36 protein-coding genes (1 of these 36 running past the window's edge) are annotated in these 57,671 nt (G+C 74.3%); 21 read left to right on the forward strand and 15 right to left on the reverse strand.

The annotated features are described in order from the left end of the window. The coding region (locus IEY78_RS28185; RefSeq protein ID WP_229700216.1) for an ATP-binding protein at positions 1-2,627 on the forward strand (2,627 nt) is incomplete at its 5' end. Between the two features lie 59 nt (positions 2,628-2,686). On the opposite strand, the gene IEY78_RS28190 is transcribed toward IEY78_RS28185, so the two are convergent. Together IEY78_RS28190 and IEY78_RS28195 are read right to left on the reverse strand one after the other, a co-directional pair. Continuing rightward, positions 2,687-3,517 carry an ABC transporter permease gene (locus tag IEY78_RS28190; RefSeq protein WP_189102967.1) on the reverse strand — a complete coding sequence of 277 codons (831 nt, stop codon included), beginning with the start codon at positions 3,515-3,517 and terminating at the stop codon, positions 2,687-2,689. After that, the gene (locus IEY78_RS28195) at positions 3,514-4,542 is read right to left on the reverse strand and encodes an ATP-binding cassette domain-containing protein (RefSeq protein WP_189102969.1); all 1,029 of its coding nucleotides are present in this window, start codon (positions 4,540-4,542) and stop codon (positions 3,514-3,516) included. The genes IEY78_RS28190 and IEY78_RS28195 overlap by 4 nt, the downstream gene beginning before the upstream one ends. A gap of 282 nt (positions 4,543-4,824) precedes the next feature. Between IEY78_RS28195 and IEY78_RS28200 the strand changes: the two genes are divergently transcribed. The 6 genes from IEY78_RS28200 (at position 4,825) to IEY78_RS28225 (ending at position 19,777) form a co-directional block, all read left to right on the forward strand. Further along, complete coding sequence (locus tag IEY78_RS28200) at positions 4,825-11,853, forward strand: type I polyketide synthase (RefSeq protein WP_189102971.1); 7,029 nt, start codon at positions 4,825-4,827, stop codon at positions 11,851-11,853. A gap of 1 nt (position 11,854) precedes the next feature. Then, positions 11,855-16,375, forward strand: a complete 4,521-nt coding sequence (locus IEY78_RS28205; RefSeq protein WP_189102973.1) for a type I polyketide synthase — start codon at positions 11,855-11,857, stop codon at positions 16,373-16,375. 92 nt (positions 16,376-16,467) lie between these two features. After that, positions 16,468-16,722: an acyl carrier protein gene (locus tag IEY78_RS28210; RefSeq protein ID WP_189103048.1), complete on the forward strand. Its 255-nt coding sequence runs from the start codon at positions 16,468-16,470 to the stop codon at positions 16,720-16,722. Positions 16,723-16,731: 9 nt separating this feature from the next. After that, positions 16,732-17,541: an alpha/beta fold hydrolase gene (locus IEY78_RS28215; protein ID WP_229700218.1), complete on the forward strand. Its 810-nt coding sequence runs from the start codon at positions 16,732-16,734 to the stop codon at positions 17,539-17,541. Next, entirely contained in the window at positions 17,538-18,725 is a 1,188-nt protein-coding gene (locus tag IEY78_RS28220) for a glycosyltransferase (RefSeq protein ID WP_189102977.1), read from the forward strand. The genes IEY78_RS28215 and IEY78_RS28220 overlap by 4 nt, the downstream gene beginning before the upstream one ends. Then, entirely contained in the window at positions 18,713-19,777 is a 1,065-nt protein-coding gene (locus tag IEY78_RS28225) for a class I SAM-dependent methyltransferase (RefSeq protein ID WP_189102979.1), read from the forward strand. The genes IEY78_RS28220 and IEY78_RS28225 overlap by 13 nt, the downstream gene beginning before the upstream one ends. Here IEY78_RS28225 and IEY78_RS28230 read toward each other — a convergent pair. Then, on the reverse strand, positions 19,744-22,641 hold the full coding sequence (locus IEY78_RS28230; RefSeq protein ID WP_189102981.1) for a helix-turn-helix transcriptional regulator: 2,898 nt from the start codon (positions 22,639-22,641) through the stop codon (positions 19,744-19,746). The two genes, IEY78_RS28225 and IEY78_RS28230, sit on opposite strands and share 34 nt — an antisense overlap. Before the next feature lie 285 nt (positions 22,642-22,926). Beyond that, positions 22,927-23,787 (reverse strand): 3-methyl-2-oxobutanoate hydroxymethyltransferase, encoded by an 861-nt coding sequence (gene panB / locus IEY78_RS28235; protein WP_189102983.1) that lies wholly within the window; start codon positions 23,785-23,787, stop codon positions 22,927-22,929. 193 nt (positions 23,788-23,980) lie between these two features. Here panB and IEY78_RS28240 point away from each other — a divergent pair, with 193 nt between their 5' ends. The 4 genes from IEY78_RS28240 (at position 23,981) to IEY78_RS28255 (ending at position 28,991) form a co-directional block, all read left to right on the forward strand. Further along, positions 23,981-25,600 (forward strand): MFS transporter, encoded by a 1,620-nt coding sequence (locus tag IEY78_RS28240; RefSeq protein WP_189102985.1) that lies wholly within the window; start codon positions 23,981-23,983, stop codon positions 25,598-25,600. Beyond that, positions 25,597-26,271, forward strand: coding sequence for a TetR/AcrR family transcriptional regulator (locus IEY78_RS28245; RefSeq protein WP_189102986.1), 675 nt, complete (start codon positions 25,597-25,599; stop codon positions 26,269-26,271). The genes IEY78_RS28240 and IEY78_RS28245 overlap by 4 nt, the downstream gene beginning before the upstream one ends. A gap of 278 nt (positions 26,272-26,549) precedes the next feature. Continuing rightward, the gene (locus IEY78_RS28250) at positions 26,550-27,554 is read left to right on the forward strand and encodes an endonuclease/exonuclease/phosphatase family protein (RefSeq protein WP_373294263.1); all 1,005 of its coding nucleotides are present in this window, start codon (positions 26,550-26,552) and stop codon (positions 27,552-27,554) included. 201 nt (positions 27,555-27,755) lie between these two features. Then, the gene (locus IEY78_RS28255; RefSeq protein ID WP_189102988.1) at positions 27,756-28,991 is read left to right on the forward strand and encodes an MFS transporter; all 1,236 of its coding nucleotides are present in this window, start codon (positions 27,756-27,758) and stop codon (positions 28,989-28,991) included. Positions 28,992-29,028: 37 nt separating this feature from the next. Here the strand turns inward: IEY78_RS28255 and IEY78_RS28260 are convergent, their stop codons facing one another. Next, a complete protein-coding gene (locus tag IEY78_RS28260; RefSeq protein ID WP_189102990.1) occupies positions 29,029-30,783 on the reverse strand; it encodes an NAD+ synthase in 1,755 nt (584 codons plus the stop codon). Positions 30,784-30,903: 120 nt separating this feature from the next. After that, a complete protein-coding gene (locus IEY78_RS28265) occupies positions 30,904-32,511 on the reverse strand; it encodes a multicopper oxidase family protein (protein ID WP_189102992.1) in 1,608 nt (535 codons plus the stop codon). Between the two features lie 437 nt (positions 32,512-32,948). Here IEY78_RS28265 and IEY78_RS28270 point away from each other — a divergent pair, with 437 nt between their 5' ends. The 4 genes from IEY78_RS28270 to IEY78_RS28285 all read left to right on the forward strand — a co-directional run bounded on the left by IEY78_RS28270 (position 32,949) and on the right by IEY78_RS28285 (position 39,413). Then, positions 32,949-33,770, forward strand: coding sequence for a DUF998 domain-containing protein (locus IEY78_RS28270; protein ID WP_189102994.1), 822 nt, complete (start codon positions 32,949-32,951; stop codon positions 33,768-33,770). After that, positions 33,767-34,669: an alpha/beta fold hydrolase gene (locus IEY78_RS28275; protein WP_189102996.1), complete on the forward strand. Its 903-nt coding sequence runs from the start codon at positions 33,767-33,769 to the stop codon at positions 34,667-34,669. Before IEY78_RS28270 ends, IEY78_RS28275 begins: the two co-directional genes overlap by 4 nt. A gap of 329 nt (positions 34,670-34,998) precedes the next feature. Then, positions 34,999-36,360, forward strand: coding sequence for a gamma-glutamylpolyamine synthetase GlnA2 (gene glnA2, locus IEY78_RS28280; protein WP_189102998.1), 1,362 nt, complete (start codon positions 34,999-35,001; stop codon positions 36,358-36,360). Positions 36,361-36,386: 26 nt separating this feature from the next. Then, positions 36,387-39,413 (forward strand): bifunctional [glutamine synthetase] adenylyltransferase/[glutamine synthetase]-adenylyl-L-tyrosine phosphorylase, encoded by a 3,027-nt coding sequence (locus tag IEY78_RS28285; protein ID WP_189103000.1) that lies wholly within the window; start codon positions 36,387-36,389, stop codon positions 39,411-39,413. Positions 39,414-39,979: 566 nt separating this feature from the next. On the opposite strand, the gene IEY78_RS28290 is transcribed toward IEY78_RS28285, so the two are convergent. From IEY78_RS28290 to IEY78_RS28300, 3 genes are all read right to left on the reverse strand, one after another. Continuing rightward, a complete protein-coding gene (locus IEY78_RS28290; RefSeq protein WP_189103002.1) occupies positions 39,980-40,819 on the reverse strand; it encodes a phosphatase PAP2 family protein in 840 nt (279 codons plus the stop codon). A gap of 118 nt (positions 40,820-40,937) precedes the next feature. Next, positions 40,938-41,987 (reverse strand): LacI family DNA-binding transcriptional regulator, encoded by a 1,050-nt coding sequence (locus IEY78_RS28295; RefSeq protein ID WP_189103004.1) that lies wholly within the window; start codon positions 41,985-41,987, stop codon positions 40,938-40,940. Positions 41,988-42,011: 24 nt separating this feature from the next. Continuing rightward, positions 42,012-43,670, reverse strand: a complete 1,659-nt coding sequence (locus IEY78_RS28300; RefSeq protein WP_189103006.1) for a glycoside hydrolase family 13 protein — start codon at positions 43,668-43,670, stop codon at positions 42,012-42,014. Positions 43,671-43,893: 223 nt separating this feature from the next. On the opposite strand from IEY78_RS28300, the gene IEY78_RS28305 reads away from it, so the two are divergent. From IEY78_RS28305 to IEY78_RS28325, 5 genes are read left to right on the forward strand one after another with little or no spacing between them, the layout of a single operon-like run. Then, entirely contained in the window at positions 43,894-45,180 is a 1,287-nt protein-coding gene (locus IEY78_RS28305) for an extracellular solute-binding protein (protein ID WP_189103017.1), read from the forward strand. 53 nt (positions 45,181-45,233) lie between these two features. Beyond that, positions 45,234-46,112: a carbohydrate ABC transporter permease gene (locus IEY78_RS28310; protein ID WP_373294264.1), complete on the forward strand. Its 879-nt coding sequence runs from the start codon at positions 45,234-45,236 to the stop codon at positions 46,110-46,112. 2 nt (positions 46,113-46,114) lie between these two features. Further along, positions 46,115-46,978 (forward strand): sugar ABC transporter permease, encoded by an 864-nt coding sequence (locus IEY78_RS28315; protein WP_189103021.1) that lies wholly within the window; start codon positions 46,115-46,117, stop codon positions 46,976-46,978. A 1-nt stretch (position 46,979) separates the two neighbouring features. Further along, the gene (locus IEY78_RS28320) at positions 46,980-48,566 is read left to right on the forward strand and encodes a glycoside hydrolase family 13 protein (protein WP_189103023.1); all 1,587 of its coding nucleotides are present in this window, start codon (positions 46,980-46,982) and stop codon (positions 48,564-48,566) included. Beyond that, entirely contained in the window at positions 48,563-49,627 is a 1,065-nt protein-coding gene (locus tag IEY78_RS28325; protein ID WP_229700217.1) for a LacI family DNA-binding transcriptional regulator, read from the forward strand. The genes IEY78_RS28320 and IEY78_RS28325 overlap by 4 nt, the downstream gene beginning before the upstream one ends. A 16-nt stretch (positions 49,628-49,643) precedes the next feature. Here the strand turns inward: IEY78_RS28325 and IEY78_RS28330 are convergent, their stop codons facing one another. Both IEY78_RS28330 and IEY78_RS28335 read right to left on the reverse strand, forming a co-directional pair. Further along, positions 49,644-50,453, reverse strand: a complete 810-nt coding sequence (locus tag IEY78_RS28330; protein ID WP_189103025.1) for a hypothetical protein — start codon at positions 50,451-50,453, stop codon at positions 49,644-49,646. 49 nt (positions 50,454-50,502) lie between these two features. Continuing rightward, a complete protein-coding gene (locus IEY78_RS28335; RefSeq protein ID WP_189103027.1) occupies positions 50,503-50,979 on the reverse strand; it encodes a hypothetical protein in 477 nt (158 codons plus the stop codon). A 312-nt stretch (positions 50,980-51,291) separates the two neighbouring features. Between IEY78_RS28335 and pulA the strand changes: the two genes are divergently transcribed. Continuing rightward, positions 51,292-53,934, forward strand: a complete 2,643-nt coding sequence (gene pulA, locus IEY78_RS28340; RefSeq protein ID WP_189103029.1) for a pullulanase-type alpha-1,6-glucosidase — start codon at positions 51,292-51,294, stop codon at positions 53,932-53,934. Between the two features lie 80 nt (positions 53,935-54,014). Here the strand turns inward: pulA and IEY78_RS28345 are convergent, their stop codons facing one another. The 4 genes from IEY78_RS28345 to IEY78_RS28360 all read right to left on the reverse strand — a co-directional run. Then, a complete protein-coding gene (locus IEY78_RS28345) occupies positions 54,015-54,368 on the reverse strand; it encodes a DUF6086 family protein (protein ID WP_189103031.1) in 354 nt (117 codons plus the stop codon). A gap of 91 nt (positions 54,369-54,459) precedes the next feature. Then, positions 54,460-54,972: a GNAT family N-acetyltransferase gene (locus IEY78_RS28350; protein WP_189103033.1), complete on the reverse strand. Its 513-nt coding sequence runs from the start codon at positions 54,970-54,972 to the stop codon at positions 54,460-54,462. A gap of 50 nt (positions 54,973-55,022) precedes the next feature. Next, positions 55,023-55,718 (reverse strand): TetR/AcrR family transcriptional regulator, encoded by a 696-nt coding sequence (locus IEY78_RS28355; RefSeq protein ID WP_189103035.1) that lies wholly within the window; start codon positions 55,716-55,718, stop codon positions 55,023-55,025. Between the two features lie 136 nt (positions 55,719-55,854). Next, positions 55,855-57,671: the 3' portion of a hypothetical protein gene (locus IEY78_RS28360; protein WP_189103037.1), read on the reverse strand. The gene runs 154 nt beyond the window's last position; only the last 1,817 of its 1,971 coding nucleotides appear in the window; the start codon falls outside the window, past its right edge — the gene reads right to left on this strand; its stop codon occupies positions 55,855-55,857.

Genomic DNA, 57,671 nt, shown 5'->3' on the forward strand with positions numbered 1-57,671 from the left:
CGCCCGCCGGGCCCCCGCCGCCCCCGCCCGCCGCGCACCCGGCTCCGGCCGCCCCGTCCGACGACGCCGCCCGCCCCCGCCCCGGCAACCTCCGCGCCCGCCTCACCTCCTTCGTCGGCCGGGAGAACGACCTGGCCGGGCTCCGCTCCGACCTGGCCGCGCACCGGCTGGTGACGCTGCTGGGGCCGGGCGGCGCCGGCAAGACGCGGCTGTCCCAGGAGGGCGCCGAGAGCGCCGCGGCCGCGGCGCCGGACGCCTGGCCGCACGGCGTCTGGCTGGCCGAGCTGGCACCCGTGGACGATCCGCAGACCGTGCCCGAGGCGGTGCTGACCGCGCTCGGCGCCCGCGAGACCGTCGTCCGCGGCTCCACGGCCGAGGGCCTGCGCGCCGCCGCCGACCGCACCGCCCTGGACCCCCTCGCCCGGCTCGCCGAGCACTGCGCGGGCCGCCGGATGCTGCTGGTGCTCGACAACTGCGAGCATGTGATCGCCGCCGCCGCCGAACTCGCCGAGCGGCTGCTGGCCCACTGCCCCGGGGTGACGGTGCTGGCCACCAGCCGGGAGCCGCTGGCCGTACCGGGCGAGGTGCTGCGGCCGGTCGAGCCGCTTCCCGACCCGGTCGCGCTGCAACTGCTCGCCGACCGCGGGGCCGCCGCCCGCACCGGCTTCCGGGTGGAGGCCGACGAGGAGACCGCGGCGGCCTGCGCCGAGATCTGCCGGCGGCTGGACGGGCTGCCGCTCGCCGTCGAACTCGCCGCGGCCCGGCTGCGGTTGCTCTCCCCGCGCCAGCTCGCCGACCGGCTCGACGACCGCTTCCGCCTGCTCACCAGCGGCAGCCGGACCGTGCTGCCCCGCCAGCAGACGCTGCGCGCGGTCGTCGACTGGTCCTGGGACCTGACCGACGCACCCGAACGGGCCGTGCTGCGGCGGCTGTCCGTCTTCTCCGGCGGCTGCGATCTGGCCGCCGCCGAGGACGTCTGCGCCGGCGGCGGCGTCGACCGGCGCGAGGTGCCCGCGCTGCTCGGCTCGCTGATCGACAAGTCGCTGGTGGTGGCGGCGCCCGCGCCGGACGGCGAGATGCGCTACCGGCTACTGGAGACGGTGGGGGAGTACGCCGGTGAGCGGCTGGACGAGGCGGGGGAGCGGGCGGGGGCCGAGCGCCGCCATCTGGTCACCTACCGCGAACTGGCCCGCACCACGGACCCGTTGCTGCGCGGCCCCGGCCAGCGCGCGGCCATGGACCGCCTGGAGCTGGAGCACGACAACCTGCGCACCGCGCTGCGCCGCGCGCTGGCCGCGCGCGACGAGCACGAGACGCTGTGCCTGGTGCTGTCCCTCCAGTGGTTCTGGTCGCTGCGCGACCACCGCAGCGACGGCCGCCACTGGGCGTCCGCGGCCGCCGCGCTCGGCCCCAACCCCTTCGCCGCGCCCGTCGAACCGGCCCCCGACCTGCCCGAGAGCCCCATCGACCACCCGCCGCCGATGCCCCCCGAGCAGCTGGTCGAGGCCCGCCGCGAGGTTCGGCTGGTCGCGCTCGCCAGCCGGGACAGCGACCTCCAGGCGCTGCGCGACCCCGAGACGCAGGAGGACCTGGCCGGGATGCTCGCCGCCTACCGCAGCGGCATGCCGCAGACCTGCAAGATCCCCGGCGTGATGTGGTACTACGCCGTGATGATGTCCGGCCGCTTCGCGGAGCTGAGCGAGCTGGTCGGCGTCGCCGTACAGGCCTGCCGCACCCTCGGCTACACCTGGGAGCTGGCCTATGTGCTGCAACTGCGCTCCAGGGTCCTCAACGACCGCCTCGACGGGCTGACCCAGGCGGCCCGCGACGCCGACGAGGCGCTGCGGATCTTCCAGGAGCTGGGCGACGCCTGGGGCGCGGCCGAGGCGCTGGCGGGGCGCGGCGAGACCCATGAGCAGCGCGGCGCGTACGCGTCGGCGGCGCGCGACTACCGGGCGGCGATGGTGCACGCCGAGTACCTGGGGGCGCTCGGCCAGATCCAGCTGCTGCGCTGCCGGCTGGGCGCGGTGCTGATCGAGGACGGCCGGGCGGCGCCCGGTGAGCGGATGCTGCGCGAGGTGCTGGCGGACGCCGAGCGGGGCGAGAGCGCCCGGGACACCATGCCGTTCGCCCGGCTGACCCTCGCCCGGCACCTCGCGCTGACCGGGCGTCCGAAGGAGGCGCGGGCGGAACTGCACACGGTGGCGGAGGTGTTCAGCGGGCGGGCCCCGGACCTGTTCGCCGGGATGCTGGAGACCTCGCTGATCGCGCTGGATCTCCAGGAGGGGCACCGGGAGGGGCTGCTGCCGCGGTTCCGGGCGGCGCTGGCGCTGCTCCAGGGGCCCGTCACGCAGATGGTCGCGCCGGACCTGCCGATCTCCCAACTCCTCACCGGCGCACGGGTGCTGGCCGCGGTGCGGGGCGCGCCGGCCGGGCGGGACGCGGCGCGCCTGGTGGGCGCGTACGACGCGCTGCGGGCGCCCGACCACGTGCCGACCCGGATCATCCGCGACAGCCGGATCCGTGCCGAGGCGGCGGCGCGGGAGCTGCTGGACGGCGCCGCCTACACCCGCGCGTACACCGAAGGCGGCGGCCTCTCCCTGGGGGAGGCCACCGCCCTCATCTGACGCGGGCCGGGACAGCGCGGTCCGGCGGTCCCGCGGGGAGGACCCCCGCGGGACGCGCGTCAGGTCTTGCTGCGGAACTTCGCCACCGCGAGCGGCATGGTGACCGCGGTGAGGGCGACCACCCAGGCGAGGGTGATCAGGGCCGGGTGCAGCACCGCGCCCTGGCCCTGGATCAGGGCCCGGCACGCGTCCGCCAGGGACGAGAGCGGGTTGATCTTGGTGAAGGCCTCCAGCCAGCCGGGCATCGAGGTCGGCCGGGTGAAGACGGACGAGCCGAACTGCAGCGGCATCAGGATCAGCATCGCCGTGCCCTGCACGGCCTGGGTCGTCTTCATCACCAGCCCCAGCAGGATGAAGATCCACATCAGACCGGCGCAGAACAGCGCGGACAGCGCGACCGCGGCGAGCAGGGACCCGACGCCGCCCGTGATCTTGAGCCCCAGCAGGAGCCCCATCGCCAGCAGGATCGTGGTGGCGATCAGCATCCGCCCCAGCTCCACCACGATCTTCGCGATGAGCACCGAGGACCGGGCGATGGGCATTGTCCGGAAGCGGTCCATCACGCCCTTGCGGAAATCCTCGTTGACGCCCGAGCCGACCGCCGTGGCGATGTTCATGGCCATCATGCCCATCATGCCGGGCACCAGGTACTGGACGTACTCGTCCTGGCGGCCCTTGCCGGCGATCGCGCCGCCGAAGACGTAGACGAACAGCAGGATGAAGATGACCGGCATCAGCAGGACGTCGAACATCGACTCCGGGTCCTGCTTGATCTGCAGGGCGTTGCGCCGCACCAGCGCGCCGATGTGCCGCAGGTTGGCGCGCAGGCCGATCCGTCCCTCGTCGGCGCCGGGCTTGCTCAGCGGTGCCGTCATCGTCGCGGCACTCATGCCGATACCTCCGCGTACTGCTGGTCCATGTCGTCCTCGGATGTGTCGCTCGCGGAGGCCTTGTGGCCCGTGAGGGCCAGGAACACCTCGTCCAGGCTGGGCAGATGGGTGCTGATGCCGGCGAGCGCGAAGCCCTGCCGGGCGAGCACCGCGACCACCGCGGTCAGTTGCTCGTCGCTGGTGATCGGGACGTTGACCACGCCCCCGTCGTGATCGGCGGCGGCCCCCGCGATGCCGTCCAGGCCCGCCCGCGCGACGGCGTCCGCCATCCGCTTCAGCTCGTCGGGCTCCGACGGGCGGATCTGCAGCGTCCGCCCGCCGACCTTGGTCTTGAGTTCGTCGACGCCGCCCTCGGCGATCACCCGGCCGCGGTCGATCACCGTCAGCTCGTGCGCCAGCTTCTCGGCCTCTTCCATGTACTGGGTGGTGAGCAGCACCGTCGCGCCCTCGCGCACCATCCGCTGGACCTCCTCCCACACCTCGTTGCGGGTGCGGGGGTCCAGGCCGGTGGTGGGCTCGTCCAGATAGAGGACCGACGGGCGGCCGATCATGGAGGCGGCCAGGTCGAGCCGGCGGCGCATCCCGCCGGAGTACTTGGCCGCGGGCCGCTTGGCCGCCTCGGTCAGGCTGAACCGCTCCAGCATCTCGTCCGCGCGCCGGCGGGCGTCCTTGCGGGACAGATCGAGCAGCCGCCCGATCATGTAGAGGTTCTCGCGGCCGGAGAGCTTCTCGTCGACCGAGGCGTACTGCCCGGTCAGGCCGATGGTGCGGCGCAGTGCGCGGGGCTGGCGCACCACGTCGTAGCCGGCCACCACGGCCCGGCCGGCGTCCGGCACCAGGAGGGTGGACAGGCAGCGGACGAGCGTCGTCTTGCCGGCGCCGTTGGGGCCGAGCACCCCGAGCACGGTGCCTTCCTTCACGTCCAGGTCCACTCCGTCGACGGCTTTCACCGCGCCGAAGTGCTTGACCAGACCGCGCACCTCCACGGCGTTGCCGCCCCTGGTGGATATCGTCTCTCGCGTCATGCCCCCCAAGATGCCAGCCGCCACCGACAACGCACCGACAGGCCGCCGACAGTAGGGCCGCGGCGCCGGCGGGGCGGACCTCTCGTGGTCGCCGGCCGCCCCCTCTCGTGGTTACCGCAAGGCCGCCCGCCGGGCACCACGGACTTCGCCGGGGCGCGTTGACGGCGCCTCGCCCCCCGTCTGAGGCTGAGGCCACCGAGTCGCATACGTGTGCGTTTCCGCCGTCGGCCGCACCCGTGCGCATTCGTCCCCCCACGAGCGAACGATGTCTTCGGAGTACCTGTGACCACTGCACCCGTGCCGGAAGCCGTGCTGGGCATCAGTCCGTTCGGTGAACCAGAGCCGCGCATCGTCGCGGCGGTCTGCCGGGCCGGCGGGCTGGGCGTGCTCGACCTCGGGGCGGGGGACCGCCGGGCCAGGGAGGCGCTGGCGTCCCTCCGGCAGTGGGCGCCGGGGCCGTTCGGGGTGCGGATCGCCGCCGGGTGCGCCCTGACCGCGGCGGACCTGGCGGAGGGCGGGGGCGTGCACACGGTGCTGCTCACCGCCGACGCGCCCGTGCGGCCCGGCGACCTGCCGGCCGGGACCCGGGTGCTCGTCGAGGCCACCACCCGCGAGGAGGCCCTCGACGCCGCCCGCGCCGGCGCCCACGGCCTGGTCGCCCGCGGCCACGAGAGCGGCGGGCGGGTCGGGGACCTGAGCACCTTCATCCTGCTCCAGCAGCTCGTGGCGGACGACGGGGTGGACCTGCCCGTGTGGGCCTGCGGCGGCATCGGGCCGCACACCGCCGCCGCTGCCGTGGTCGGCGGCGCGGCGGGCGTCGTGCTGGACACCCAGCTGGCGCTGCTCGACGAGTCCGCCGTGCCGGAGGAAGCGGCCGCGGCGGTGCGGACCATGGACGGCTCGGAGACGGTGGTGGCGGCCGGCCACCGGGTGCTGCGCCGCCGGGGTCCCCACGCGCCGCCGCTGCCCGCGGACCCGGCCGGGGCGGCCCGCCTGCTCGGCGCCCAGGACCTGCGGGCCCAGCTGCTGCCCGTCGGCCAGGACGGCTTCCTGGCCGCCCGTTTCGCCCGCCGGTGGGGCGATGCCGGCGGGGCCGTCCGCGCGGTCACCGCCGCCGTCCGCGACGCGGTGCGCGACGCCTCCGCCGCGCAGGCGCTGTGCCGCGACTCCCCGATGAGCAGGGCGCTGGGCACCCCGCTGCCCCTCGCCCAGGGGCCGATGACCCGGGTCAGCGACCAGGCGCCGTTCGCCGCGGCGGTCGCCGAGGGCGGCGCCCTGCCCTTCGTGGCCCTGGCGCTGGCCGGTGCGGAGCAGACGCGGACCCTGCTGACACAGACCCGCGCCGCGCTGGACGGCCGGCCGTGGGGCGTGGGCGTCCTCGGCTTCGCCCCCGAGCAGACCAAGGCGGCCCAGCTGGAGATCATCCGGGAGCTGCGGCCGTCCTGCGCGATCATCGCCGGCGGCCGGCCCGCGCAGGCGGCGTCGCTGGAGGACGCCGGCATCGAGACGTTCCTGCACGTGCCCTCGCCCGGGCTGCTCACCCAGTTCCTGGCCGCCGGCGCCCGCGCGTTCGTCTTCGAGGGCTCCGAGTGCGGCGGCCACGTCGGACCGCGCAGCAGCTTCGCGCTGTGGGAGGCGCAGCTCGCCGTCCTCACCGACTTCCTCGACGCGGAGGACGGCGCCGACCCCGCTGAGCTGCGGGTGCTGTTCGCCGGCGGCATCCACGACGCGCGGTCCGCGGCCATGGTCGCCGCGCTCGCCGCCGACCTGACCGCCCGCGGCGTCGCCGTCGGCCTGCTCATGGGCACCGCGTACCTCTTCACCGAGGAGGCGGTGGACCGCGGCGCGGTCCGGCCCCTGTTCCAGCGGCAGGTCCTGGCGGCGCGGCGGACCGAACTGCTGGAGACCGCGCCCGGCCACGCCACCCGCTGTGTGTCCAGCCCCTTCACCGACGGCTACCGGGCTCTCAAGGAGGAGTTGGCGTCCCGGGGCGTGGCCGACCGGCAGGCGTGGGAGCAGCTGGAGCGGCTCAACGTGGGCCGGCTGCGGATCGCCAGCAAGGGCGTCGAGCGGACCGGTGAGCAGCTGGTCGAGGTGCCGGAGGAACGGCAGCTCGCCGAGGGCATGTTCATGGCCGGCGACGTGGCCGCGCTGCGCTCCCGCGTCACCACCATCCCCGCGCTGCACGCGTCCGTCAGCACCGGGGCCGCCGACTTCTTCACCGAGCGCGCCGCGCCGGTGCGCGACCGGCTCGGGACCGGCCGGCCCGCGGACGGCGCCGCGCCCCCGGCTCCGCTGGACATCGCCGTGGTCGGGATGTCCTGCATGTTCCCCGGCGCCGAGGACCTGGCGAGCTACTGGGCCCATGTGGTCGCGGGCGCCGACGCCGTCACCGAGGTGCCCGCCGACCGGTGGGACCCCGAGGTCTACTACGCGCCCGAGGCGGACGAGGCCCACACGGAGTCCAAGTGGGGCGGGTTCCTGCCGGACATCCCGTTCGACCCGCTGCGCTACGGGATCCCGCCGTCCTCACTGGGCAGCATCGAGCCGGTCCAGCTGCTGGCCCTCGAAGCCGCGCGGCGGGCACTGGAGGACGCCGGGTACGCCGGCGGCGCCCCCGCCGGGAGCGGGGGGCGGGACTTCGACCGCTCCCGGGCCTCCGTCGTCTTCGGCGCCGAGGCGGGCAGCGACCTGTCCCACGCGGCCACCCTGCGCACCCTGCTGCCGGCCTACCTGGGCGAACTGCCCCCGGAACTGGCCGCCCAGCTGCCCCGGCTCACCGAGGACTCCTTCCCCGGGATGCTCGCCAACGTCATCTCCGGCCGGATCGCCAACCGGCTCGACCTGGGCGGCGCCAACTACACCGTGGACGCCGCCTGCGCCTCCTCGCTGGCCGCGGTGGACGTGGCGTGCAAGGAGCTGTCCGGGGGCACCAGCGACCTGGTGCTGTGCGGCGGCGCCGACCTGCACAACGGCATCAACGACTACCTGCTCTTCTCCTCGGTGCACGCCCTGTCGCCGACCGGCCGCTCCCGCACCTTCGACAGCGCCGCGGACGGCATCGCGCTCGGCGAGGGCGTCGCCTGCGTCACGCTCAAGCGGCTGAGCGACGCGGAGCGGGACGGGGACCGGATCTACGCCGTGATCAAGGGCGTCGGCACCGCCAGCGACGGCAAGGGCCTCGGCCTGACCGCACCGCGGGCGCAGGGGCAGCGCGCCGCGCTGGAGCGCGCCTACCGCAACGCGGGGATCTCACCCGCGCGGGTCGGCCTGGTGGAGGCCCACGGCACCGGGACCGTGGTCGGCGACCGGACCGAACTGGCCGCCCTCACCGCGCTGTTCACCGAGGCCGGGGCCGCCCCCGCCGGCTGTGCGCTCGGGTCGGTGAAGTCGCAGATCGGGCACACCAAGTGCGCCGCGGGCCTGGCCGGCCTGATCAAGACCGCCATGGCGCTGCACACCGGCGTCAAGCCGCCCACGGCGCACCTGAAGGAGCCCAACCCGGCCTGGCAGGAGGGCAGCAGCCCGTTCGCCTTCCACACCGCGGCACGGCCGTGGGCGGCCCCGCCGGCCGAACGGGTCGCCGGGGTCAGCGCCTTCGGCTTCGGCGGCACCAACTTCCACGTCGTGCTGCGCGCCCACGCCGGGGGCCCGCCGCCGGCGCACGGGCTCGACGCCTGGCCGGCGGAGCTGTTCGTCTTCCGCGGCGCCGACCGCGAGGACGCCCACCGGGGCATCGAGCAGCTGCTGGCGCTGGCCGCGACGAACGACGAGCACGGCCGGCCCCGGCGGCTGCGCGACCTCGCGCTGGCCGCGTCCCGCCGCAGCGACACCGGCACACACCCGGCGCGGTACGCCGTCGTGGCCGGTGACCTGGACGAGCTGGCCCGGCTGCTGAGGCGGGCGCGCGCGGGCGAGCACGACCCGGCGGCGGGAGTCTTCGCCGCCGGCGCGGACGGCCCGGCCGGTGCGCCCGGGACCGCGGGGGACGTGGCGTTCCTCTTCCCCGGCCAGGGCAGCCAGCGGCCGGACATGCTCGCGGAGCTGTTCGTCGCCTTCCCCGACGCCCAGCACTACCTCCAGCTCGGCCGGGAGTGGGCCGACGCCCTCTACCCGCCGACCGCCTTCGACCCGGCCGTGGCGGACGGGCAGCGGGAGCGGATCACCGACACCCGGGTCGCCCAGCCCGCCCTGGGCATCGTCGAACTGGCCGTGCACCGCCTGCTGCTGCGGTCCGGGGTGCGGCCGGACATGATGGCCGGGCACAGCTACGGCGAGCTGGTCGCGCTGTGCGCCGCGGGCGCGTTCGACCCCGCGGCCCTGCTGGAGCTGAGCGCGGCACGGGCCGAGGCGATCCTGTCCGCCGCCGGCACCGACCCGGGGGCCATGGCCGCCGTCTCGGCCGGCGCCGCGGAGGTGTCCGCGCAGCTGCGCGCCGCCGGCCTCGCGGACCAAGTCGTCGTCGCCAACCACAACGCGCCCGAGCAGACCGTCATCTCCGGGCCCACCGAGGCGGTCGCCACGGCGGTGGAGCGGCTGCGCGCACACGGCTGCGGCGCCAGGCCGATCCCCGTGGCCTGCGCCTTCCACAGCCCCCTCGTCGCCGGTGCCGGCGAACGGTTCGCCGGGGCGCTCGCCGCGCAGCCGGTGCGCGCCCCGGAGGTGCCGGTCTGGTCCAACCGCACGGCCGCCGCCCACACGGGACGGCCCGAGGACGTGCGCGCCGAACTGGCCGCCCAGATCGGCGCGCCGGTGCGCTTCGTCGAGCAGATCGAGGACATGTACCGGGCGGGCGCCCGCACCTTCGTGTCCGTCGGCCCCGGGACGGTGCTCACCACGCTGGTCGCCGCGATCCTCCACGACCGTCCGCACACCACCGTGGCCTGCGAGGCACCCGGCAGCCGGGGACTCGGCGGCTTCCTCGGCGCGCTCGCCCGGCTCGCCGTGGCCGGTGTGCGGGTGCGCACCGGCTGGATGTTCCAGGGCCGCGACGCCACCGAACCGAGCCAGGACACCGCACCCCGGCGACCTGGCTGGACCGTCAACGGGCATCTGGTGCGCACCGCCGACGGCAGCCCGCTGCCCGGTTCGCTCCGGCCGGCCCGACGTATCCAGGAGATATCCGTGACGAAGCCAGACCACGGCGACGCCGTCGCCCAGCGGGACCGGATGGTCTCCGAATTCCTGCGCACCAGCCGGGAGATCGTCGCCGCGCAGCGCGATGTGCTGCTCACCTACTTCGGCGCCGCACCGGGCACACCGGCCGCCCCGCCGCCGGTCGCGCCCCTGGCGCCCGCGCCCCTGCCGGTCGAAGCGGCCCTGCCCGCACCCGGTGCGTCCGTCCCCTCCGGGCCCGCCCCGGCGCTCACGCCGCCACCCGGTGGCGCCCCGACGGCCGGTGCCCCGACCGCCGTCGCGCCGGAGGCGGTCGGGGCGGCCGACGTGCTGCGGACCGTGCTGGACATCGTCAGCGAACGCACCGGCTACCCGGTGGACATGATCGAACCCGAACTCGACCTGGAAGCCGACCTGAGCATCGACTCGATCAAGCGGATCGAGATCGCCGGTGAACTCGCGGCGCGCCTCGGTGCCGGCGCCCAGGACGGCCCGGGCGCCGCGCAACTCGACGACGCGGAGCTGGACGTGCTGTCCCGGGCCCGCACCGCCGCCGGCCTCGCGGACCTGCTGACCGCGAGGCTCCACGGCGGCGGGCGGCCCCGCGATGCCGAGGGCCCGGGCGCCGAGGAGCCGAGCCCCGCGCACGAGCCCGCGCGGGCTCCCGCCGGGCAGCCGACTCCGGCCGGGCAACACCCGGACCCCGAGCCGGTGGCCGCCGAGGCGCCCACCCGGATGGTGCTGCGGCCCACCGCCCTCGCGGAACCGGCGGCGAGCGCCGGCACGCTGACCGGCAAGCGGATCGCGCTGATCGGCGGCCACGGCCCGGTGGCCGAGAGCCTGTCCGCCCAACTCGCCACCCACGGCGCCCGGCCGGCCGTGTTCGCCCCGGGGCACCTGCTCACCGCGCAGGACGGCCCGTGGGACGGCGTGTTCCACCTGGAGGCGCTGACCGAGGGCGAGGACGCGGTCCTGCCGGAGGGCTTCCCCGTCTTCCAGGCAGCCCTGCGGCACGGCCCGCGGTGGTTGATCGCCGCCGCCCCTGCCGCCGGTGCGAGCGGCGCGCCGGACGGGCGGGCGGATGGACTGCGCGGCATGTTCCGGACCATCGCCCGGGAGTACCCGGACACCGTCGCCCGGGTCGTCGAGACCGACCCGGACGCCTCGGCGGCACGCACCGCGACCGCGCTGGCCGGCGAACTGCTCTCCCCCGAGGCGGCCCCGGTGGTGTCCCTGTCGTCCGGCGGCCGCCACGGCCTCGAACTCGTCGAGTCCGGCCTCGGGCCGCTGGCCGCCCGGGGCGCCGGACCGGCCGGCGACGGCGCGGCCGAGGCCGAGGCGCTCGGACTGGACCGCGACGCGGTGGTGCTGCTGGTCGGCGGGGCGCGGGGGATCACCGCGCGGTTCGCCGCGACGCTGGCGGCCGCCGCCCGCTGCCGCATCGAGCTGGTCGGCCGGACCGCCGCGCCCACCGGCCCGGAGGACGAGGAGACGCGCACCGCACCCGACCGCGCCGCCCTGACCGCCGCCCTCGCGGCGCGCGGCGAGGACTCCCCGGCACGGATCGAGCAGACCGTCACCCGCCTCCTGGCGCAGCGCGAGGTCCGCGCCACGATCGAGGAGCTGCGCGGGCTCGGCAGCCCGGTGCGCTACCACTCCGTGGACATGCGCGACGCCGAGGCCGTGCACCGGACGGTCAAGGAGATCCACGCGGAGCACGGCCGGCTGGACGGCCTCGTCTACGCCGCCGGGGTGATCGAGGACCGGATGCTGGCCGACAAGGACATCACGTCCTTCCGGCGGGTGTTCCACACCAAGGTCGACGGGGCCCGCACCCTGCTGGCGGCGGTCGAGGACCTGCCCGACGGGCCGGGGTTCACCGTGCTCTTCGGCAGCATCTCGGCCGCCCTGGGCAACCGCGGCCAGGTGGACTACGCGGCGGCGAACGACGCGTTGGAGAGCCTGGCAGGACGGTGGGCCGCACGGGCCGGCCGCCGGGCGCTGACCGTCCACTGGGGGCCGTGGGCGCCCGCCGGGCAGCACCACGGCATGGTCACCCCGCAACTCGCGCGGGAGTACGCCCGCCGCGGCGTCCGGCTGATCGACCCCGAGGAGGGCACGCGCAGCCTGCTGCGGGAACTCGCCTGGGGCCAGGACTCGGCCGAAGCCGTGATCTACACCGCGTCGGGCTGGTGAGATGACGTCCTCCGCACACGGTCCCGGTCCCCGGGTCGCCATCGTCGGCATGGCCGTCCTGCTGCCGGGCGCCGCGGACCTCCAGGCGTACTGGCACAACCTCGCGGCCGGGTTCGACGCGATCACCGAGGTCCCCGCCGGCCGCTGGGACGCCGACTTCTACGACCCGCGGGCGGTGGGACGCTCGGACCGGGTCTACTGCCGGCGGGGCGGGTTCGTCGACGACCTCGCCGACGTCGAGGTGACGCGGTTCGGCATCATGCCCCACTCGGTGGCGGGCACCGAGCCGGACCAGCTCCTCGCGCTGAAGGTCGCCGCCGACGCCCTCGCGGACGCCGGCGGCGAGCACCGGCTGCCCGACCGCGACCGGATCGGCGTGGTCCTGGGCCGCGGCGGATACCTGACGCCCGGACTCTCCCGCGGCTCCCAGCGGGTGCGGACGGCCAACCAACTCGTCCGCACGCTCGGCGAGTTGCTGCCCGGCCTCGACGCCGAGCGGCTGGAGCAGGTCCGGCAGGCCTTCACGGCGCAGCTCGGGCCGGACGAACCCGAGCAGGCGATCGGCCTGGTGCCCAACCTCACCGCCTCGCGGGTCGCCAACCGGCTCGACCTGCGCGGCCCCGCGTACACGGTGGACGCCGCCTGCGCGTCCTCGCTGGTCGCGGTCGACCAGGCGGTGGGCGAACTCGCGGGCGGGCGCTGCGACGTGGTGCTCGCCGGCGGGGTGCACCACTGCCACGACATCACCCTGTGGAGCGTGTTCTCCCAGCTCCGCGCGCTGTCCGTGAGCCAGCGCAGCCGCCCCTTCGACCACGGCGCGGACGGTCTGCTGATCGGCGAGGGCACCGGCGTCGTGGTCCTCAAGCGGCTCGCCGACGCGGAGCGCGACGGCGACCGGATCTACGCCGTCATCCGGGGCGTCGGGGTGGCGAGCGACGGCCGCAGCGGCAGCCTCGTCAACCCGGACCCCGCGGGCCAGGTGCGGGCGGTGCGGCAGGCGTGGCGCAGGGCCGGCCTCGACCCGGCCGCGCCCGGCTCCCTCGGGCTGCTGGAGGCCCATGGCACCGCCACCCCCTCCGGGGACGCCGCCGAACTGGCCACCCTGGCCGAGGTGTTCGGACCGGCGCCCGGCGGCGACCGGGCGGTGCTCGGGTCGGTGAAGTCGATGATCGGCCACACCATGCCGGCCGCCGGCGTGGCCGGACTGGTCAAGGCGGCGCTCGCGGTGCACCACGGGGTGCTGCCGCCGACGCTGCACTGCGAGGACCCGCACCCCGCGCTGGCCGCCACCCGGTTCCGCCCGATCGCCGCGGCGGAGCCCTGGGAGGCGGACGCGGCGGCGGGCCCGCGGCGGGCCGCGGTGAACGCCTTCGGCTTCGGCGGCATCAACGCGCACGTGGTGCTTGAAGCGGCACCCGGCGCCGTGGCCGGCCGCCGCCCGCGGCCCACCGCCGTGGTGCGGGAGCGGGAACGGGTGCTGCGGATCGCCGCAGAGAGCCCCGAGCAACTCGCCGCGCTGCTGGACGCCGAGGACTCGGCCGTGCTCGCGGCCGGCCTGGACGACCGCTCCGGCGGCCGCGGCCGCAGCCGCCTCGGCATCGTCGACCCCACCGCCAAGCGCCTCGCGCTGGCCCGGCGGGCGGTGGCCAAGGGCCGCTCCTGGCGCGGCCGCGGCGAGGTGTGGTTCACCCCCGAGCCGCTGCTCGGCGCGGACGGCGGCGGCCGGGTGGCCTTCGTCTTCCCGGGACTGGAAGCGGAGTTCCAGCCCCCGGTCGACGATGTCGCCCGGCACCTCGGACTGTCCGGCCTGCTCCCGGGAGACCGCGCCGGGCGGCCGGCGCGGGTCGCGGACGTCGGACGGCACGGTGCCGAGGTGGTCGCCGCCGGACGGGTGTGGGACGCCGCCCTGCGCCGCATCGGCGTCGTGCCGGACGCGGTCGCCGGCCACAGCGTGGGGGAGTGGACCGCGATGATCGCCGCAGGGCTGTTCGCCGGCCCCGCGGTGGACGAGTTCGTGGCGTCCTTCGACCCGGACGAGTTGCGGGTGCCCGACCTGGCCTTCGCGGTCCTGGGCACCTCGGCCGAGCGGGTCGCGGCCGCCCTGGCGGACCACCCCGAGATCGTGCTGTCCCACGACAACGCGCCGGACCAGGCCATGGTGTGCGGTCCGCCCGGCCCGGTGGACGCCCTCGTGCGCCGGTTCCGCGCGCGCCAGGTCCTCGGCCGCGTCCTGCCGTTCCGGTCCGGCTTCCACACCCCCATGCTGGAGCCGTACCTCGAACCGATCCGCCGGGCCGCCGCCGGGTTCGCGCTGCATCCGCCCGCCGTGCCCGTGTGGTCGGCGACCACCGCGTCGGTGTATCCCTCCACCGAGGCGGAGGTGCGCGCGCTGTTCCTGCGCCATCTGCTGGAGCCGGTGCGCTTCCGCCCGCTGATCGAGGCGATGTACGCGGCCGGCTTCCGGGTCTTCGTACAGGCCGGAGCGGGCCAGGCGGGCGCGCTGATCGGCAACACGCTGCACGGCCGGCCGCACCTGGCGGTGGCCGCCGGCTCCCCGCACCGCGGCGGAGTGGCACAGCTGCAACACGTCGCCGCGGCGCTGTGGGTGGACGGCGGGGAGGTGGCCCCCGTGCCGCCCGCGGCCGGGCGCGCCGCACCGGCCGGGATGCCGCCGGTCCGGCTGGACCTCGGCGGGCCGCTGGTCTCCCTCGACGAGCGGACGCTCGGCGACCTGCGCCCGGCGCTCGCCGGAGCCCGGACCGCCGGCGCCGCACCGGCCCCGCTGGAGCACCTGGCCGCCCGCTTCCCCCTGGCGGGCGAACTGGGCGCCCTGCTCCGGGACACCGCCAGCACCGCCGCGGCGGTGCTGGCGGCCGCCGGCCCGGCGCATCCGCACTCCCCGGCACCGCAGGCTCCCCCGGCAGCCGCGGAGGCGCCGCACGGCCCGCCGGCCCCGTCCGGAGGCGAACACGGCGCCGTGCTGCGGGTGTCCACGGCGGCCATGCCCTACCTCCTCGACCACTGCCTCTTCGCCCAGCGCCCCGGCTGGCCCGACGAGTCGGACCGCTGGCCGGTGGTCCCGGCCACCACGGTGATCCAGCACATGCAGGAGTTCGCCGAGCGGGCGGAGCCCGGCACCCGGGCCGTGGGGGTGCGCGGCGTGCACCTGAAGCGGTGGGCGACGGCCAGCCCGCCGGTCGACGTACCCGTGACGGTGACGCCGCGCGGACCCGGGCGGGTCGGCGTGGAGTTCGGGCAGTTCGCCGCCGCCGAGGTCGAACTGGCGGCGGAGCACCCCGACGACCCGCCGCGCCCGTGGACGTGGGATCCCGCCGACGAGCGGCGTCCGGGGCTCACCGCCGGGGAACTGTACGGCGAGCGCTGGATGTTCCACGGTCCGCGGTTCCAGGGCGTCACCGAGCTGACCGCGATCGGGGACGCGCATGTCCGCGGGGTGCTCACCACCCCGGCCGCCCCCGGCGCCCTGCTGGACAACGTGGGGCAGCTCCTCGGCTACTGGATCATCACCACCCTGACCGAGCGGACCGTGGTGTTCCCGGTGCGGATGAAGGAGATGCGCTTCTTCGGCCCGCACCCCGCGCCGGGCGCGCGGCTGGAGTGCCTCATCGCGATCACCTCGGTCACCGGCTCCGCGGTGGAGGCCGACATGCAACTCGTCGCCGGCGGCCGGGTGTGGGCGCAGATCACCGGCTGGCAGGACCGCCGCTTCGACAACCGCCTGGAGACCAGGGTCCAGGAGCGGTTCCCCGAGCGGAACACGCTCTCCCGTGAGGAGCCGGGCGGCTGGTGGCTGGTGCACGACCGGTGGCCGGACCTCGCCTCGCGCGACCTCGTCATGCGCAACCACCTGAGCAGCGCCGAACGCGCCGACTACGAGCGGTGTCCGCCGCGCGGCCGCCGCCAGTGGCTGCTGGGCCGCATCGCGGTCAAGGACGCGGTCCGCCGGTGGCTGTGGGAGCAGGGTGAGGGCCCGGTCTTCCCCGCCGAGGTCCGGGTGCGCAACGACGACAGCGGACGGCCTTGGGTCGAGGGCCTGCACGGCCGGGTCCTGCCCGCCCTGGACGTCTCGCTGGCGCACTGCGCGGAGACCGGCGTGGCCCTCGTACGGCCGAGCGGCCCGCACGAGGGCGGCGGGGTCGGCATCGACATCGAGGAGATCGCCGAGCGGCCCGCGCAGGCACGCGCGGTGGCGCTCGGCCCGGAGGAGCGCGCGCTCCTGGCGGAGCGGTGCGCCGGGGCGCCGGAGGCGGAAGCCGTGTGGTTCACCCGGTTCTGGGCGGCGAAGGAGGCCGCGTCGAAGGCGGAGGGCACCGGACTGCGGGGGCGGCCGCGGGACTTCCGGGTGGTCGCCGCCCGGCCGGACGAAGTGGTGGTGGATTCCGGGAGCCGCGTGCACCGGTTGCGCTGCCGCCGGATCAGCAACCTGGCCGACCTGCCGAGCAGGGACTACGTCGTCGCCTGGACGACGGGCACGGCCGACGAGGGAAAGAGGAAGCCTTGAACAGCAGTCAGGCGCAGGATCCGGTCCGTGCCGGCGAGCCCGGCGGGACCGACGGGGCCGACGAGGCCGCGGTGTTCGGCGAGATCGCCGGGATGCTCCGCGCCGTGCTCGACGAGTACGCGGAGCACGACGTCGAGATCACCATGGACACCACGTTCCATGACGACCTGGACCTGGAGAGCATCGATCTGGTCACCCTCGGCGGCCGGCTGGCGGCCAGGTACGGCGAGCGGGTCAACTTCGCCGAGTTCCTGGCCGGACTCGAACTCGAAGAGATCATCTACCTCACGGTCGGCCGGCTCGTCACCTTCGTGGTGGGCTGCCTGCGGGAATCCCGGGAGCGCTGAGCCGTGGCGATGATCGACGCAGGCGGCGTCGCGCTGCACGTGGAGCGGATGCCGGCCCGGCACACCACCGGCGGTGCACCGCCGCCCACCGTGGTGTTCGTCCACGGCATGCTCGTGGACAGCCTCGTGAGCTACTACTTCACCCTGGCACCGGTGTTCGCCGCCGCGGGCATCGACGTGATCATGTACGACCTGCGCGGGCACGGCCGCAGCGAACGGCGGGCCGACGGCTACCTGCTGGAGGACTTCGTCGGGGACCTCGACGCGCTGCTCGACCGGCTGGAGGTGGCCGGCCCGGTCCACCTCGTCGGCAACTCCTACGGCGGCACCATCGCGTTCAGCTACGCGGCGCGGCGCCCGGAGCGGGTGGCCAGCGTCTCCTTGATCGAGTCGGAGCCGGCGACCGACGCCTGGTCCCGCAAGATGGCCGTCAACCTCGCCCGCGCCGGCGTGGAGTTCGCCCGCACCGACCTGCACGAGCGGCTGACCGAGGAGCACGGGGCGCACGCGACCCGGCGGGTGCGGTCGGCCTCGCGGCTGCTGTCCTCCAGCACCATGGCCCGGGACATCCCGGCCAGCCGGGTGCTCGACGAGGACGAGATCCGGGCGGTGCGCGCCCCGGTCCTGGCCATCTACGGCAGCGAATCGGAACTCGCGGCCCAGGAGCCGTGGCTGAGGTCGCTGCTCGCCCACTGCCGGACCGTCGTGGTGCCGGACCAGGAGCACTGGGTCCTGATGGGCGCCACCCAGCAGGTGAGCGAGCTGGTCTCGGAGTGGGTGCGCGCGCACGACGCGAGGGTGGAGGCCGGCAGCCCGTGAGCAGGTTCCTCTTCGTGGTGCCGCCGCTGGTCGGCCACATCAACCCCACCCTGGGGGTCGCGGCGCAGCTGGTCCGCCGCGGGCACCGGGTGGCCTGGGCGGGGCTGCCGGATGTCGTGGCACCCCTCGCGGGGGAGCGGGCCGAGGTCTTCCCCTGCGCCGCGCCGCCGCTCGACGACCCCGCCCTGCTCCGGCCGTCCTCCCTCCGGGGTCCCGCGGCGCTGAAGTTCCTCTGGGAGCGGTTCCTCGGCCCGCTGGCGGAGGCCATGGCGCCCGGCATCCGCGCCGCGGTCGACGCGTTCCGCCCGGACGTCCTGGTCGCCGACCAGCAGGCGGTCGCCGGCGGGCTGGTGGCCGAGCGGCTCGGTGTGCCCTGGGCGACCTCCGCGACCACCTCGGCGGGGTTCACCGCGTTCGAGGGCATCCCGAAGGTCGAGGCCTGGGTCACCGGGCTGATCCAGGACCTGCGGCAGCGGATCGGCGACCCGGCCGGTGCCGCCGACCCGCGGCTGTCGCCCCGCCTGGTGCTGGCGTTCAGCACCGAGGCGCTGGTGGGGCCCGCTGGATCGTTCGGCGACCAGGTGCGGTTCGTCGGCCCGTCGATCGCACCCCGCCCCGCGCCGGGAGACTTCCCCTGGGAGTGGCCGGACCCCGCACGCGCCACCGTCCTGATCACCCTCGGCACGGCCAACACCGAGGTCGGGCCGCGCTTCCTGGCCGAGTGCGCCGAGGCGGTGCGGGTCCGGGCGGACCGCCTCCAGGCCGTGGTCGTCGACCCCTCGGGGACGCTGCGCTCCCCCCACGACCGGATACTCGTCCGGACGGGCGTGCCCCAACTGGCGGTCCTGGAGCGGTGCGACGCGGTGCTCTGCCACGCCGGGCACAACACCGTCTGCGAGGCGCTGTGGCACGGACTGCCGCTGGTGGTCGCACCGATCCGGGACGACCAGCCCACCGTCGCCGCCCAGGTGGCCGACGCCGGCGCGGGGCTGCGGGTGCGGTTCAACCGGGCGACGGCCGAGCACCTCGGCGCGGCGCTGGACGCGGTGCTGCACGAGCCGGCCTACCGGGCCGCCGCCGAGCGGGTGCGCGCGTCCTTCCGGGCGGCCGGCGGCGCGGACGCCGCGGCGGCGCACCTCGCACAACTCGCCGTCCGCACCGCCGCGGAGAGGTGCCGCCCGTGAACCGCACCGCACGGGTCGCCGCGCTGCGCCCCCGCTACCAGGACGACCTCGCCCGCGGCACGGCGCGGTTCTTCCGGCCGCGGCGCACCGACTGCCCCTGGTGCGGGTCCGCGCGGCTGGCGGTCCGGCTGCGGACCCCCGACCTGCTCCAGCACAAGCCCGGCCACTTCGTCCTGGAGCGCTGCCGGGACTGCCGCCACACCTTCCAGAACCCCCAACTCACCGACGAGGGGCTGGAGTTCTACTACCGCGACTTCTACGACGGGCTGGGGGAGGAGAACCTCGCCACGCTCTTCGGGACGCACGAGCGGGCCTACCGGCTCCGGGCGGGCGCCGTGACGCCGCACGCCGATCCGGGCAGCTGGCTCGACGTGGGCACCGGGCACGGGCACTTCTGCGCCGCCGCCCGGGCCCTGCTGCCCCGTACGGTCTTCGACGGGCTGGACCTCGGCGCGGGCGTCGCCTCGGCCCAGGAGCGGGGCTGGATACGGCGCGGATACCGCGGCGGCTTCGTGGCGCTGGCCGGGGAACTCGCCGGGCGCTACGACGTGGTGAGCATGTTCCACTACCTGGAGCACAGCGCGGACCCCGGGCGCGAGCTGGCCGCGGCGCACCGGGCGCTGCGGCCCGGCGGGCATCTGCTGATCGAGGTACCGGACCCGCGGTGCGCCTTCGGCCGGCTCCTCGGCCGCTGGTGGCTGCCCTGGCTCCAGCCGCAGCACCTGCACCTCATCCCGGCGGCGAACCTGCGCCGGCGGCTGACCGACCTCGGCTTCACGGTGATCACGGAGGAGCATGCGGAGCCGCACGACCCCGTGGACCTGCTCACCGCCGGCTGGCTGGCCGTGAACCGCCTGGCCCCCCGGCGGGACGAGCCGTGGCACCCCGCGCCACCCGGCAGGGCCCGCCGGATGCTGCGCGGCGCCGTGCTCGCCGCCGGCATCCCGGTCCTCACGGCCGGCTGGCTGCTCGACCGGCTCCTGGCCCCCTTGGCCCACCGGGTCGGCCTGTCCAACGCCTACCGGCTGCTGGTCCGCCGCGAGGACGGCTGAGCGCTGGGGCCGGCCAGCGCGGCGGCCAGATGGTGGCGGCCGGCGATCCCCAGCTTGCGGTAGGCGCCCGTCAGATGGGTCTCGACGGTCCGCAGGGACACCACGAGCAGCTCGGCGATCTGCTTGTTGCTGTACCCCTGCACGGCCAGCGTGCTGACGCGCTCCTCGCCGGGGGTCAGCAGGCTCCCGCCGGGTCTGGCGGCCCGCCCGCCGGCCTCGTGCAGCGGCCCCCGCAGCCGGTCGGCGAGCGTGGTGGCACCGCACTCGCCGGCCAGCTCCAGGCCGCGCTGGAGGGCGTCGCGGGCGCCGCCGCGGTCGTCCCTGCGCAGCAGCGCGACGCCGAGGTCGCCGAGCGTGCGGGCCAGGTCGAGGCGGGCCGGGGTGGCGGTGAGCACGTGCGCCGCCTCGTCGAGCAGCTCCAGCTGGCGGGTGCCCTCCGCCGCCCGGCCGGCCGCGCGCAGCGCCACGCCGACGGCGCGCGGGATGCGGCTCTGCCGGGCGAGGTCGAGTTCCTGCTCGATGAGGGCGTGCGCCGCCGGACCGTCCCCCAGCGCGAGATGCGCGGTGGCGGCCCGGGAGCGCCAGGGGCAGATCGCCGGGTTGACCGTCCCCGCGGCGTCGAGGTGGTGGCCGCACTCCCGCAGCAGGGCCAGCGCGGTCCGCGGCTCGCCCTGGGACATCCGCAGCGCGGCCAGGCTCAGCAGGAACAACGGCCGCTCCCAGCCCGCCTCCTGGGGTTCCTTGGGGGAGCGGGTGAGCACCACCTGTTCGGCCGCGTCGAGCTGCCCCTGTTCGAGCAGCGCGTTGATCCGGATGATGTCCAGGGTGGTCGCGTACGGCCGGGTGCCCGCGGCGGGCCGTCGGGCGGCGGCCGTCCGGGCCGTACCGAGGGCCTCGGTGACGTTCCCGCCCTGCCACGCCAGCGCGGCCTGCAGCACCGACAGCGACGAGTCGAGCAGCTCCAGGCCCTTGACCTCGACCTCCTGGGTCAGCTGCCGGATGAACCGGTCCACCCGGTCGAGTTCGTCGAGGTAGAAGAGGGTCTGCGCGACGAAGTAGTGCAGCGGGAACAGATCGTGGCTGAAGACCGGCAGGTTGACGCAGGCCCGGTCGACGAGTTCGGCGACGTACGGGGCCGGGACCGCCGCCTTGAGCGAGTGGAAGGCGTGCAGGGCGAGCAGCTGCCGCTCTCCCGGCGTGCGGCCGACCAGGCCCTCGACGGACACCGGCGTGGAGGGCTCCGGGGTCCGGGCGGCGGGCCGCTCGTACTCCCGCCAGGAGCGCAGTGCCCGCATGCGCAGCACCAGTTCCCGGTCGGCGCCGCCGTGCTCCGTCTCGCCGCACAGCTCCGCGATCAGGCGGTCCACGCCGGACAGCGCCCCGCGCGGCCGCCGGGAGAACTGCAGGCAGTAGGTCAGTACGCCCAGGGCGTCGCGCCGGGCGCTCTTGTCGGTCAGCACCTCCAGCGCGCCGGTGACGTACGACAGCGCCAGGTCGGCGTCGTAGTGGCCGGCCGCGACGCCGAGTTGGAGCAGCAGCGGGCCGCGCTCGGCCGCCTGCGTCTGCCGGCCCAGCGCGGACCGCAGATAGGTGACCGCCACGTCCGGCGCGCCGCGGTGCAGCGCCTCGTCGGCCGCCCGGCGCAGCACCGGGACCGCCCAGGCCCCCTCCACCGGGCCGGCCGCCAGCAGGTGGGCCGCCACCTCCTCGTCGGGCCGGCCGGCGAGATGCGACACCTGCGCCGCCCCGGCGTGCGCCCGGCCGAGCTCCTCGGGCGACATCGTCGCCAGCACGGTGTCCCGCACGACCTCGTGGACGAAGCAGGGCTCGCCACCGGACCGCAGCAGACCCAGCGACCACAGGTCGGCGGCCGCCGCGCGCACCACCGCCTCGCCGCTCCCGCAGTACGCGGCGAGCAGCTCGGCCGGTTTGCGGTCCCCCAGCACCGCCAGGGCACGCGTCAACTCCACGGCCTCACGGGACCCTTGGGAGAGCCGGTGCATGATCTCCTGGTCGAGGGTGGACAGCGTCACGGTGCGCAGGCGGTCGCGGAACTCCGCCGTCGGCCGCACCCCGGCGAGCTGCGCGTGGTGCAGCAGCCCCCACAGGAACAGCGGGTGGCCGCCGGTGGCGGCATGGCAGGCGGCGGCGAAGGCCGCGTCGGGCTCCTCTGCCTCCCACACGTGCCGGGCCAGTTGCCGCACGCCGGGGACGTCGAGGGGCTCCAGGGCGATCTTGTGGCAGTGGTCGGGCCGGACGAGTTCGGCGAACAGCGGGTCGGGCCGGCGGAATTCGCCGGTGCGGTTGACCACCGCCACCAGGACGGGGCGGGTGTCGGCGCGGGTCACGAGGCGGGCCAGCCAGCGCAGCGACGGGGTGTCGATCCATTGGAGGTTGTCGATCGCCAGCAGCAGGGGCCGCCGGTCGGACAGGTGCAGGGCGAGCGCGTCGAGTCCGTCCAGCGCCGTGGCGCCCGAGTGGGGTCCGGCCGCCGCGGATTCCGGGCGCGCGCCGTCCTCCAGCACCCGCCGGGCCACCGCCTGCGCATCCTCCGGCAGCGCCGCCCGCCCGGCTTCGGTGACCGACTCCATGACGGGCCGGAACAGCTGGCGCACCGCGCCGAACGCGAACTCCCGCTCCAGCGGACGGCACCGCGCCCACAGCACCTCGAAGCGCCGGTCGCGCCGGCACCAGCCGTTCAGCAGGGCGGACTTGCCGATGCCGGCGGGCCCCTCGATCTGCACCACGCGGGACCGTCCGGCCGCCGCCTGCGCGGCGACCGCCTCCAGTTCCGCCAGTTCGGAAGCGCGGCCGACCAGTGGCCGGTCCTGTCCGCGCTCGGTGTGCCGCGGTCCGCAACTCACGCGCTCGTTCCCCCAGCCTCTAACCTCGTCGTCGGTCGGTCCCGGGCCACGCCGAAGCTAAGAGGCGGACACGGGGGCGAGAGGCGGGGAGATCGCGGGGCATGGCGCCCAGTCTTCCGCCCCGCGGCGCCCGAGTCCTCCCACTGGGGAGGTCACCGTCCGTATGCCAGGGGCAGTACACGCGGGCGCCGCCCTACGACTTCCGGCGGATGCCCGCCGAGCGGTTCACGTGGTGCGCTGAGCGGTCCGGACCGCCCGGCCTGCCGGGCGGTCCGGACGATCCGCCTAGTGGAAGGTGTGCTCCTCCGCCGGGAAGGCGCCGCCGACGACGTCCTCCGCGAACGCCTTGGCCGCCCCGCCGAGCAACTCCCGCATCTGGAGGTACTGCTTGACGAACTTCGGCAGCCGCCCGGCCGTCATCCCGGCCATGTCGGTCCACACCAGCACCTGGGCGTCGCAGTCCGCCCCCGCGCCGATGCCCACCGTCGGCACGCCCAGCGAGCGGGTGACCTCCGCGGCCAGCTCGGCGGGTACGGCCTCCAGCACGACCGCGAACGCACCGGCGTCCTGCACCGCCTTCGCGTCCCGCAGCAGCTGCTGGGCCGCCTCCTCGCCGCGCCCCTGGACGGGGTAGCCGCCGTAGGCGTTGACCGACTGAGGGGTCAGCCCGACGTGCGCCATCACCGGGATGCCGGACGACACCAGCAGCTCGACCTGGTCGGCGGAGCGCTCACCGCCCTCCAGCTTGACGGCGCCCACGCCGGCCTCCTTCACCAGCCGGGTGGCGCTGCGCAGCGCCTGCACCGCCCCTTCCTGGTACGTGCCGAACGGCAGATCGCCGACGACGAGGGAGCGGGTGGTGCCCCGGACGACCGCCGCGGACAGCATGACGATCTCGTCCAGGGTGACCGGCACGGTGGACTCGTAGCCGAGGTGGCAGTTGCCCATCGAGTCCCCGACGAGCAGCACGGGGATGCCGGCCTCGTCGAAGACGGAGGCGGTCATCGCGTCGTAGGCGGTGAGCATCGGCCACTTCTCACCGCGCTCCTTGGCGGCGGCGATGTCCCGGACGGTGATCCGGCGCGACCCGGAGCCCCCGTACAGGGACTTGGCGACCGGCTTCTGGGCAGGCGAAGGCTGCGTCATGGTGACGACTCCTGTTCCTCATCTCGAGGCACCCTGACGGTGTCCCCGGACTTCCCGTCCATGCTGGCACGGCTCGCCCGCAAAGGAAAAGGGAAGCGACCGGGGTCGCTCGGGTCACCCGGGTGGCCGTACCCGCCCGCGATTCCTTCCGATACGGAACGGGACCGTATCGATGACTGCATAGAGTGACCGGATGGTCACCTCACCCCCCGCCCCGGACACACCCCCCGACCGCCGGATCCCGGACCGCATCCACCGCCGTCGCTGGGCGATCCTCTCCCTCCTCATGCTCAGCCTGCTGATCGTGGTGCTGGACAACTCGATCCTCAACGTCGCCATGAAGACGATCGCCACCCCCGCCCCGGTCGGGCTGGGCGCCACGCAGAGTGAGCTGGAGTGGGCGATCAACTCCTACACCCTGGTCTTCGCCGGGCTGCTGTTCACCGCGGGACTGCTGGGCGACCGCCTGGGCCGCAAGAAGATGCTGCTCTTCGGCCTGGCCGTGTTCGGGGCCGGGTCGGTGCTCGCCGGGGTGTCCGGCTCGCCCGGCGAGCTGATCACCTTCCGCGCGCTGATGGGGGTGGGCGGCGCCTTCGTGATGCCCTCCAACCTCGCCATCCTGATGAACGTCTTCGAGCGGGAGGAGCAGCCGAAGGCGATCGGCATCTGGGCCGGCGGGGTGGGCGTGGCCATCGCGGTCGGCCCGATCGCCGGCGGGCTGCTGCTCGACCACTTCTGGTGGGGCTCGGTCTTCATGATCAACGCGCCGATCGTGGTGCTCTCGCTCGTCGCGATGGTGATCCTGGTGCCCGACTCCCGCGACCCCCGCCCCGGCCGGCTGGACCCGGCCGGGGTGCTGCTGTCCGTCATCGGGCTGGTGCTGCTGGTCTACGGGATCATCAAGGGCGGCCAGCTCGCCGACTTCACCGAGGCCCGGGTGGTCGGCCCGATCGCCGGCGGGGTGCTGGTGCTGGCCCTCTTCGTGGTGCACCAGAAGCGCAGCGACCATCCGTCGATCGACATGGGCTACTTCCGCATCCCGGCGTTCTCCGCCGCGATCACCGCCATCGCGCTGGTCTTCTTCGCGCTCACCGGCGTGACCTTCTTCATCGTCTTCTACGTCCAGAGCGTGCGCGGCTACTCCCCGCTGGAGGCCGGGCTGCTGATCCTGCCGCTGGCCGCGGCCCAGCTGATCTTCGCGCCGCGGGCCCGGCTCGCGGTGGACCACTACGGGGCCCGGGCGGTGTGCACCTTCAGCATGTTCGTGGTGGCGACCACCATGGTGGGCCTGCTGCTGCTGGACACCGATACCCCGCTGTGGCTCATGGAGGCGCTGTTCTTCATCCAGGGCTCCGCCATGGCGCACATCATGCCGCCGGCCACGGTCGCGGTCATGCAGTCGCTGCCGCGCGAGAAGGCCGGCTCCGGCTCGGCGCTCAACAACGTCTTCCGGCAGGTCGGCGGCACCCTCGGCGTCGCCGTCCTCGGCTCGCTGCTGTCCACCAGCTACCGCGACCGCATCCAGGGCACGCTCGACGCGCTGCCCGGACTGCCGGCCGCCGCCCAGCACGCGGCCGGCGAGTCCATCGAGGCGACCCTCTCCCTCGCCGCCCGGCTGGGCCCGGCCGGGCGGCCGCTGACCACCGCCGCCGACGACGCCTTCGTCCACGCCATGCACATCACCGCGCTCGGCTCGGCGGTCGTCGCGATGCTCGGCACCGTGGTGGCCGCGGCGTTCCTACCAGGCAAAATGGTCCCGGCGCCGCAGCCTGCGGAGCCCCACGAAGAGCGGAAGGCGGGCGTGCAGCGATGAACCGGGCGGCGGGGGACTTCGAGGTCGCGGCGGACGGGGGGCAGCCGGCGGCGGTGGTCCCCGGGCGCCGCGGCCGGCCGCGCAGCGCGGCGGCCGACTCCGCCATCATCGAGGCCGTGCTCAGCCTGATCGAGGACGGCGTCTCCATAGCGGAGCTGTCCATGGAACGCATCGCGCGCGAGGCGGGGGTGGGCAAGGCCACCGTCTACCGCCGCTGGCCCGGCAAGAACGCCCTGATGCTCGACGTGATGCGCTCGCTGGACGTCCCGAGCCCGCCGGCCGCCGGCCTCTCGGTCCGCGACGACCTGGTCTCGCTGCTGGAGTTCCTGCGCCACCGCGGACTCGCCAAGCGCGGCTCGGCCCTGCTGCGCACCGTCGTCAGCCACGTCCGGGCCCAGCCCGAGCTGTGGGCGGAGTACCACGCCACGGTCATCCGGGCCCGCCACGAGGCGCTGCTCGGGGTGCTGCGGCGCGGGGTGGCGAACGGCGAGATCCGCGCCGACCACGACCTGGACACCCTCGCCGACCTCTTCGTGGGCCCGATGCTGGCCCGCGCCCTCCTCCACGAGCGCACGGATCTGCCCGAGGCACTCCCGGCGGACCTCGTCGACCTCGTCCTGGAGGGGGTGCGGCCCGGCGCGCGGCCCGCGGCGGCGACGGCGGCGGGCTGAACTCCGCGGCGCCCCGGCGGGGTTGGGTGGCCGGATCCCGCCCGCCGGGGCCGCGGCCGGGGCCCGGGCCGCGACCGGCCCGCCCGGCGTACCGTATGACCGGAGCATGCCTGTTCTGTCACAGCCGCTGTCACACGTCCCGAGGCCGGAACCCCGCCCCCGCAGCGCGCCGTCCTCATTCCTAAGAAAGCACATTACGGGCCATCGCCTAGGGTCGTAGATCACAGGTGAGGCGCACCGAGCACGGCAGTGAGGGCAGCTACATGGCGCAGGCATACATGACGGAACCGGGGCAGGGGCACACCCCCGGGCAGACCGGTTCCCGGGCCGAACGCCTGCGGAACTGGTGGCGCCCCGAGGGCACCTGGCGGCGCGGCATGGTGCTGGCGGTGCTCGCCGTCCTGCTCGGGCTGGTGATGATCCTGCACGCCCAGATCCCCAACACCGTGGGGAACCTGGGCAGTCTGCTGGAGACCTTCCTGCCGTGGGTGGGGCTGGGCATCCCGGTGCTGCTCCTCGCCGCGGTGCTGCGCCGCTCGGCCACCGCGCTGGTCGCCCTGCTGCTGCCGGTCTTCGTGTGGGTCCACCTCTTCGGCGGCCAGGTCACCGACAAGGCCGGCGAGGGCGGCAACCTCACCGTCGTCACCCACAACGTCAGCGCCGACAACCCCGACCCGGCGGGCACCGCCCAGGACCTGGTGAAGTCCGGCGCCGATGTGGTGGCCCTGGAGGAGCTGTCCGGGGACGCGATGTCGACCTACCGCCAGGGGCTGGCGAAGGCGTATCCGTACCACACCATCGAGGGCACGGTCGGGCTGTGGAGCAAGCGCCCGCTGACCGACACCCGGCCGGTGGACACCAAGATGGGGTGGAACCGCGCGCTGCGGGCCACCGTCACCGCCGCCGACGGCCAGCAGATCGCCGTCTACGTCGCCCATCTGCCGTCGGTACGGGTCAACCCCCAGAAGGGCTTCACCGCCAACCCGCGCGACACCAGCGCCCAGGCGCTCGGTGAGGCGATCGCCGCGGACCCGGTGAAGAAGGCCGTGCTGCTCGCCGACCTCAACGGCACCATGAACGACCGCTCGCTGGCCCCGCTCACCTCCCAGATGCGCTCCGCGCAGGGCGCGGCGGGCGACGGCTTCGGCTTCAGCTTCCCGGCGTCGTTCCCGATGACCCGGATCGACCAGATCATGATGAAGGGGATCGACCCGGTCAAGGCCTGGGTGATGCCGGCCACCGGCAGCGACCACCTGCCGGTCGCGGCCTCGGTGAAGATCTGACGGACGGCGGACGGGGGACGGGCCGGCGCCCGGCCCGTCGGCGGGCCGAAACAGGCCCGTCACGCCCCGTTCCCCGGCCGGAATACCGCGCCTGAGAGACTTTGTTCCGCACACGTACTTAGCGCCGGCGGTCCGCCGTCCCGCGCGCTCGCGGTCCGCTCCTCGCGCGCCCGCCCGCACGCCCACCCGGGAAGGTGTTCCATGCCCTTGGCTCTGCTCGCCCTCGCAGTCGCAGCCTTCGGCATCGGCACCACCGAGTTCGTGATGATGGGCCTGCTGCCCGATGTCGCGCAGGACCTGGGCACCTCGGTACCCACCGCCGGCTACCTCGTCTCCGCCTACGCCCTCGGCGTCGTCCTCGGCGCCCCGCTGCTGACCGCCCTCGGCGCGCGCGTGCCGCGCCGCCGGATGCTGGTGGCGCTGATGGCGGTCTTCACGGTCGGCAACCTCGCCTCCGCCCTGGCCCCCACCTTCGGCCTGCTGATCGCCGGCCGGCTGCTGGCCGGTCTGCCGCACGGGGCGTTCTTCGGCGTCGGCGCGGTGGTCGCCGCCCGGCTGGTGCGCGAGGGCCGGCAGGCCCGCGCGGTCGCCACCATGTTCCTCGGCCTGACCGTCGCCAACATCGTCGGCGTCCCCGCCGCGACCCTCCTGGGCCAGCGGCTCGGCTGGCGCGCCACCTTCCTCGTCGTCGCCGCCATCGGGCTGGTCGCCATGGCCGCCCTGGTCCGGCTGCTCCCGCCGCTGCCGGCCGGCGAACGCACCGGCCTGGGCCGCGAACTGCGCGCGCTGGGCCACCGCCAGGTGCTGCTCGGCCTGCTCACCACCGTCTTCGGCTTCGCCGGGGTCTTCGCCGTCTACAGCTATCTCGCGTCGATGCTGACCGAGGTCACCGGCTTCGCGGCCGGTTCGGTCCCGGTGGTGCTCGCCCTCTTCGGCATCGGGATGACCCTCGGCGCCCTGGCCGCGGGCCCGCTCACCGACCGGGCCCTGCGCCCCACCCTCTACGTCTCGCTGGCCGCGCTGGCCCTGGTCCTGACGGCCTTTCACTTCACCGCGCACCTGAAGGGGGCGGCACTCGTGGCCGTCGTCCTCATCGGCGCCGTCGGCTTCCTGACCACCACGCCGCTGCAGATGCTGGTCATGCACAAGGCCCAGCAGGCCCCGACCCTGGCCGCGGCCTCCAACCAGTCCGCCTTCAACCTCGCCAACGCAGGCGGCGCCTGGGTGGGCGGCCTGGCCCTGTCGGCCGGCTGGGGCTGGACCTCCCCGCCCCTGGTCGGCGCGGTCCTGGCCGCCCTCGGCCTGGCCGTCGCCCTGCTGGCCGGCTTCCTGGACCGCGGCGCGCACGACACCTCCCGCATCGTGGCCCGCGGCGACGCGGCGGACGCGCAGGCGCCCGCCGGCACGCGCCCGCCGACCGGGGCCCGCCGGGGCTGAGACCCGTACGGCGCGGCCGTCCGGCCCCGGGCGGCGGTCAGTCGCCCTCCCGCCAGTGGTTGGTGATCGGCAGCCGGCGGTCCTTGCCGAAGCCCTTCGACGAGATCTTGGGGCCCGGCGGGTACTGGCGGCGCTTGTACTCGGCACGGTCGACCATCCGCAGCACCCGCGTCACCAGCTCGGCGTCGAAGCCCCGGCCGACGATCTCCTCGCGCCCCTGGTCGCGGTCGACATAGAGCTCCAGGATGCGGTCCAGGACGTCGTAGTCGGGGAGCGAGTCGGTGTCGACCTGGCCGGGGCGGAGTTCGGCGCTCGGGGGCTTGGTGAGGGTGTGCTCCGGGATCGGCGGGGTGTGGCCGCCGTCGGCGGCGGCCTGGTTGCGCCAGCGGGCCAGCTGGTAGACGACGGACTTGTAGACGTCCTTGATGGGGCCGTAGCCGCCGACCGAATCGCCGTAGAGGGTCGAATAGCCGCACGCCAGCTCGGACTTGTTGCCGGGGGCCAGGACCAGATGGCCCTCCTGGTTGGAGAGCGCCATCAGGGTGGTGCCCCGCAGCCGCGACTGGAGGTTCTCCTCGGCCAGCCCGGTCAGCGGCAGCGCCTGCATATAGGCGTCGAACATCGGGCCGATCGGCACCGTGCGGAAGGACAGGCCCGTACGGTGCGCGAGTTCGGCGGCGTCGGTCAGGGAGTGCTCCGAGGAGTAGCGCGAGGGCATCGCCACCGCGTGGACCTGCTCGGCGCCCAGCGCGTCGCAGGCCAGGGTGGCCACCAGCGCCGAGTCGATGCCGCCGGACAGGCCGAGCACCACGCTGCGGAAGCCGTTCTTGGTGACGTAGGCGCGCAGCCCGACGACCAGCGCGCCGTAGATCTCCGCCAGGTCGGTGAGGCGTGCGGCCTCATCCGCGGCGGTCGGGGGCACCTCGTACGGCAGCGGGTCCGGGGTGAGGACGCGGTGGTCGACGCGCAGCCCGTCGTCCACGACGCCCGAGGGGGGTGTGCGGGCCGCGGCCGGCAGGTCCAGGTCGACCAGCACGCAGCGCTCCGCGAACTGCGGGGCCCGTGCGAGCACCGCGCCGTCCCGGTCGACGACGAGCGAGTCGCCGTCGAAGACCAGCTCGTCCTGCCCGCCGGTCATCGCCAGATAGGCGGTGGTGCAGCCGGCCTCCCGGGCCCGCCTGCGCACCAGCTCCAGCCGGGTGTCGTCCTTGTCCCGCTCGTAGGGCGAGGCGTTGACCGACAGCAGCAGTCCGGCGCCGGCGCTGCGGGCGGCCGGCACCCGGCCGCCGTCCTGCCACAGGTCCTCGCAGATGGCGAGCGCCACATCGACCCCGTGCACCCGGATGACCGGCAGGGTGTCGCCGGGGACGAAGTAGCGGAACTCGTCGAAGACCCCGTAGTTGGGAAGGTGGTGCTTGGCGAAGGTGAGGGCGACCTCGCCGCGGCGCAGCACGGCGGCGGCGTTCTGCGGGGCGCCCGCGGGCCTGCCGTAGCGCGGCTCGTCGCGGTCCTCGCGGTCGAGGTAGCCGACGACCACCGGGAGGTCGCCCAGGCCCTGCGCGGCCAGCCGGCCGGCCAGCGCGCGCAGCGCCGCGCGGCTCGCCTCGACGAACGAGGAGCGCAGCGCGAGGTCCTCGACGGGATAGCCGGTCAGCGCCATCTCGGGGAACGCGACCAGGTGGGCGCCCCGGTCGGCGGCGTGCCGGGTCCAGTGCAGGATCGTCTCGGCGTTCCGGGCGAGGTCGCCGACACACGCATCGATCTGATTGAGGGCGAGGCGAAGGTGAGGCACCCCGCCAGTGTAATCGTCTTTCTGACGCAATGGGGGGTCGGAGCCGATACCGGCGGTGTCGCGAGGGGGCGCCGGCCGCCCGCGAGCCGACCGGCCCCTCTTCCCGTCGCGTCCCGCCGCCTACTTCTTGCGGTAGCCGACGACCGTCATCATCCCGGACTCCGAGTGGTAGACGTTGTGGCAGTGGATCATCCACAGCCCGGGGTTGTCGGCGTCGAAGTCGACGTTCACGGACCGGCCGGGCAGCAGCGCCAGGGTGTCCTTGCGGGGGCCGTCGTCGGGCAGCGCGAAGGTGTGGCCGTGCAGATGCATCGGGTGCCACATCTTGGTGTGGTTGCGGAAGCGGATGCGGACCCGCTCACCTGCCTCGACGGGATACCGCTGGGACGGGGTGTACGGCCGCTGGTTGATCGCCCAGTTCCACCGTCCCATGGACCCGGTGGCGGTCATCACCAGTGTGCGGTCCGGGTCGCGCGGGGCGAGCCGCACCGAGTCCGCGGCCCGCAGCCGCTGCGCGGTCAGCACCCGCCCGCGCAGCTCCCTGGGCCGGGTGGACCCGTCGGGCGCCTCGCCGCCGCCGGTGCGCAGCACGGCCAGCGCGGAGCGCCCCTTGCCCTCGGCGAGCGCGGTGAGCGGGAAGGCCCCGTCCCCGGCCGTGACCAGGACGTCGTAGCGCTCGGCCATGCCGATCAGCAGCACGTCGGTGTCGGTGTGCTCGACCGGCCAGCCGTCGGTGTGGGTCACGGTCATCCGGTGGCCGCCGAGCGAGACGCGGTAGGCGGTGTCGCTGCCCGCGTTGATGAACCGGATCCGGATCCGGTCGCCGGGACGGGCCCGGAAGACCTCCGGATCCTTGGTGCTCCGGCCGTTGACGAGGTGGAAGGGGTGGTCCACATCGCCCGCGTCCCCGCCGAGCAGCCTGCTCCTGGCGCCCATCAGCATCCGTGACGGGCCGTTCGAGGCGCTCGTGGTCCCCTCGCGCCGGCGGCCGCCGCCCGCCTCCGGGCCGTCATGGCTCATCCCGTGGTGGAACCGGCCCCCGCTCACCTCGTACAGCACCGAGTCCGGGTCGCTGCCCTCGACCCCGTCGACCCAGTCGTCCATCACGACGATCCACTCCTTGTCGTACGAGAGCGGCTCCCGGGGGTCGTCGACGATCAGCGGTGCGTACAGCCCGCGGTCCAGCTGGGTGCCCGAGTGCGGATGCACCCAGTGGGTGCCGGGCTCGGTGATCGCGAAGCGGTAGTCGAAGGAGGTGCCGGGGGCGAGCGAGCGCTGGGTCAGGCCGGGCACGCCGTCCATGTCGTTGCGCACCGCCAGCCCGTGCCAGTGCAGGGTCGTGGACTGCGGCAGATGGTTGGCGAGGGTCAGGGCGAGCCGGTCGCCCGCGGTCACCCGGATCACCCTGCCGGGCAGCCGGTCGCCGTACGCCCAGGTCCGGACGGTGTGCCCGCCCAGGTCGAGTTCGGTCTCGCTGGCCGTCAGCGACATGCTGCGGACCGGGCCCGCGCCCCGCCTGCGCTCGGCCTCGGCGACCTCCGGACCGTCGGGGGAGACGTAGCCGGGCGGGACGTCGCCGCCGGGCCCGTGCGTACGGTCCATGCCGTTCTTGTCGCGCGTGCCGGTACGGACGCAGCCGGACGCGCGGGTGGCACCGGCGGGCAGCAGACCGCTGCCGGCCGCGGCGATACCCGCGCCGAGCACGGCGCGGCGGGAGTGCGTACGCATGGGGAGCACCTCGTGGGGGTCTCGGTGGTGCGGTCGGGGCGGAGGTCAGGGGCGCCGCCGCCGGCCGTGGCGGGTGCCGGCGGCCGGGCGCGCTCCTGCGTGCGCGCCACCGTCGGCCGGGGGCGGAGGGCCGTGCACGGCAGCGGCCCGCCGCGCCACGCGGCGGCCTTGCCCTGTTCGCACATCGCGTCCCTCTCGACGGAACGACATCCGGCGGGAGCCGGGGAGGCCCATCCCGGGGACCCTACCCCCTAGGGGTATGACCCTCCCGGCAGGAGCCGCCGATCGGGGGACCCGCGCCCGGCCCGGCCGCCGGATGCGGTCGTCCGCGCCGGTATCGCCGCCGCACTGTCCCTCGGCTGCCTATTCTTGACTTTCCTTCGCCTTTCGCGTGCCTGCCCGCCCGTGCGTCGGCCCGGGTCCACCCGATCACCTGGATGCCCGTGACCCCGACCCGTCCGCCCGCCGCCGCCCGGCGCCGGGTCGCCGCCGTCCTGCTGCTGCTCGGCGCGCTCGCCTACACCGCATGGGTGCTGGAGCTGGTGGTCGCCACCGGGCTCGACCCCGTACAGGCCTATGTCAGTGAACTGGCCGCCGCCGACCAGCCGCTCGGCGGGCTGTTCCGGGCCACCGACCTGGTCGCCGGGCTGCTGGTGCTGGCCGGTGCGCTGACCGCGCTGACGGCGGAGGAGCGCCGGGCGTGGACGACCGCGGGATGGGCCGCGCTGGCACTGTTCGGCGCCGCCACCGCCGCGGACTCCCGGCTGCCGCTGAGCTGCGCGCCGACCGATGATCCGGTCTGCGCGGCCCGGGAGACCGCGGGCCTGGTGCCGGCCACGCACACCGCGCACGCCGTCAGCAGCTCCCTGGCCATGGCCGGCGCCCTCGCCGCGCTGGTCCTGCTGACCGTCGCCGCCCGGCGGTACGGCCTCCGGCCGCCGCTGCGCCGCCTCGGCCCGCCGCTGGTGCTGGCCGAACTCGCCGCCACGCTCTGGACGCTGGCCGCCGTCGCCGCCTTCAGCGCGGGCCGGGGCACCTGGGCGCTGGGCGCGGGCCAGCGGCTGCAGGTCCTCCTGGTCGCCTGCTACGTGGCCCTGCTTGCCTGCTGCCTGGCCCGGGCCCCGGAGCGGCCGGGGCCCGCGGAAGACGTACGAGATCGGGAGCGACAAGGCGCACCGGAGGGGGAATCACCAGGGCAACGACATCGGGAACGCCCCCGCGAGGACCACGGGCGACGACCGCGACGAGGAGACCGATGAGCCGAGCGCCGAGCCCCCTTCCCCTCCCCGTCCCCGGCCGGTTCCTGCGGGTCGGCGGGGTGCCGCTGCACGTGCTGACCGAGGGCCGCGGGCCGGTCTGCGTCCTCAGCGGCGGCCTCGGCATGGCCTGGTACGACTGGGACGCCGTCGCCGCGCTGCTCGCCCCGCACCGCACCGTCGTCCGCTTCGACCGGCCCGGGCTCGGCCTGAGCGCCCCGGCCCCCGATGCGCCCACCCTCGCCGGCGAGGCCGACCGGATCGCCCACCTCCTCGACGCGCTCGGCCACTTCGGCCCGGCCACCGTCGTCGGCCACTCGCTCGCCGGCTTCCACGCCGAGGCCTTCGCCCGGCTCCACCCGGCACGCTGCGCCGGGATCGTGCTGGCCGACGGCAGCATCGAGGACGCCCCCGGGCCCCGGCTGCCGCGCGCGGCCCGCACCGCCGTGGCGGGCACCGTGGCCGCCGCGCTGTCCGCCGCCGGGCTGCCGCGCGCCCTGGGCCCGGCCGTCCGCCGGGCGATCGGCCGCGCCTCGACGGTCGGCAGCCATCCACCGCACCCGTGGGAGCACACCTACCGCACCAGCCGGGTGCTGCGGGCCTGCGTCCTGGAGAACGCGACCTACGCCTACCAGGCCGCGGAACTCGCCGCACTGCGGTCGGCCCGCCCGCTGCCGGCGGCCCCGGTCACCGTCCTCGCGGCGTACGACGGCAGCGAGACGCCGCGGCAACTGCGCTGGCTGGAGCGGCAGCGCGGGCTCGCCGCCGAGCTGGGCGGCCGCTTCGCGCTCGCCGCGCCCGCGGGGCATCTGGTGATGGCCGACGCGCCGGGGTCGGTGGCGCGGGCGGTGCTGGACCTGTCGGGGACGGGGCGGGACGCGGCGGTGCCGGAGCTGCCGTAGCCGGGACGGCGCCGGACCGCCCGGCCGTGAACGCCTCGTGCCCGCCCGGCCCCGCCGTGTGAATGCCGCGGAACGGAGCCGTCAACACCGGGTCAACGCGCCCCCGGCGCGGGCCCAAGACTGCGCCAAGCCCCCCGATTGCCGCCGCCCGCAGCGCTGAGCCCGCTCGCTGCGGGAAGGATGGGCTCCGAGGGGTTACGGGGCGCCGGTTCTGGTTCGGGCCAAGGGTGCGTAATGTGACGGTAACCCCCTCACGTGATACTGGTGTGCCGAACCACGTTGCCCGACGTGGCTCGACAGGCCGATTGACCTGCAAGGATTGGTGACCCATGGACAAGCAGCAGGAGTTTGTGCTCCGGACGCTGGAGGAGCGCGACATCCGCTTCGTACGGCTGTGGTTCACCGATGTCCTCGGGTTCCTGAAGTCCGTGGCGGTGGCGCCCGCCGAGCTGGAGCAGGCCTTCGACGAGGGCATCGGCTTCGACGGCTCGGCCATCGAGGGATTCGCCCGGGTGTACGAATCCGACATGATCGCCAAGCCGGACCCCGGCACCTTCCAGATCCTGCCCTGGCGCGCCGAGGCCCCCGGCACCGCCCGGATGTTCTGCGACATCCTGATGCCGGACGGCTCCCCCTCCTACGCCGACCCGCGCTACGTCCTCAAGCGCATCCTGGCCAAGACCTCCGACCTCGGCTTCACCTTCTACACCCACCCGGAGATCGAGTTCTTCCTGCTCAAGGACAAGCCCGTGGACGGCCGGCGGCCCACCCCCGGCGACTCCTCCGGCTACTTCGACCACACCCCGCAGAACGTCGGCATGGACTTCCGCCGGCAGGCGATCACCATGCTGGAGTCGATGGGCATCTCGGTGGAGTTCAGCCACCACGAGGGCGCCCCCGGCCAGCAGGAGATCGACCTGCGCTACGCCGACGCCCTCTCCACGGCCGACAACATCATGACGTTCCGGCTGGTCATGAAGCAGGTCGCACTGGAGCAGGGGGTGCAGGCGACGTTCATGCCCAAGCCGTTCTCGGAGTACCCCGGCTCCGGGATGCACACCCACCTCTCGCTCTTCGAGGGCGACCGCAACGCCTTCCACGAGTCCGGCTCGGAGTACCAACTCTCCAAGGTGGGGCGCTCGTTCATCGCCGGCCTGCTCCGGCACGCGGGCGAGATCTCCGCCGTCACCAACCAGTGGGTCAACTCCTACAAGCGCATCTGGGGCGGCGCCAACCGCACCGCGGGCGCCGGCGGCGAGGCCCCCTCCTACATCTGCTGGGGCCACAACAACCGCTCCGCGCTGATCCGCGTGCCGATGTACAAGCCCGGCAAGATGGGCTCGACCCGGGTCGAGGTCCGCTCCATCGACTCCGGCGCCAACCCCTACCTCACGTACGCGGTGCTGCTCGCGGCCGGCCTCAAGGGCATCGAGGAGGGCTACGAACTGCCCGCCGGCGCCGACGACGACGTCTGGGCGCTGTCCGACTCCGAGCGGCGCGCGATGGGCATCGAGCCGCTGCCGCAGAACCTCGGCGAGGCCATCGAGCTGATGGAGCGCAGCGAACTGGTCGCCGAGACCCTCGGTGAGCACGTCTTCGACTTCTTCCTGCGCAACAAGAAGCAGGAGTGGGAGGAGTACCGCTCGGAGGTCACCGCCTTCGAGCTGCGCAAGATGCTGCCCGTGCTCTGAGCCACCGCGCCACCGAGAGGCTGACCATGGCACTTCCCGCTCCGCAGGGACGGCGGAGCAGCACCTTCACCCGGCTGCTGAGGCACGGTTTCACCGACCCCTCGGCGGCCGGGGAGCTGCTGCACACCCCCGAACTCGCCGCCGTCAGCGACGACTCGGTGCTGCTCGAAGCCCTCGGTGCCACCGCCGACCCGGACCTCGCGCTGCGCGGCCTGGCCCGGCTGGTGGAGGCGCAGGGCGAGGCGGACGCCCAGCAGACCCTGCTGAGCACGGTCGTCGCGGCGAAACCGCTGCGCGACCGGCTGCTGGGAGTGCTCGGCGCCTCCGAGGCGCTCGCCGACCACCTCGTGCGCCATCCGCACGACTGGCAGTCGCTGGTCACCTACGAATCGGTCGATCTGCACCCCACCACCCCCGAGTTCGAGCTGGCACTCGCCGAGGGCATCTGGGGCGAACAGGGCGCCACCCGGCCGCGCGCGGACGCCCTGCGCACCGCCTACCGCCGCGCGCTGCTGGGCATCGCCGCCCGCGACGTGTGCGGCACAACCGATGTCGCCGAGGCCGCGGCCGAACTCGCCGACCTGGCCACCGCCACCATCCGGGCCGCCCTGGAGATCTCCTACGAGGAGGCGCCCGGCGACGCCGCGGTGTCCCGGCTGGCCGTCATCGGCATGGGCAAGTGCGGCGGCCGCGAGCTGAACTACGTCTCCGACGTCGATGTCATCTTCGTGGCCGAGGCCAAGGAAGGCGTCGACGAGGCCGAGGCGCTCCGGGCCGCGACCCGGCTCGCGGCCCGCATGATGCGGCTGTGCTCGGACAACACCGCCGAGGGCACCATCTGGCCGGTGGACGCCAACCTGCGCCCCGAGGGCCGCAACGGCCCGCTGGTGCGCACCCTCTCCAGCCACCTCGCCTACTACCAGCGCTGGGCCAAGACCTGGGAGTTCCAGGCGCTGCTCAAGGCCCGCCCGATGGCCGGCGACCTGCAGTTGGGCCAGGAGTACCTCGACGCGCTCGCCCCGATGGTGTGGGAGGTCGCCGAGCGGGAGAACTTCGTCGCCGATGTGCGCCAGATGCGCCGCCGGGTCGTCGAGAACATCCCCGCGGCCCAGGTCGAACGGGAACTCAAGCTCGGCCCCGGTGGCCTGCGCGACGTCGAATTCGCCGTCCAGCTCCTCCAGTTGGTGCATGGCCGCAGCGACGCCACCCTGCGCAGCGCCACCACCCTCGACGCCCTCGCGGCACTGGCGGCCGGCGGCTACGTCGGACGCCAGGACGCCGCGGCCCTGGACGCCGCCTACCGATTCCTGCGCACCCTGGAGCACCGCATCCAGCTCTTCCGGATGCGCCGCACCCATCTGATGCCCGAGGACGAGGGCGACCTGCGGCGCCTGGCCCGCTCGCTGGGGCTGCGCACCGAGCCCGTCGACACCCTCCGCAAGGAGTGGCGCTGGCACGCCCGCGAAGTGCGCCGGCTGCACGAGAAGCTCTTCTACCGCCCGCTGCTCGACGCCGTCGCCACCCTGGAGACCGGCGAGATCCGGCTGTCCGCCCGGGCCGCCGGCCACCGCCTCGAAGCACTCGGCTACGCCGACCCGGTCGCCGCGCTGCGGCACCTGGAGGCACTCGCCTCCGGCGTCACCCGCAAGGCCGCCATCCAGCGCACCCTGCTGCCGGTGCTGCTGTCCTGGTTCGCCGACTCCGCCGACCCGGACGCCGGACTCCTCAACTTCCGCAAGGTCTCCGACGCCCTCGGCAAGACCCCCTGGTACCTGCGGCTGCTGCGCGACGAGGGCGCCGCCGCCGAGAACCTCGCCCGGGTGCTGTCCGCCGGCCGGCTCGCCCCCGACCTGCTGCTGCGCGCCCCCGAGGCGGTCGCCCTGCTCGGCGCCACCGACGGGCTGAAGGCCCGCAGCCGCGCCGCCCTGGAACAGGAGGTGCTGGCCGCGGTCGGCCGCGCGGACGGCGCGGAGGCGGCCGTCGCCGCGGCCCGCGGGGTGCGCCGCCGCGAGCTGTTCCGCACCGCCGCGGCGGATGTGATCGGCGCCTACGGCACGGAGTACAGCCCGGCACACACCGACCACGGCCGCTCCGTCGACCAGGTCGGCACCGCGGTCTCCGACCTCAACGCCGCCACCCTGGCCGGCGCCCTGCGGGCCGCGGTCCGCGACCGGTGGGGCGACACCCTGCCCACCCGCTTCGCGGTGATCGGCATGGGCCGGTTCGGCGGCCGGGAGCTGAGCTACGGCTCGGACGCCGACGTCCTCTTCGTCCACGAACCGCGCGAGGGCGCCGACGAGCAGGAGGCCGCCAAGGCCGCCCACGCCGTCGCCAACGAGATGCGCCGGCTGCTCGAACTCCCTTCCTCCGACCCGCCGTTGCCGATCGACGCCGACCTGCGCCCGGAGGGCCGGTCCGGCCCCCTGGTGCGCACGCTCGCCTCCTACGCCGCCTACTACCGGCGCTGGTCGCTGGTGTGGGAGTCGCAGGCCCTGCTGCGCGCCGAGCCGGTCGCCGGCGACGCCGACCTGGGGCAGCGGTTCATCGAGCTGATCGACCCGCTGCGCTACCCCGCCGAGGGGCTGGGCGACGAGGCGGTCCGCGAGATCCGCAAGCTCAAGGCCCGCATGGAGGCCGAACGGCTCCCCCGCGGCGCGGACCCGACCACCCACGCCAAGCTGGGCCGCGGCGGCCTGAGCGACGTCGAATGGACCGTGCAGCTGCTGCAGATGCAACACGGCTGGGAGATCCCCGGCCTGCGCACCACCCGCACCCGCGAGGCCCTGGCCGCCGCGCACGCCGCCGAATTGATCACCACCGAGGACGCCGAGACCCTCGACGAGGCGTGGGTCCTGGCGGCCCGCGTACGCAACGCGGTCATGCTGGTCCGCGCCCGCCCCGGCGACACGTTCCCCGCCGACGGCCGCGAACTGTCCGCCGTGGCCCGCTACCTCGGCTACGAGGAGGGCCACGTGGGCGAACTCCTCGACGACTACCGCCGCGTTACGCGGCGGGCGCGAGCGGTCGTCGAAGAGCGGTTCTATGGCGGATAGCCCACGCTTTTGTCTTTTCCGCCGTGGTTTGTTGCGCGCCGTTTGTCGCCCGCTTCGCGGTGCGCTCGTTGTTTTCGCCTGCGGCGGGCGGGGCCGCTGCGCGGGGCTGTTGGGTGCGGTGGCGGTCCTGCGGGGTCGGTGTGTGGGACTGCTTCGCTTTACGTCCCACACACCGCCCCCTCCGGCCCGCCCCCTCCCGTTGAGGGGTGGGGAGAAGGCCGGTGGGGGTGCACGTGGGTGGGCGAGCGCGCCTCGTGGTCTACCGAAACAGCCGACGACGGACCGAGGCTCTGGCCGGGCACGACGCCCGCCCCCACCCACCGTCAGACATCCCCCACGGGAGGGGACGGGCCGGAGGGGCCTGGTCTGTGGACGTAAAGCGAAGCAGTCCACAGACCAGGCCCCGGAGGACCGTCACCGCACCCGACACCCACCCGCCCGCCGCAGGCGCAACGGCGAGAAGCCACTGCGGCGCCGCAGAAAACAACGCGGGAACAGCCCGCGCAGCGGAAAGGCAACGGCGAAAGACCACTGCGGCGCCGCAGACAAAAACGTGGGAAGAACGCTCAAGCGCAGCGGACCGGTACAGGCGACAGACGATGGGGAAGCCCCTTGTACCAAACCGTCGCCACCCCGAACCCGAAGGCCAGGCACAGGACGCCGCCGACCGCGTCGAGCCAGAAGTGGTTGGCGGTGGAGACGATGACCAGGAGGGTGAGGGCGGGGTAGCACAGGCCGAGGATCCTGGCCCACAGGGGCTTCGCCAGGAGGGCGATCGTGATGCCGCACCACAGTGACCAGCCGATGTGCATCGACGGCATCGCGGCGTACTGGTTGGACATCGAGGCGAGGTTGCCGGACGCCATCGAGCCCCACGTCCCGTGGTCGATGAGGGTGTCGACGAAGCCGCCGCCGGTCATCAGCCGGGGTGGCGCCAGCGGGAAGAAGTAGTAGCCGAGCAACGCGACGCCGGTGGTGGCGAACAGCGCCAGCCGCGCGGCGGCGTAGCGGCCCGGGTGCCAGCGGTAGAGCCAGATCAGCACGCCGATGGTGACGATGAAGTGCAGTGTCGCGTAGTAGTAGTTCATCGACACGATCAGCCACGTCACGGAGTCGACCGCGTGGTTGACGGTGCGCTCGACGGCGATGCCCAGGCTGTGCTCCGCCTGCCAGATCCAGTCGGCGTTCCGCAGTGCCTTGGCCTTCTGCTCCGGTACCGCGTTGCGGATCAGCGAATACGTCCAGTAGCTGACCGCGATCAGCAGGACCTCGAACCAGAGCCGGGGCATGCGCGGGGACCTCAGCCGGGCCAACCGGCCCTCGCCCGCCGGGCGGTCCGCGTCGTCCCCGGTGGGTGTCGGGGTGGTCGGCAGGCCGTCCAGAGTCCTCGTGTTCGCATCACCCATAGGCAGACAGTCTGCCAGAAAGGGACGTCCCGCCGATCATCCTTCGGTCGGGTATTCGAAGCCGCATATCGGTCTTGAGGGGGACGACGAACCCCCGCCGTTCTCGGGGGTGCGCCCGTCAGCGGGCCCGCGCCGGCTTGGGGATCCGGGCCGTTTTCGGGGCGGAGGCGGTCGAGCCGCGGACCACCAGCTCGGGGTGGAAGACGAACTCGCTGTGCGGGGCCGGGGTGCCGCCGACCTCCTCCAGCAGTGCGCGCACCGCCGCCTGCCCCATGGCCGTGACCGGCTGCCGGATCGTGGTCAGCGGCGGGTCGGTGAAGGCGATCAGCGGGGAGTCGTCGAAGCCGACCACGGAGAGGTCCCGGGGGACGTCCAGCCCGCGCTGCCGGGCGGCGCGGATCGCGCCGAGCGCCATCATGTCGCTGGCGCAGACGATGGCCGTCGCGCCCTGCTCGATCAGCGCGCCCGCCGCGGCCTGCCCGCCCTCCAGGGTGTAGAGGGAGTGCTGGATGAACGGCTCCGCCTCGGCCGGGCCGGTCTGCAGCCGCTCCTGCATGCTGCGGACGAAGCCCTCGATCTTGCGCTGCACGGGCACGAAGCGCTTGGGGCCGAGGGCCAGCCCGATCCGCCGGTGGCCGAGCGCGCCGAGGTGGGTGACCGCGAGATCCACCGCGGCGCGGTCGTCGGGGGAGACGAAGGGCGCCTGGACCTTGTCGGAGAAGCCGTTGATGAGGACGAACGGCACGCCCTGGCCGCGCAGCTGCTCGTAGCGCTGCATGTCGGCGGAGGTGTCGGCGTGCAGCCCGGAGACGAAGATGATGCCGGCCACCCCGCGGTCGACCAGCATCTCGGTCAGCTCGTCCTCCGTGGAGCCGCCCGGCGTCTGGGTCGCGAGGACCGGGGTGTAGCCCTGGCGGGTCAGGGCCTGCCCGATGACCTGCGCGAAGGCCGGGAAGATCGGGTTGTCCAGCTCCGGGGTGATCAGTCCGACCAGCCCGGCGCTGCGTTGGCGCAGCCGCACCGGGCGTTCGTAGCCCAGCACGTCGAGGGCGGCGAGCACGGACTGGCGGGTGGTGGCGGAGACGCCGGGCTTCCCGTTGAGAACCCTGCTGACGGTGGCCTCGCTGACACCCGCCTGTGCTGCGATATCGGCAAGCCGGGCGGTCATGGGTGGGACTGTACCGTTCTGCTGTCAGATTGCCCACCAGGTGCAGCTGTCACCGGGCAGCACCGCGCCGGCGCCGTCCACGGTCACCGGGGCGCTGGCCAGCAGCACGGTGCCGGGCGCCGGGAGGGTCAGGGGGCGGCCGAGGGTGTTGACGGTGCACAGCACGCCGGGGCGGCGGAAGGCGAGCACCCCCTCGGGCGCGGATTCCCAGCTCATCGAGGTGTCGCCCAGGCCCGGCAGCCGGCGCCGCAGGGCCAGCGCGGTGCGGTAGAGCTCCAGGGTCGAGCCGGGGTCGCCGGTCTGGGCGGCCACGGTCAGCGCGCGCCAGTCGGCGGGCTGCGGCAGCCAGCTGCCGCCGGGCCCGAAGCCGTACGGCGGCCGCTCGCCGGACCAGGGCAGCGGCACCCGGCAGCCGTCGCGGAAGCCCTCCTGGCCGCTGGTGTCCCCACCGCCGTCGGCGGCCGCGGCACCGGCGGCCGCGCCCGGGCGGCGGCCGCGGAAGAACGCCGGGTCCTGGCGGACCTCGTCGGGCAGGTCGGTGACCTCGGGCAGGCCGAGTTCCTCGCCCTGGTAGAGGTAGGCGGAGCCGGGCAGGGCCAGCATGAGGAGGGTGGCGGCGCGGGCCCGGTCCAGGCCGCCGCCGAGTCGGGTGGTGTGGCGGACCACGTCGTGGTTGGACAGCACCCAGGTGGTGGGGGCGCCGACCGAGGCGGTGGCGGCGAGCGAGGCGTCGATGACCGTGCGCAGCGCCCCGGCCTGCCAGGGGGCGTTGAGGAACTGGAAGTTGAAGGCCTGGTGGAGCTCGTCGGGGCGGACGTAGAGGGCGAGGCGTTCGGGGGTGGGCGCCCAGGCCTCGGCGACACCGATCACCGGGGTGCCGTGCGCCGCGGTGTGGCCGTCCAGCAGCCGGCGCCAGGTGCGGTGGATGTCGTGCACGCCGTCCTGGTCGAAGAACGGCAGGACCTGGGTGCCGATCAGCTGGGCCTGCCGGCCGTGGCCGATGTCCGGCAGGCCGGGTGCCTTGATCATGCCGTGCGCGACATCGACCCGGAAGCCGTCCACCCCCAGGTCGAGCCAGAAGCGCATGATGGCCTCGAACTCGGCGTGCACCTCCGGGTCGTCCCAGTTCAGATCGGGCTGTTCGGGGGCGAACAGATGGAGGTACCAGTCGCCGCGCTCGGTGCGGGTCCAGGCCGGGCCGCCGAAGACCGACTCCCAGTCGTTGGGCGGGAGTTCGCCGCCGGCGCCCCTGCCCGGACGGAAGACGTAGCGCTGCCGGGCGAGTTCGGGGTCCCGGAACCACGGGTGCCGGTCGGAGGTGTGGTTCGGCACGATGTCGACGATCACCCGCAGGCCCAGCTCATGGGCGCGGCGCAGCAGTTCGGCGGCGTCGTCGAGGGTGCCGAAGAGCGGGTCGACGGCGCGGTAGTCGGCGACGTCGTAGCCGCCGTCGGCCTGCGGTGAGGCGTAGAACGGGGTGAGCCAGACGGCGTCCACCCCCAGGTCCTTCAGGTACGGCAGCCGCTCACGGGCCCCGCGCAGATCGCCGATTCCGTCGCCGTCGCTGTCGGCGAACGAGCGGACGTAGACCTGGTAGATCACGGCGTCGCGCCACCACCCGGGATCACGGCCGGCCGAGGGGGCACGGGGGGCGGGGCTGGGGGAAGTGAGCTCCTGGGTCATCTGCCGTCCCTGTCGGATCAAGAGGCGTGCATGCCGTCACGCAATCAACGCGCGGGCGGGCACGGGGTGACGGTGCCGCGGGTGCCCCAAGGGTCCCGTTCCAGCCATCTCGTTGCAATTCGTTCCAGGGGTCTTGCAGAAATTTGCCGCAAAGTCTTTCGGTTTGTTTGCGGCGCTGTTACGTTCCTGACCGCCATCTGAGGCATTTCTCTAAGGAGTTCACATGCGGCGTGGCATACGGGGCGCAGCGGCCACCGCGCTGGTAGCGGGCATGGCACTGGCAGCGACGGCGTGCGGCGGGGGTGACGGGGGCAGCGGCGGCGACAGCTCGGGCGAACTGTCCGGAACCGTTACCTTCTGGGACACCTCCAACGACGCCGAGAAGGCGACGTACCGCAAGCTTGCCGAAGGTTTCCAGAAGGAGCACCCGAAGGTCCACGTTCAGTATGTGAACGTTCCGTTCGGCGATGCCAACGCCAAGTTCAAGAACGCCGCCGGCGGCAACTCCGGTGCGCCCGACGTGATGCGCACCGAGGTCGCCTGGACCGCCGACTTCGCCAACCTCGGCTACCTCGCCCCGCTCGACGGCACCCCCGCCCTCGACAGGACCGACGACTACCTCCCGCAGGCCGTCGGCTCCACGAAGTTCAAGGGCAAGACCTACGCCGCACCCCAGGTCATCGACACCCTCGGCCTCTTCTACAACAAGAAGCTCCTCAAGGACGCCGGCGTCGGCGTGCCCAAGACCTTCGCCGAACTCGCCGCCGACGCCAAGAAGATCAAGGCGAAGACCGGCGCCACCGCCCTCTACCTGCGCGGCGACGACCCCTACTGGTTCCTGCCCTACCTCTACGGCGAGGGCGGCAACATGGTCGACGCCCGCGACAAGATCGTGCAGATCGACGACGGCGCCGGCGTCAAGGCCTTCAAGACCCTCAAGGACCTGGTCGACTCCAAGGCGGCCGTCACCGACGCCACCGACGGCCAGGAGAACCAGCTCAAGGCCCTCAAGGACGGCACCGTCGCGATGGCCGTCGACGGCCCGTGGGACATCGAGGGCGCCCGCGCCGGCAAGGCGTTCCAGCCCCCCGCCGGCAAGGAGAACCTCGGCGTCGCCCCCGTGCCCGCCGGCTCCCGGGCCCAGGGCTCCCCGCAGGGCGGCTGGAACCTCTCCGTCTACGCGGGCAGCAAGAACCTGCGTGCCTCCTACGCCTTCGTGAAGTACATGAGCTCCGCCAAGGTCCAGCAGCAGACCACCGACAAGCTCAGCCTGCTGCCCACCCGCAAGTCCGTGTACGAGGTGCCGGCCGTCAAGAACAACGAGATGGTGAAGTTCTTCAAGCCCGCCGTGGACGGCGCCGTCCAGCGCCCCTGGATCGCCGAGGGCAACTCCCTCTTCGAGCCGATCAAGGTCCAGATGAACAAGGTGCTCACCGGCTCCGCCACGCCCGAGCAGGCCGCCAAGGCGACCGGCGACGCCTACCGGAAGCTGCTCAAGGACTACAAGTGACCGTTGCTGTACGGGTGCGCCGGGCGCTGGGCACCCACTGGTACGCGTGGACGATGGTCGCCCCGGTGGTACTCGTCATCGGGGTGATCATCGGCTACCCGCTGGCGCGCGGCGTCCTCCTCTCGCTCACCGACGCCGACGAGGCCAACGTCGAGCGGAACATCGGCGTCAACCACCTCCCCGCCACCTATAGGTTCACCGGCCTGGACAACTACAAGGCGGTGCTGACCGACGGCGTCTTCTGGGACCGCCTCGGCTGGACCGTGACCTGGACCGTCGCCTGCGTCTCGCTCACCTTCCTGATCGGCCTGGCCCTGGCGAACATGCTCAACCGCCCGCTGCGCGGCCGCACCGCCTACCGCCTGGCGCTGATCCTGCCGTGGGCCGTCCCCGCCTTCATCTCCGTCTTCACCTGGCGGATGCTCTACAACGAGAAGAACGGCATCCTCAACAAGCTGCTGGCCGGCGGCGGCATCGACGCCGTCCCCTGGCTCAACGACCCCACCTGGGCCAAGCTCTCGGTGATCGCCGTCAATGTCTGGCTCGGCGTGCCCTTCATGCTCGTCGCGCTCCTCGGCGGACTTCAGTCCATACCCGGCGAGCTCTACGAGGCCGCCGAGATGGACGGCGCGAGCGCCTGGCAGCGCTTCCGCCACATCACCCTCCCCGGACTGCGGGCCGTCAGCAGCACCGTCGTCCTGCTCTCCACCATCTGGACCTTCAACATGTTCCCGGTGATCTTCCTGCTGCCCCGGGGCGGCCCCGGCGACGCCACCGAGATCCTGGTGACCTACGCCTACCGGCTCTCCTTCGTCGACAGCCCCCGCGACTTCTCGATGTCCGCGACCTGGGGCGTCCTGATCCTCCTGCTGCTCTCGGCCGTCGCGGTGGTCTACCGCCGGGCACTGCGCAAGCAGGGAGAGGTGTGGTGACCATGACCCGCACACCGCCGGCCCGCACCGGCACCCGCAGGCGCGCCGAGCGCTCCCGGCTCGCCTCCGCCGGACTGCACCTGACCCTGGCCGCCGCGGCCGTGATCGCGGTGTTCCCGCCCCTGTGGCTGCTGGTGACGTCCTTCAAACCCCGCAACGACGCCTTCTCCACCGGCCTCGTCACGCACTTCACGTTCGCCAACTACACCCATGTGGTGGCCGACACCGAGTTCCTGGCCTGGTTCAAGAACTCCGTGCTCATCGTCGGGGTGACCACCGTCCTCGGCGTCTTCCTCGCCGCCACCACCGGCTACGCCGTCAGCCGCTTCCGCTTCCCCGGCATGCGCCCGCTGATGTGGCTGCTGCTGATCACCCAGATGTTCCCGGTCGCCGTGCTGATCGTGCCGCTCTACAACCTGCTGGCCGGCCTCGGCCTGCTCAACCAGCCCGCGGGCCTGGTCATCACCTACCTCACCATCGCCGTCCCGTTCTGCGCCTGGATGATGAAGGGCTTCTTCGACACCATCCCGGTGGAGATCGACGAGGCGGGCCGGGTCGACGGCCTCAACCCCTTCGGCACCTTCTGGCGGCTCGTCCTGCCGCTGGCCCGCCCCGGCCTGGCCGTCACCGGCTTCTACACCTTCGTCACCGCCTGGGCCGAGGTCGCCTACGCCTCCGCCTTCATGACCGGCGAGGAGAACCTGACACTCGCCGGCGGGCTGCAGACCTTCGTCAACCAGTACACCAACGACTGGGGTTCGATGACCGCCGCCGCCGTGATCATCGCCGTGCCGGCCGCACTCGTCTTCGCCTTCGCCCAGCGCCACCTCGTCGCCGGACTGACCGCCGGCACCACCAAGGGATGACATGACTCCACAGCACGACGTCACTCCTGCCACCGACTGGTGGCGCGACGCGGTGATCTACCAGGTCTACCCGCGCAGCTTCGCCGACGGCAACGGCGACGGCATGGGGGACCTGGCGGGCATCCGCAGCCGGCTGCCGTACCTGCGCGACCTGGGCGTGGACGCGGTCTGGCTCAGCCCCTTCTACGCCTCCCCGCAGGCCGACGCCGGCTACGACGTCGCCGACTACCGCGCCATCGACCCGATGTTCGGCACCCTGCCCGACGCCGAGGCCGTCATCCGCGACGCCCACGGCCTGGGGCTGCGCATCATCGTCGACCTCGTCCCCAACCACTGCTCCGACCAGCACGCATGGTTCCGCCGCGCACTCGCCGAGGGCCCCGGCTCGACGCTCCGCGAGCGCTTCCACTTCCGCAAGGGACGCGGCGAGAACGGCGAGCAGCCGCCCAACGACTGGGAGTCCCTCTTCGGCGGGCCCGCCTGGACGCGGGTGCCCGACGGGGAGTGGTACCTCCACCTCTTCGCCCCCGAGCAGCCCGACTTCAACTGGGACCACCCCGCCGTCCGGGACGAGTTCCGCTCCGTGCTGCGCTTCTGGCTGGACCTGGGCGTCGACGGCTTCCGGGTGGACGTGGCGCACGGCCTGGTCAAGGCCCCCGGACTGCCCGACATGGGCCACGGCGAACAGCTCCGGCTCCTCGGCAACCAGGTCCTGCCGTTCTTCGACCAGGACGGCGTGCACGACATCTACCGCTCCTGGCGCACCGTCCTGGACGAGTACGCGGGCGACCGCATCGCGGTCGCCGAGGCCTGGACCCCCACCGTCGAGCGCACCGCGCGCTACCTGCGCCCCGACGAGCTCCACCAGGCGTTCAACTTCCATTACTTGAACACGGACTGGGACGCGGCCGCGCTCCGCGAGGCGATCGACACCTCCCTCGACGCCATGCGCCCGGTGTCCGCCCCCACCACCTGGGTGCTGTCCAACCACGATGTCGTCCGCCACCGCACCCGCCTCGGCGGCGGCCTGGAGCGGGCCCGCGCCGCCACCCTCCTGATGCTGGCCCTGCCCGGATCCGCCTACCTCTACCAGGGCGAGGAACTCGGCCTGCCCGAGGTCACCGACCTGCCCGACGAGGTCCGCCAGGACCCCTCCTTCTTCCGGGACGCCGGCCAGGAGGGCCTGCGCGACGGCTGCCGGGTGCCGCTCCCGTGGAGCGGCGACGTGGCCCCCTATGGCTTCGGCACCGGCGGCAGCTGGCTCCCGCAGCCCGCCGACTGGGCGGCCCTCACCGTCGAGGCGCAGACCGGCGACCCGGACTCGACCCTGGAGCTGTACCGCACCGCACTGTCCCTGCGGCGCACCCACCCCGCCCTGGGCGCCGGTGCGTTCGTCGAGTGGCTGGACGCCCCCGCCGGCGTCGTGGCCTTCCGCCGCCCCGGCGGCCTGGTCTGCACGGTCAACACGACGGCGGCCCCGGTCCGGCTGGCCGCCCCCGGCCGGGTCCTGCTCTCCTCCCGCCGGCTCGATCCCTCCGACGGGGACTTCGCGCTGCCGGGCGACACCACCGTCTGGTTCGAGGAGTGACCCTGCCCGACACCCCCGCCACGCCCGCCCCCCTCCGCCTCGCCGACATCGCCACCCAGGCGCAGGTCAGCGAGGCCACCGTCAGCCGGGTGCTGAACGGCCGGGCGGGCGTGGCGGCGAGCACCCGGCAGCGGGTGCTCGCCGCGCTCGACGTGCTCGGCCACGCGCGTCCCGTACGGCTGCGGCGGCGCAGCGCCGGGCTGGTCGGGCTGGTCATCCCCGAGCTGACCAACCCGATCTTCCCGGCCTTCGCCCAGATCATCGAGCAGTCGCTGGCCGGCCACGGCTACACCCCGGTGCTGTGCACCCAGTTGCCGGGCGGGGCCACCGAGGACGAGCTCGTCGAGCAGCTGGAGGAGCGCGGCGTCACCGGCATCGTCTTCCTCTCCGGACTGCACGCCGACTCCCGCGCCGACCCCGCCCGCTACACCCGGCTGGCCTCCCGCGGCGTCCCGTTCGTGCTGATCAACGGCTACCACCCGGGGATCGACGCGCCGTTCGTCTCGCCGGACGACGGCGCGGCGGCCCGGATGGCGGTGCGCCACCTGGCCGAGCTGGGGCACGAGCGGATCGGGCTCGCCGTCGGCCCGGCCCGCTATGTGCCCTCCCGCCGCAAGGCCGAGGGCTTCGCGGCGGCGCTGGCGGAGTCGTTCGGCCTGTCGAGGGGGCAGGCCGAACGGCGCGTGCGGCACACCCTGTTCGGCGTCGAGGGCGGCCACGCGGCGGCCGCCGCACTCCTCGACGACGAGGGCTGCACCGGCATCGTCTGCGGCAGCGACCTGATGGCGCTGGGCGTCGTCCGCGCGGCCCGCCAGCGCGGACTGGAGGTGCCCGGGGCGCTCTCCGTGGTCGGCTTCGACGACTCCCCGCTGATCGCCTTCACCGACCCGCCGCTGACCACCGTGCGCCAGCCCGTCCAGGCCATGGCGACGGCGGCGGTCGGCGCCTTGATCGAGGAGATCCACGACCGCGCCCGGGGCCACCGCACCACCCGGCACACCGAGTTCGTCTTCCGGCCGGAGCTGGTGGTGCGGGGGTCGACGGGGCCGGTACGGGGCTGACCGCCGGGCCGACCTGTCAGGGGCGGGCGTCGGACGCCCGCGAGGCGGTCACCACCACCTGCTCCGCGCACCCGACCGCGCGCAAGGCGTCGCCCACGACCTCGACCAGCCACACCGCGACCTCCGGCGACCACTCCCGCACCCGGCAGGCGAACCGCAGCACGCCCCGCTCGCGGGCCTTGCGGTAGCCGTGCTCGCCGTCCAGGTCCGCCATGCCGGACAGATCGAGCCGCCCGGTGGCGACCTCGACCTCCGCGAGGTCACCGAGCCGCGCCGCGACGGCGTCACGCACGGCCGCCTCCTTGCCCCACCCCGCGGTGCCGGTGGCGGCGGTGACGCTCACCGCCACCGACGCGGACGGGTCGGCGAGCGCGAACCACTTCCGCATCTCCGCCAGGTCGTCGGAGGCGTCACCGACGAGTTCGTGCAGCGGGAGGACGGCGTGCAGCCCCGTGAACCGGACGTGCCCGAGCCGGTTCAGCGCGTCCGACAGGATGCGCGTGACGTGCAGGACCGGCAGCCGCGGCTCCCGGACATCGTCCGGGATGTCCGCCGACATCCAGGCCAGCTCCCGCACCTGCCCGTCCTGCGTCCAGTCCCCGCCGGCCAGGCAGTCGGCCCAGCGCCCCGGGTCCTGGACGACGCGGGCCTCGCCCCACCCCCGGTACCGGTAGGTCCAGCCGCCGGTGGAGTACCAGCCGTACGCCTCCGACCTGCGCAGGGCGAGGTCGAACAGCTCGCTGCCGGTGTCCTCGCAGGTCAGGTGCGACGCCCACGGATACCGGTCGAGCACTCCGTGCACGGCGACAAGCGTCTCGTAGTACACGCCAAGGGCCTTTCCGTGTCCGACCGGTGTCCGGGTTTGCGGCCGGGTGCTAGATGCCGCAGTACAGCGTCTGCGTCGTGGTCACGAGCTTCTCGGGGCTGTCCGGATAGCCGACGATGTCCACGTCCACCACCGTACGGAAGTGGTTCTTCATGATCAGGTTGGTGCACTTCCAGTTGGCGACCGCGCGCTTGTTGCTTCCGCCGCCCGGCAGAACGGTCTTGACTCCCTTGTCGAGAGTCTTCCACCTGGAGCCGGACTTGACCTGCAGCCAGATGGTGACCTTGGCGTGTGTCGCCGGGCCGTCGATCTTCTTCCACCAGCCGTGCGCGTTGACCGTGTTGCGCACGGTGTGGGAGAAGTGCGCGTAGTCCCCCTTGGTCAGGAAGCCGTGGGCGCTTTGGGCGCTGACCGCCCGGTAGCTGCTCGCCGGCTCGCGGTGCGCGTCGGCATGGGCCGGCACGCTCGAAGCGGCGGCCAGCAGGACGGCCAGCGCGGCCGATGCTCCGCCGATACGGAACTTCATGATGATTCCCCCTCATCGGGCGCGTACCTGGCGCGCCCTGACGAAGCCAACCATGTCCGCCCGGCCCGCACCATCGATTTGTCTTGGAACGCGGTTGCGGAGACAGCGAGTTGGCCGTGTAGGGAGTGCCTCACCGGTTCCCGTGCGGGGCGGTCGGGCTCCGGGTGGCGCCGGTCCGGAAGGCCGGGCGCGTAGGGCCCGCCGTGGCGGGTCTCCGGCCGACCGGACCGGCTTCCGAGGGAAGGTAACACCCTTGCAATGTCTTGCGTAAGGTCTTGCATCGCACTTTCGGCGCCGATACAACCATGACCCATGTCCTCCACCACCCGCCGGCTTTGTCGGCGCCCGGCCGCCGCCCTCGCCCTGGTCCTCGGCGCGACGGCGCTGCTCGCCTCGCCCCCGCCGCAACCGGCCGCGGCCGCCCCGTCCGGCCGGGAACCGGCCCTGGCGCAGTGGATCGACCGCGACACCGTGGTCTGGAAGGGCGCCGAACACCGCGCCGCACGGCTGGAGTCCGGCACCCGCGGCGCACACCTCCGGCTCGTCCCGGGCCGCCTCAGCCCCTCCGAACGCCTCGCCTATCCGCACCTCACGCACTACCCGGCCTTCACCGTCGACCCCCGCGACCGCGCCCTGGCCCGCACCGCCCTGCGGGACGCGCTGCACGCCACCCAGCGCACCGCCGACGGGCGGCGCACCACCACCGGCGTCCAGATACCCGGCGTCCTCGACGACCTGTACGGCACCCGCGCCCGACACGCCGCCCTGGGGCCGGTCTTCGCGCGCGACGGCCGCCCCACCCTCGCGGTCTGGGCACCCACCGCCCGCACCGTCGTCCTCGAACTCGGCGGCCGCACGGTCCCGATGCACCGGGACGACGCCAGCGGCGTGTGGCGCGTCCGCGGGGCGCGCGACTGGGCCGGGAAGCCGTACCGCTACCGCGTCACCGTATGGGCTCCCTCCGCCGGCCGGACCGTCACCAACGAGGTCACCGACCCCTACTCCACCGCGCTGACCGCGGACTCGGCCCGCAGCCTGGTCGTCGACCTCGCCGACCCGAAGCTCGCCCCGCCCGGCTGGTCAGGGCTGGCGAAGCCGGCCGCGGTCCCGCTGCGCCGCGCCCGCATCCAGGAACTGCAGATCCGCGACTTCTCCGCAGCGGACCGCACCTCCCACCACCGGGGCCGGTACCTGGCGTTCACCGACCGCCACTCCGACGGCATGCGCCGGCTGCGCTCCCTCGCCCGCGCCGGCACGTCCCACGTCCATCTGCTGCCGGCCGCCGACTTCGCCACCACCCCCGAGCGCCGCGCCGACCAGGCCCGTCCCGGCTGCGACCTCGCCTCCTACGCCCCCGACTCCGACCGCCAGCAGGACTGCGTCACCAAGACGGCCGGCCGGGACGCCTACAACTGGGGCTACGACCCGCTGCACTACACCGTCCCCGAGGGCTCCTACGCCTCCGACCCGGAAGGCACCGCCCGGACCGTCGAGTTCCGGCGCATGGTGCAGGGGATCAACGGGGCCGGGCTGCGCACCGTCATGGACGTGGTCTACAACCACACCGCCGCGAGCGGCCAGGACCCGCACTCCGTACTGGACCGCATCGTCCCCGGCTACTACCAGCGGCTGCAGGACGACGGCAGCGTGGCCACCTCCACCTGCTGTGCGGGGACCGCGACCGAGCACACCATGATGGGCAAGCTCGTCGTCGACTCCGTCGTCACCTGGGCCACGGCGTACAAGGTCGACGGCTTCCGCTTCGACCTCATGGGACACCAGCCCAAGGCCAACCTCCTCGCCGTCCGCGCGGCGCTGGACGCGCTGACCCCGGCCAAGGACGGGGTGGACGGCAAGTCCGTCATCCTCTACGGCGAGGGCTGGAACTTCGGCGAGGCCGCGGACGACGCCCGCTTCGTCCAGGCCACCCAGAAGAACATGGCCGGCACCGGGATCGCGACGTTCTCGGACCGCGCCCGGGACGCCGTACGCGGCGGCAGCCCCTTCGACGCCGACCCCCGCGTCCAGGGCTTCGCCTCCGGCCTGTACACCGACCCCAACTCCGCGCCCGCCAACGGCAGTCCGGCCGAGCAGCGCGCCCGGCTGCTCCACTACCAGGACCTCCTCAAGGTCGGTCTCACCGGCAACCTCGCCGACTTCACCTTCACCGACAGCGCCGGCCACCGGGTGAAGGGCTCCGGCGTCGACTACAACGGCGCCCCGGCCGGCTACGCCGCCGCCCCCGGTGACGCGCTCGCCTACGCCGACGCCCATGACAACGAGACCCTCTACGACGCGCTCGCCTACAAGCTCCCGCCGCGCACCGCCCCCGCCGACCGCGCCCGCATGCAGGTGCTCGCGCTGGCCACCGCCGCCCTCTCCCAGGGCCCGGCACTCTCCCAGGCCGGCTCCGACCTGTTGCGCTCCAAGTCCCTGGACCGCAACTCCTTCGACAGCGGCGACTGGTTCAACGCCCTGCACTGGAACTGCGCCGACGGCAACGGCTTCGGCCGCGGACTGCCCCCGGCCGCCGACAACAAGGACAAGTGGCCCTACGCCCGGCCCCTGCTGGCCGACCCCGCACTGCGCCCCGGCTGCGCCACGATCCGCCGCACCGCCGCCGCCTACCGCGACCTGCTCCGCATCCACGCCACCGAACCGGCCTTCGGCCTGCCCACCGCCGCCGCGGTACAGCGCTCGCTCTCCTTCCCCCTGTCCGGAAAGCACGAGACCCCCGGCGTCCTCACCATGCGCCTCGGCAACCTCGTCATCATCTTCAACGCCACGCCCCACGAGCAGCACCAGACCGTCCCCGGCCTCGCCGGCACCCCCTACACCCTCCACCCCCTCCAGTCCCACGGCACCGACCCCACCACCGCCACCGCCTCCTACACACGCCCCTCGGCCACCTTCACCGCCCCGGCCCGCACGGTGGCGGTGTTCCGGCGGGGCTGAGCGAATAAGTACGGAGAGGTCCCGCTGGGCGAGCCGACGGGACCTCTCCGGGAAGTGATACGGGTTCCCTCTCGTTTCAGCTACATCGCGCCTGCGAAAGTCTCCACTTCCTCAAGGATGGACGCCTCCCGCTCGGATTTTGGGCTCATCTCCACCCCCACGCGCTCCAGCATCACAAGAGAGGTGAGGAGCACACCGCGCATAAGGCCATGCTGAACGGGGTGGCGTGTCGATGCATAACACTCGAGCAGCCCCTCGACGAACTGCCGGAACACCTGCACGTCCACCGCGCATGTGTCGTCATCCGACGGCTTGAGGCCCGTGGGGCGGTGTACCAGATCTGCCGCGCTCTCCGCGAAGGACAGGTACCACTTTCCGATGCGGAGCGAGGGGTCCCACACGGTATGGCCAGAAGCCTCGAAGTAATAGCTCACGGCGCAAACTCCAATCTGATATCTACACCTGGGTTGGCTTGCCGGAGATTGCCGGCATGCGTTTCCAGAGCGGCGCGAAAAGGTGGATCAATCAGTCGTCCAGCCGTTTTTCGAGGAGGGTGACGGCGTACGTGCTGCCGCCCGTGCCTGCCTTGTAGGGCTGTTCGCCGACGGCGGTGTAGCCGGCGGACTCGTAGTAGGTGCGCAGGCGGGGGTTGGAGGCGACGCAGTCCAGGCGGGACCAGGTGCGGCCGGATGCGGCGATGCGCTGTTCGGCATGGGTCAGCAGCGCGCGGCCGGTGCCGGCCGGGGCATGGTCGCGGTCCACCATCAGCCGGTGGACGTAGCCCGCCTCGGGGGGCCGCACGCCCCAGGCGGGCTCGTCCTGCCACCAGAGTTCGTAGGCGCCCACCAGCCGTCCGGCGGATTCGGCCAGCCAGACCTCGCCGTCCGCGCGGCGCCGGCGGAAGTGGTCCTCGTCCTTCTCGCCGGGCTTCCACTGGGCGATGCCGTGGGCCTGCATCCAGTGGGCCGCGGCGTCGTACAGGGCGACCAGGGCGGGCAGATCGGGGCCGTCGTCGGCGAGCCGGAAGGTGAGGTCCATGCCGGGATTGTCCCGGACCGGCGCGGAAGCCGGGGCCCGGGGCCCGGCGTTCAGACCGGCTCGGGGAGGTCCATCAGCCGTCCCACCAGATCGGCGAAGATCCCGTTCTCCGGTTCGTCGGCGAGTATCCGCCGGACCACCTGCGCCATCCGCGCGTCGTACGCCGCGCTCACCGCCGCCAGCGCCGCGAAGTCGTGCACCAGCTGGCGTTCCAACTCCGTGCGCGGCACCCGGCGGCCGTCCTGCCACAGCAGTGCGGTGGTCTCGGCCAGCGAGACCCAGGAGCGGACCACCATCTCCAGGCGCGGGAACGGCCGGGAGACGTCGAGGTGGGCGAGGATCTGCTCGAAGGCGGCCTGCCGGACGCCGTCGACCATCACGCCGGTACGGCCCGAACCGATCGCCGGGCCGCCGCGCATCAGCGCCGAGAACCCCCGGCCGTGCTCCTCGACGAAGTCGAAGAAGCGCTCCATGACCCGCAACAGCCGTGCACCGAGCGGGCCTTCGTGCGGCTCCATGAAGCGCGCGGTCAGCTCGTCGGCGGCCCAGCGCAGCGCCGCCTCGTACAACTGCTGCTTGCCCGGGAAGTAGTGGTAGACCAGCGGGCGGGAGATCCCGGCGGCCTCGGCGACCTCGTCGATCGACACGTCCTCGGGCGAACGGTGACTGAAGAGGTCGAGAGCGACGGCGATCAACTGCTCGCGCCGCTCCTCGACACCCATCCTGCGGCGCGCCACGGTCGTCATACCGACCACCCTAACGATCCGGGCCGCGGCACGGAATCGCCTCCGGAATCACGAATCGGGCACGGACCTGGGCTTTTGGCGTCGTACCGGCCGGAAGTGGGGGAGGCCTCGGCCGGTGCGCGCGGGCCCCCGGCGCTCAGTGCAGGGCCTCGATCCGTCCGCCCGCCGCCAGCCGGCCGGCCAGCTCCGCGCGGTCGCCCGCCCGGGCGGGGGCCGCCAGGAAGCGGCCGGCGGCCTGGGCGTGCACCCCGTCCCGGGCGGTGATCGAGGTGACCTGCCGGCTGCCCGCGGCCAGCAGCCACCAGGTGCCGGCGGGGGACTTCCACAGGACTCCGGCCAGCGCCCGGGGCGCCCGCGGGCCGCAGGCCGTGCCGCCCTCGGTGCGCGCGGTGACCGAGCCCGCCGCGTAGGGCGCGCCGTGCGGCGCCGGGGTCTGGATCTGGGCCATCGCACGGCTGCCCGCGCCGCGCCAGGTCTCGGCGCGGGTGCACAGCCAGGCCGCGAGGCCGGAGCCCGCGGGCAGCGGCTGACGGGCGAACTCCCAGGCGTTGACGGTGCGTACGCCCTGCCCGCGCAGCGTGGCCAGCTGGCAGGCGGTCCGCGCCCAGGCGGTCCTGGCCGGACGTGCGGTCACCCCGCCCGGCTTGCGCGGCGTGCCGTACGTCAGGCGCGCCGGGGCCAGTTCCCCGAGATCGGTCAGCAACGGGCCGCCGGTCCGCAGCGCCGGCCAGGTCGTGCACTTCTCCGCGGGCTGCGGGGTGGGCACGGGGGTGGTGACCCCGTCGGCCCCGATCGCCACCGGCTGGCCCGGCGCGTCCGGCCGGACGAGGTCGACCAGCCGCGCCGACCTCACCCAGGGCGCGGTCAGATAGCGCACATTGCCCTGCGTACGGCTGACCACCAGGGCGCTCGCCGCGTCGCCGGCCGCGCCGTCCACCCGGGCGAAGTCCAGCGCGGCACCCGTGCCGTCGCCCTGGCCCTCGCCGTCCGCGGCCTCCGCGTAACGCACCACCCGCAGCCCGTCGTGCAGCAGCACCACCACGGCGTGGTCGACCACCCCCGCGAACAGCAGCTGGGCCGGTCCGGCCGCCGGGCCCGCCGCGGTCCCCGGCGTCGCCGACACCTGCACCCCGGTGCCCGGCCTGGCCCACACGGCCAGCGCCCGGCGCAGCAGCGCCTTGTCGTGGATCCGGTCGCCGCGGGCGGGCCAGGCGGCGAAGTCCTGCCGCGCGGCCTGCTTCCAGGCGGTCGCGGAGGTCACCGTCAGCTTCCCGGGGTCCAGGGCCGCCTCGGCCGCGGCGTTCTGCGCATACGGCGGCGCCGCGGCGCCGTCCGGGCCCCAGCCGTCGCCCGGCATGCCCAGCAGCGCCCCGCACACCAGCACCGCCGCGCTCGCCGCCAGCACCGCCCGGCCGTGCTGCCGCCGCCGGATCAGATCCGTCGGCCGGGCCTGGAGCGCGCAGGGGTCGAACTCCGGTGACTCCAGCAGCGAGCGGTCCCGGCTGCCGGCCGGGGTCGCGGCCCGGTCCGCCTCGTCCAGCGCCTCACGGGCGTGCACCACCCCGGCCGCCTCCAGCACCCGGCGCGCCTCGGGCGTGCTCAGCCGCTCCAGATCGCGCAGCACGAACGCCGCCCGGGCCGGGCCGGACAGCGCCGACAGTGCCTGGTCCAGCGCGAGTTCATCCGCGCCGCCGGACCGCGGGAACAGCCGCAGGCCCCACACCTGGGGGAACAGCGGCGGCCGGCGCAGCGCGCGGCGGCCGGACAGCGCGGCCCGCAGGACCCGCAGCCGCACGAAGGCGTAGCCGGGGTCGATCGCTGCGTCCGTGCCGGCGCGCTGGGCGGGCAGCCCGAGGCCGCGGGTGGAGCTGCGCTGGCGCGGCAGGGTCCGCTGCACCACGCCGTGCGCGGCCAGCACCCGGCGGCCGCGGCTCCGGCCGGGCGGCAGCACGA

It is taken from the genome of Streptomyces kronopolitis (assembly GCF_014646275.1).
In the GTDB taxonomy this organism is placed as follows: Bacteria; Actinomycetota; Actinomycetes; order Streptomycetales; family Streptomycetaceae; genus Streptomyces; species Streptomyces kronopolitis.

Coding starts and splice junctions, on each gene's coding strand:
- IEY78_RS28190 (WP_189102967.1), bottom strand. CDS start 3,517: ATGAGTGCCGCGACGATGACGGCACCGCTGAGCAAGCCCGGCGCCGAC.
- IEY78_RS28195 (WP_189102969.1), bottom strand. CDS start 4,542: ATGACGCGAGAGACGATATCCACCAGGGGCGGCAACGCCGTGGAGGTG.
- IEY78_RS28205 (WP_189102973.1), top strand. CDS start 11,855: ATGACGTCCTCCGCACACGGTCCCGGTCCCCGGGTCGCCATCGTCGGC.
- IEY78_RS28210 (WP_189103048.1), top strand. CDS start 16,468: ATGCTCCGCGCCGTGCTCGACGAGTACGCGGAGCACGACGTCGAGATC.
- IEY78_RS28215 (WP_229700218.1), top strand. CDS start 16,732: ATGATCGACGCAGGCGGCGTCGCGCTGCACGTGGAGCGGATGCCGGCC.
- panB (WP_189102983.1), bottom strand. CDS start 23,787: ATGACGCAGCCTTCGCCTGCCCAGAAGCCGGTCGCCAAGTCCCTGTAC.
- IEY78_RS28240 (WP_189102985.1), top strand. CDS start 23,981: ATGGTCACCTCACCCCCCGCCCCGGACACACCCCCCGACCGCCGGATC.
- IEY78_RS28245 (WP_189102986.1), top strand. CDS start 25,597: ATGAACCGGGCGGCGGGGGACTTCGAGGTCGCGGCGGACGGGGGGCAG.
- IEY78_RS28250 (WP_373294263.1), top strand. CDS start 26,550: ATGACGGAACCGGGGCAGGGGCACACCCCCGGGCAGACCGGTTCCCGG.
- IEY78_RS28255 (WP_189102988.1), top strand. CDS start 27,756: ATGCCCTTGGCTCTGCTCGCCCTCGCAGTCGCAGCCTTCGGCATCGGC.
- IEY78_RS28265 (WP_189102992.1), bottom strand. CDS start 32,511: ATGCGTACGCACTCCCGCCGCGCCGTGCTCGGCGCGGGTATCGCCGCG.
- IEY78_RS28270 (WP_189102994.1), top strand. CDS start 32,949: ATGCCCGTGACCCCGACCCGTCCGCCCGCCGCCGCCCGGCGCCGGGTC.
- IEY78_RS28275 (WP_189102996.1), top strand. CDS start 33,767: ATGAGCCGAGCGCCGAGCCCCCTTCCCCTCCCCGTCCCCGGCCGGTTC.
- glnA2 (WP_189102998.1), top strand. CDS start 34,999: ATGGACAAGCAGCAGGAGTTTGTGCTCCGGACGCTGGAGGAGCGCGAC.
- IEY78_RS28285 (WP_189103000.1), top strand. CDS start 36,387: ATGGCACTTCCCGCTCCGCAGGGACGGCGGAGCAGCACCTTCACCCGG.
- IEY78_RS28290 (WP_189103002.1), bottom strand. CDS start 40,819: ATGGGTGATGCGAACACGAGGACTCTGGACGGCCTGCCGACCACCCCG.
- IEY78_RS28295 (WP_189103004.1), bottom strand. CDS start 41,987: ATGACCGCCCGGCTTGCCGATATCGCAGCACAGGCGGGTGTCAGCGAG.
- IEY78_RS28300 (WP_189103006.1), bottom strand. CDS start 43,670: ATGACCCAGGAGCTCACTTCCCCCAGCCCCGCCCCCCGTGCCCCCTCG.
- IEY78_RS28305 (WP_189103017.1), top strand. CDS start 43,894: ATGCGGCGTGGCATACGGGGCGCAGCGGCCACCGCGCTGGTAGCGGGC.
- IEY78_RS28310 (WP_373294264.1), top strand. CDS start 45,234: ATGGTCGCCCCGGTGGTACTCGTCATCGGGGTGATCATCGGCTACCCG.
- IEY78_RS28315 (WP_189103021.1), top strand. CDS start 46,115: ATGACCCGCACACCGCCGGCCCGCACCGGCACCCGCAGGCGCGCCGAG.
- IEY78_RS28320 (WP_189103023.1), top strand. CDS start 46,980: ATGACTCCACAGCACGACGTCACTCCTGCCACCGACTGGTGGCGCGAC.
- IEY78_RS28335 (WP_189103027.1), bottom strand. CDS start 50,979: ATGAAGTTCCGTATCGGCGGAGCATCGGCCGCGCTGGCCGTCCTGCTG.
- pulA (WP_189103029.1), top strand. CDS start 51,292: ATGTCCTCCACCACCCGCCGGCTTTGTCGGCGCCCGGCCGCCGCCCTC.
- IEY78_RS28350 (WP_189103033.1), bottom strand. CDS start 54,972: ATGGACCTCACCTTCCGGCTCGCCGACGACGGCCCCGATCTGCCCGCC.
- IEY78_RS28355 (WP_189103035.1), bottom strand. CDS start 55,718: ATGACGACCGTGGCGCGCCGCAGGATGGGTGTCGAGGAGCGGCGCGAG.